The sequence below is a fragment of the Chryseobacterium sp. YR221 genome, assembly GCF_900176315.1.
Taxonomy (GTDB): domain Bacteria; phylum Bacteroidota; class Bacteroidia; order Flavobacteriales; family Weeksellaceae; genus Chryseobacterium; species Chryseobacterium rhizosphaerae.
On sequence record NZ_FWXM01000006.1, the window covers coordinates 230,687 to 288,357 of the forward strand.

Genomic DNA, 57,671 nt, shown 5'->3' on the forward strand with positions numbered 1-57,671 from the left:
GGGGCAGGACGGGCATGACAGAGGAGCAAAAGTGGTGGCTACGGCATTTGCAGACATGGGATTTGACGTTGATGTGGCGCCATTGTTCCAGACTCCGGAAGAAGTGGCAAAACAGGCCATTGAAAACGATATCCATATCCTGGGAGTATCTTCACTGGCTGCAGGGCACAAAACATTGGTACCACAGGTTGTAGAAGAGCTGTCAAAATTGGGGGCAGATGATGTGACCATTGTGGTAGGAGGAGTAATTCCGCAACAGGATTATGAGTTCCTGTATGCTAATGGAGCTGACTTTATCTTTGGGCCGGGAACAAACCTTCCCAAATGTGCCGTGGAAATCTTAGAAAGACTGTTGGCAAAAATCTGAATGATAAATCAAGAATAAACAAAAGGCTGTTTCTCAACATGGAAACAGCCTTTTTGTTTTATTTTTTTATTGGATTGATATGACCATCATCCATAATCTGATAATAAGTATCCGTTGTTTTTTGAGGATTTCCGTCAAGCTTTTGTTCTGTAGTTACAGTAACCTTCCCACTCTTACTGATTTCATAGCTGCTGAATTCTTCGATTTTATCATCCTTTCCCGGATCAAACCAAAGTCCTTCCACATAAAGTTCTCCGATTATTTTGTTATTCAATACCGTAAGAAGATAATACCGGTAGTCAAAATCACCACAATCCATAGGAACCAGAACCAGTTCAATATTTTTATACCGAGTTAAAGGAAAATATCTGAACATAGGATTTCCGCAGCTGTATTGCTCTGATCCTTCTATGAGAAAATCTGTTTCCAAAAACTTCATATCCACTTGCGGAAGACTCTCAACAGGTAAACTGTAGAGACCTTTTTTTAAAGAGGACTCCATTTCTACAGGCTCATCTTTACGTTTTCTCCATTCCTCTATAGAAAGAGTCTCCCCGGATACAGGTTCTGCAATCTTTACAGCATTACACTGGTCACTTGAAGCATAAAAAATATGATAGGTTTCAAAACGGTCAGGACCATTATAACCGGCAGAAAAAGAGTATTCCCAGACATTTTTCACCCTTGTACTGTCTACCAAAAAAGCAATTCCGCTTTTTCCATGGGTTACTGAATCCAAAAATTTAGCCTGAGTCTTCATTTCATCTAACTCCAGAATCTTTTTCATAAAATGAGACGAATTGCAGGCGGTATCGGTTGTTTTTACTTCTTCTTTTTTTACAGGATTTTCCTTCTTACATGCAACAAAAAGCAAGGGAAGCAAGCCTAATAAAAGTTTATACATAAATTTTTTTTCACAAAAATAAGATTTAAAAAGAATTGGTGATTAAAAAAATAATTTTATATTTGCAACTGAAAATCAAGTCTAACCATTAAAAAACAACGAAGCAATGTTCAGAACAAAACAGAATTCTACAGTTGGATTGCCACTTATGGTGGTAAGGCTTCGTGGTTTGGTATACTCATAGAATAACAGTACAATGAAATATCAGAACCCGAAGTCGTAGAGATTTCGGGTTTTTTATTGCGCAATATTTCAAACTCACGTTTCCCCGAAATCTTTTCAGTGTCATTAAGGACAGAATGAAGGAATCTTTATGATTAAAACTTCGTCTTGTTCATCATTGTAAAATTATTCAACTAAAATTTAAGTTGAAAAAAACAGATGTATTACAAGTTCATCATCATTGATCTTGTATCGATATCTGGTGTCTTAAAATGGAAAATGATAACCTTCTGCTTTCCCGCCTTAGAAGCGTCAGAAGCAGGAAAAGAACAATTAGAAAAGATGTAATAAAGCAGATAAGAAAAAAGTATAAACGTAGTGAAGAGCTTAGGGATATAAAAAGAAATATCCCATGGATTCCTTTAGATAATCCTTATCAAAGGGGATTTGTAAGGTTTTTTGTCGTCAGGGACGATGTAATGAGATCCCAAGACGGAGAGTTTTTCGAAGGAATTCTAAAGAAAATCAATACCTATATGTACTCCGAAAGCCGTCAGTTTCTTAAGAAAAAGAGAAAATTCGGTAAAAGAAGATATGTAGAAAAAGAGCAAAAACTGAAACGTATTTCTTCCTGGTCTTGGAATGATCCAAAATTTGGACTCACTGTTCAAGAGCGACAATATTTTCTGAAATACGAAGAATATTGTCCCCATCGGAAATGCAATGAAGTGTACTACGAATTTGCTGAGCCATGGAGGTTTATTTTACGTGTAAAGGTCAATATGATTACCCATTATAAACCTGTAGACTTTGAACTGGAAAAAGAATACGCGGAACTGGAATATTATTTAAGTGATCATACCGTTGCCGGAATTGTTCACAAAACAATGTATGGTAAATCAAATTCATGGCGAACGAAAAAAGAAGACTTACATCTTATCAAAAGCAGGAAATATATAAACTGCAGAATGTCTGCAACAGAGATTGCAGAAAGCTTTATGGACGTATAGGTCCTGTTATTATTTAAAACAAAAACAATGGGAAATTTAAAACTAAAAGGAAAAGATATATTAAAACTGGGCTACCCCAATAATCAAAGCGTTAATGTGGCTTTGGAAGTCATGAAAAGAAATTTTGCAACTAAAAATATCCACCATGTGAAATCTCTTTTAAAGGAAATACTGGTACATCCGGAAAATTTTGAAAAGGATCTGACTTTTGGGCAGATTGCAGAGAGCCTGCTTTCATCCAAAAAAACAGAAAAAAGGATGCTGAATACTCAGCGTGCTTCTTTCCAGATCTTTGGGAGCAATATTTCGGAAGAAGCAAAAAATCAGCTGTATACTGCTTTAAAGCTACCGGTATCGGTTCAGGGAGCTTTGATGCCCGATGCACACAGTGGCTATGGTCTTCCGATCGGGGGAGTTCTTGCCGTGGAAAATGCAGTGATTCCTTACGGAGTTGGGATGGATATCGGCTGTAGGATGAGCCTCAGTATTTTGGATACACCGGTTTCATATCTTAACGGAGCAAGAGATAAATATGAAAAGGCTCTTGCGGAACATACGAAATTTGGGATGTATGAAACTCATAAATCCCATATAGATCACGAAATCTTTGATAGAGATACCTTTGATCATATTCCAATTCTTAGAAGATTAAAAGGCAAAGCCATTAAACAAATGGGATCATCAGGCGGTGGAAATCATTTCGTGGAATTTGGAGAAGTAGAGATTACTGAAGAGGATGAACAGATCGGATTACCGAAAGGAAGATATCTGGGAATTCTCTCTCATAGCGGCTCCAGAGGACTGGGAGCAGAGATTGCCCAGTATTATTCGAGAGTGGCTGTAGAACAGTGTCCACTGCCAAAAGAAGCCCAGCAATTTGCATGGCTGGACCTTAGTACCCATCTTGGATTGGAATACTGGACGGCTATGAACCTTGCGGGAGACTATGCCTCTGCCTGCCATGATGATATTCACCGAAGATTGGTGAAAGCTGTAGGGGGCAGAGTAAAAGCCAGAATTGAGAACCATCACAACTTTGCCTGGAAGGAAATTCATCATGGGAAAGAAGTGATTGTTCATAGAAAAGGGGCTACTCCAGCCAATGAAAATGAACTGGGAATGATTCCCGGATCTATGACGGCAAAAGGATTTATTGTTCGTGGAAAAGGAAACCCGGATTCTCTGAACTCTGCATCACATGGGGCAGGAAGAGCGCACTCCAGAGGAGCATGCAGAAGTCTTTTCACTCAAAATGACATTAAAAAGGAACTGAAACTGAAGAATGTTACTTTAATGGGGGGAAATGCTGAAGAAGCTCCAATGGCTTATAAAGATATCAATGAAGTGATGAATGCACAGAGCGGGCTGGTAGATATTTTAGGGACATTTCAACCAAGAATCGTGAGAATGGACCGATAATTAAGCTTATGGTTTGTAGTTAACAGTTGAGAGAACTTGACTGTTAGCTGTAAACCAACAGCTTTCAATACGTAAACAATGGAAAAATTAATACAAATAACTTCGGGAAGAGGACCTTTAGAGTGCCAGTGGGTAGTAGCCAAGGTTCTGAAGACCTTTCTTGAAGAATTAAAACAAAATACAATAGAATACGAAATCATTCATCGTGAAAACGGTGATGAAAACCTGACATTAAAGTCTGTGACCCTGCTTTTAAAAGGAAAAGACCTAAACCTGTTTTTAAAAAACTGGCTGGGAAGTGTTTGCTGGATAGGAAAAAGTACATTCAGGAAACTCAATAAAAGAAGCAATTGGTTTATCGGAATCTTTGAACTTGAAGATGTAAAAATGATTGATTTCAATGAAAAAGATATCCGGTTTCAAACAGCGAGAAGTCAGGGAAGCGGCGGACAAAATGTAAACAAAGTGAATACTGCTGTGCGTGCCACCCATATTCCTACTAGAGAAACCGTGTTTGTACAGGATTCGCGTTCGCAGCTGGAGAATAAAAAACGATCTGTTATCAGACTCAAAGAGAAGGTAATGGAAGTTTATATTCAACAACTGGAAAGAAAACTGAAAGAAACCTGGTCTCTTCAGATGCAGGTGGAACGTGGAAATCCGGTTCGGACATTTTCAGGAACAGATTTTAAAAAGAATTACGAAGACAGGACGTTTAGAAAACAAAGGAATGTCTTAAAAAATGAACTCAAAAACTACAGAAATGACCTTAACTAAAAGTAAATATTATTTTGAAGCATTAGACTATTTTCCATTCAATCTTTCTGAATGCATGGATGCTTTGAACTATGCCTTGTCCTATGAACCCGAAGATGCAGACAGCCTTTGTTTGATAGGAAGAGTATATTCAGAAGAATTGAAGGATTATGAAACAGCTAAAAAATACTTTGATGAAGCCATGCAGAGTAATATCGGAAATATCAATATCCCCAAATATTACATTGAATGTCTTTTGAATAATGAAGATTATAAAGAAGCAGAAAAACTTATTGAATTTGCTCTTAAGATAAAAGGAATTGATAAGGCCGAAATCCTGAATTGTAAAGGTTCATCTGTCAGAGCGGAAAGAAGAGTTTAAAAGCGCATTGGAACAACTTAAGGAAAGTAAAAGATTCGGTTACTGTAGAAGTAGGCTTGAGATGATAGAAGATAAAGAAAAATTTATTAAAAGTAAAATGCCTAAAACCAGATTGCCGAGAAAGAATGATTAAATTATAAACTCCTTGTAATTAGATAGATATGGGAATTGTTTTCATTGCTGAAAGTTAATTTTATGATGAAAAATATATTTAATGGTTAAATAAATAAATTAAAATATTGGAAAAAATAAAATTAGGTTTGTTTTTTAATTTTTTAATAATCTTTTTTAGCTTTTTGTATTGATGTTATTTAGATTTGATGTTTTAAAAACAAAAACATGAATAAAAAACTATTTTTGCTGCCGATTTCAATGGCCGTTTTTTTTGCTTTTGATAGTATATACGCTCAAAACTCTACAAAACAAATTCAGGACTATTATCAGAAGAGTGGGCAGTTGGCTCAAAAGAGCTCCAGCCAGGAGAAGATTGGAGTTATTATATTAAATGAAGATATTTCCAAAAGTTTAGGGGTCAATATTGTAAATGTACAGCAAACCTATAATGGGCTGAGAGTTTATAATGCCTTGGGGAAAGTTATCATTAAGGATGGTAAAATTATCTCTGAAAAAAATGATTTCAGCATAAACCTGGTTGTAGCTAAACAGGGTAAAGTAAAGGAGAGGTTCAAGGAAGAAATGTTACAACAGAAGCTTGGATTAGAGAAAATTTACAAAGTAGATTATCTACCCGATGTATACTTTGAAAAAAATGGAGTCTATGTTATTTCAAAGGAAATTTTTGTTTCTGATAAGAAATCTTCTGCTGTCTGGCACGTGATTGCCGATGCTGCAACAGGAGAAATATTAAGTAAGGAAAATACTGTACTTAGTTGTAATTTTCAAAATCATTCTCATCCAGATAAAAGAGATGAAAGTCTATTTATTCCTTATTCCGGGCTTTATCCGGTAAAAAACATTCAGCCACGAACTCAAAAGATATTGATACCTGGAAATGCCTCTTATAATGTTTTCCCACTTCCTATAGAGGCTCCCACATTTGGCTCCCGTTCAATTATTAATAATCCATGGGATTTGACATTGTCTCCTGAAGGTTGGCACTCAGATGGAACAAACAACTATACTAATACAAGAGGTAATAATGTATATGCATATTCTGATCAGAACAATACTGATACAGCTGGGTATTCTCCGGATGGGGGCAGTACTCTCAATTTTGACTTTCCTTTTGCCGATGGTAGATATGAAAACCCTTTTACATATAGGGATGCGGCTATTACGAGCCTGTTTTATATGAATAATAAAATGCATGATATTTTCTATAAGTTCGGATTTACTGAAACGGCAAGAAATTATCAAATCAATAATTTCAATAAAGGGGGTATTGGAGGAGATGCTGTAAATGCTGAAGCTTTTGATGGAAGCGGACTTGATAATGCTAATTTTGATCCGGGACGTGAGCAAGTTATTAATGGACAGACTTATTTAGAGGCACCAAGAATGCAAATGTTTCTTTTTGAAAGAAATGAAACCGCTGCTGATCCTATTTCAAGATATCAGTATAATTCTCCTGCAAGTATGACCGGGAGACCTAAAGTATTTGCTACGAATGGTTTTGGTGATACATTTCAGTCTGTGACGGCTGATCTGGCTCTTCCTTCATCCGATAATTCTTGCGTAGCTATGACAGTTGGAAGTTTAGCAGGAAAAATCGCCTTAGTAAAGAATGGAGGTTGTGACTATGACCTAAAAGTATTTAACTCTCAGGAAGCCGGAGCTACAGGCGTAATTATATACAATCCAACATCTAATACTCCTGCCGGTATTAGTATAACAGGAAGTGGTTCCTACATAGACCAGGTGACTATTCCTTCTATTAATATTGGAAAAACAGAAGGAGAGTATCTGCTGGGGCAGATTATAGCCGGAACAATAATTAATACAACTTTAAGCAATGATTATAGTGGAGCTAAACATTCAAGTTTAGATAACGGAATTATTTCACATGAATACGGACATGGGATATCTAATCGATTAACAGGGGATGGATATGGGTGTCTTAGGGGAAGTATTTCCAGAGAGCAGATGGGAGAAGGATGGTCAGATTATTTTGCTTTAATGTTAACAACAAGACCGGGTGATACATCTGCATTGGCAAGAGGAATGGGAACCTATGTTATGAATCAACCAACAAATGGAGGCGGAATCAGACCTGCAAAATATTCTCCGGATTTTTCAGTAAATGATTATACCTATGCAAAAACAAATACAGCAGTTATTCCTCATGGGGTAGGATTTATCTGGGCAACCATGCTCTGGGATCTTACCTGGAAATATATTGAAAAATATGGATATAATAGTGATGTAATGGCCAGTGCGACTTCAGGGAATGCTCGGGCTTTGCAAATTGTAGTGGATGGACTTAAGCTTCAGGTTTGTAATCCTTCTTTCATTGAGGGAAGGGATGCTATTCTTCAGGCAGATGCCGTAGGAAATGCAGGAGCAGATAAATGCATGATCTGGAATGTATTTGCAAAAAGAGGCTTAGGAGTGAATGCCTCTGCCGGAGTTAAAACTGTGGCAAATGATCAGGTAGAAGATTTTACTGTACCGTCAGAATGTAATACGCTGTCAACTCAGGATATAAAAATGACAGAGACTAAATTTATCATCTTTCCTAATCCTACATATGATGAGTTCTTTGTAGGAAATATAGATAGGTCATCTAAAGAAGTTAAGATCAGAATGTTTGATATGTCCGGAAAACTGGTATTTTCTGACTCCAGAGAACCGGCATCAAAGAAAGCTTTTTCTACAAAAGGTTTCCCGAAAGGAGTATATATGGTTCATATCCAACAGGGAGACAAATTTCAGACTGAAAAACTTATTGTAAGATAAAAGTTTTCTTTCTACACTGATAAAAAAGGTCTTTTTACAACTAGTGAAAACGACCTTTTTTATGCTTTTTCTTAACCACCTCATTAAATGAAGTGTCAAATCATTTTTTATTTACAGAAATCAGATAGTCATACACCATTTGATGCTGGTCATCAGTCAGTTTAGCCTTTGGTGCCATTCTGCTTAAAGTGTTGATCCATCCCTTGTCGTCATGCTTGGTAGGTTCTGGCAGCTTATGACATTTTGCACAGGAGTTTTCAAAAATTGTTTTTCCCTGTGCCAACTGCTCAGATGAGGTATACTTTGGCCCTGTTACAGCCACACTTTTTGGTCCGCAGGATACCAGAAATGCTGATGCTGCGATGCCGGTTAAGATAAGTTTTTTCATAAAGCTATTGGTATTTGGTGTTATTTTTTCACAGAAATGATATAATCATAAACCCATTGGTGCTGTTCATCGTTTAATTTTGCTTTTGGAGCCATAGAATTCATAATTCCTACCCATTGTACAGGATTGTGAGAGGTAGGATCAGGTAATTTATGACACTTTGCACATGAATTTTCAAAAATTGTTTTTCCCTGAGCAATTTGTTCTGCCGTTGAGGTTGAAGATCCCACAGCAGATGTAGATGCTTTTGGTGTACAGGAAACCAATAAAATGAAAGTAAATGACGCTACAGCGATGAGTTTTTTCATGTTTCTTATTTTTTGATAGATAACAAATGTAACAAATTCTCTAAGCCATTGATACGAGGCGTTGTAGTTTTAATTTAGAAGAAATAAAAATTAAAAACATATTAGGAAATAGATTTTGCTCAAATGGTCACCCATATCTGGTTCATCATTCCCCATTAATTATTGGTCATTCCCATTTAATTAATTATTTTTGAACCAATGAAATTTTCTACAGAAGACTTAATAGAAGGAATACAATCAGGAAACAAGCGCCTGATTGCAAAAGCTATTACATTGGTTGAAAGTAAAAAGGCAGAGCACAGGATGCAGGCAGAAGAACTTCTGAAAAAAATAATGCCCCTTACAGGAAAATCTGTCAGAGTAGGCGTTACAGGAGTACCCGGTGCAGGGAAATCTACTTTCATTGAAAATTTCGGAAGACTGGCTATTGCCCAGGGTCAAAAAGTTGCTGTTTTAGCCATTGATCCCAGCTCTTCTATCAATAAAGGAAGTATTTTGGGAGATAAAACCAGGATGGAAGAACTTGCCAAGGAAGAAAATGCTTTCATTCGCCCCTCCCCAAGCTCTGGGTTCTTAGGAGGAGTTGCCAATACAACTTTTGAAACCATGATGATCTGCGAAGCTGCAGGTTATGATTATATACTCATTGAAACTGTTGGAGTAGGACAGTCGGAAGTATTGGTTGCAGATATTACAGACGTTTTTTTATTTCTTAAAATTATCGGCGGCGGAGATGAACTTCAGGGAATAAAACGTGGAATCATGGAAATGGTAGATCTAATCTTTATCAATAAAGTAGATCAGGATAATTTTCAGAAAGCCAAAAACACAAGATTAGAATTAAAAAGAGCGTTAGATTTTATTCCTCCTAAAGAAAAAGGATGGAAAATCCCCGTTTTATTGGGATCTGCCTTGCATAATGAAGGCTTGAAAGAAATATATGATACGATTACTGAATTTATTGAGCTGAAGAAAAAAAGTGGTCGGTTTGAAGAAATCCGAATTCTACAGGCCGAAAAAAGGTTTGAATATTGGGTTCAGGAATATATTCTAGCCTTGATGAAAAAAAGTGAATCCATGGAAGAAGCTTATTTGATGCACAAAAAAAATGCTTCAGAGATGGTTTCAAGCCCAAGCACTGAAGCAAAATTATTTGTTGAAATGTTTCTATCTAAATCTAAAGAAAATAAGGATTAGTTTTCCTTATCTTTTTTTATTTCAGTTTTTCCAATATATCCATCATAGGTAATAGGCTGTCTGTCACTGCTTCCTATTGAAACAAATGCTTTACCATTTTTGAAGATCTCAATATTGATGTCACTAACGTTACTTACATCATTAGGCCTGATCTTGAGAATCCATTTTCCTTTTTTAGTTTGTGATTTATTTACGGTAAAATCTTTTGATGTAAATCTGTAACTATTCTGATCGGGATTTCCGTAATTAGGGCTAAATGCTCTTCCAAAATAAGGAAGAACGACAACCATGTTATTTTTACTGAGATCAATCGTGTAATCCCCATTCAGATTCAGTACTCTTGTAGCTGTGGAATTCGGCATTGAATTCATCACGTTGATCACATCATAGTTTGTAGGATTTGCCCTTTGTGCATAGAATGTAAACTCCTGTGAATCCACTAAAGCTTCTACTGTTTTTGGATCTACTGAACCTTGAGAAGCGCAGTTCTGAAAAAAGAACAACAATCCAAAAGCAAATAAGAAAGAAATAAACTTTTTCATGATCGAATTAAATTATTAATTTTAAATAGCAAAATGTATGCAAATATATTTTTTTCATACTGTTTTGGAATAAAAATTGTTAAGGTTGAATTATTAACACTCAAACTATGAAAGTTACACATCTATTTGGAATAGGAGCTATTGCTCTGTCGGCTGTTGCCTGTACTACGAACCCGATTACCGGGAGATCATCGTTACAGTTGGCCAACAACTCGGAAATTTTAACAATGTCTGCGCAGGAATACAGAACGACATTGTCTAAAGGTAAAGTGATTACCGGTACGGCAGATGCAAAGAGAGTGGCAAATGTTGGAAGTAGAATTAAAAACGCAGCAGAAAGATATTATCAGAGCATTGGAAGATCGGCAGATCTTTCCAGCTACAACTGGGAATTTAATCTTTTACAGAGTAGTGAGTTGAATGCATGGTGTATGCCAGGAGGTAAAGTAGCTGTTTACACAGGGATTTTGCCGGTAACGAAAGATGATAACGGACTTGCTGTAGTAATGGGACATGAAGTTTCCCATGCATTGGCAGGACACGGAAATGAAAGAATTTCTCAGGCAATGGTAGCACAATACGGAGGAGCTATTTTAGGAGGAACTATTTCAAATGCACAATGGGCAGGTGTTTTTCAAAAGGTATATCCTATCGGATCTCAGGTTGCTTTATTGAAATACGGAAGAGGACAAGAGTCTGAAGCCGATGAAATGGGACTTTATCTGATGTCTATGGCAGGATATGATCCTAGAGCTGCGATCCCTTTCTGGAATAGAATGGAAGCTGCATCTTCAGGAAACAGACAGCCGGAATTCCTGTCTACCCACCCGAATCCGGAAACCAGAATTTCAGATATTAATAAGGACCTTCCTAAAGCTTTAGAATATTATAAGGCTGCTGGCGGGAAAATATAATCGTATAGAATTTTAATCTTGAGTAAGCCTTATTAAATTTTTAGTAAATTTGGTAAGGCTTTTTTAATTAACCACCCAAACACAATATTATGAAGAGTTTATCAATTACCGGACTTATACTGTTAGCTGTTTCCGCTTTACTTTTTTATTTAACTACTGATTTTGCTGTAGAGCAGATTAAAATTTCTCATATTATGGGGATGATGGCAGGAGTAGGAATAGGATTAATTATTGGAGGAATGGTAGGCTATGTAAGTAAAGGAAGTGCTATAAAGGCAGAACAAAAGAAAAAAGAATTCAAGCAGTTACAAAAGGATAAAGAAGACCTGGAAAAACAGGCTGCTGAGATTGCTAAAAGACAGGCAGAGCTTGAAGAAAGTCAAAATAAAAATCCTCAAATATAAAATTTGAGGACTTAAAGTTGTTATTTTCGATAGTTGATTAAAACTTATATCCTAAACCTACCATAAATAAGTTAGGTCTGTTGTCATATCTGATCTCAGATCCTGAAACCTTATTGATAAAGTTTCTTTCATCCTTACTGAATGCTCCTTCATATCTTGCATTGACAATCAGCTTTTTAATTTCAAGCTGTGCTCCAAACTGGTATCCTACTGTAAAATCGTTTTTAGAATTTTCTTTGAAGTCATTGTAAGTATTATCCTTGCTCAAATTAAAGCTTCCTACCGGACCTACAAATACACCCAGCATATTTCCTAAAAGATTATATCCTAAAAGAACCGGAACGTCTATACGGTTGCTTTTTACATCAAAAGTTGTATTCTCTGTCGTGAACTCATTTTTGAAGTGAGTATAATAGATTTCAGGCATTACAAACAATGAAGTAGGAAGACCTACTTTTAGGGAAAGCCCTACATTGAAACCTACATTATTTTTTCCTGTTCCTTCAATAGCATCATTCACAGTTCCTTTGATGTTTGACCATGAAGGAGAGCCTGTAGGAAATATTAAATTGGCTTTACCTGCCAGTGAGATCTGTGCTGAAGCCCACATTGAAAACCCTATTAATGCTATACTAAGTGCCTTTTTCATTATCGTCTATTTTTGTATTTGTATTTTCAATTGTTTTATTATTTTCAAGCAAATATTCTCGCAGCTCTTTAAACAGTTCTGAAGAATAAACGAAATCGATCAGATTTTTATTGCCCGCAGTGATCAGGATATCTTTATTTCCTTCCCACTCTTTGATTCCTAATCTCAGATATACAATTTTCTCACCAATCGTCATTACAGAGTTCATATCGTGTGTATTGATGATCGTAGTTGTGTTATATTCCTTGGTGATTTCATAGAGAAGATCATCAATGATTTTGGAAGTATATGGATCTAACCCTGAATTGGGTTCGTCACAGAATAAATATTTAGGATTGTTTACAATGGCTCTTGCAATGGCTACCCTTTTCTGCATTCCCCCCGAGATTTCAGATGGATATTTTTTATCAGCTTTGTCAAGGTGAACTCTGCCTATTACCTCGAAAACCCTTTTCTTTTTCTCTCTATAGGTAAGATTGGTAAACATATCCAGTGGAAACATAATATTTTCTTCCACAGTTAAAGAATCAAATAGGGCACTTCCCTGGAATACCGTTCCAATTTCTGAACGAAGATGTTGTTTTTCGTCTCTTGTCATTGTATTGACATTCCTTCCGTCGAATAAGATTTCTCCGGATGACGGCATATAAACATTCAATAGACTTTTAAGAAAAACCGTTTTCCCGGAACCACTTTGTCCAATGATCAGATTTACCTTTCCTTTATCAAATGAAGTTGAAATTCCCTTAAGTACTTCAACATCTCCAAAACTTTTCTTAAGATCTTTTACCTCAATCATTAGCTTAATATTAATTGGGTTAAAATTAATTCCGAAATGATAATGAATACCATTGTCCATACCACAGCCTGTGTGCTGGCTCTACCAACTTCCAGAGACCCACCTTTTACATTATATCCGAAATAAGAAGGAACGGTAGCAATGATGAAAGCAAAAACGATAGTTTTGCTAAATGCATAATATATAAAGAGATTAGGCATATACATTTGAATTCCTACAATATAATCGTTTTCTGTCCAGTTTCCTGTTAAGATCCCTGCAATATATCCGCCGCCGATACCAAATACGATACTGATGGCGATAAGCAGAGGGTTAAAAAGCATACAGGCAATAATTTTAGGAAAAATCAAAAAATTAGGTGAGTTAACTCCCATAATGTCTAATGCATCTATCTGCTCGGAAACTCTCATTGTTCCAATACTAGAAGCAATATAAGAGCCTACTTTACCGGCCAGAATTAAACTGATAATTGTAGGAGCAAACTCTAAAACAAGTACTGCTTTTGTGGCATATCCTACAAATGAAGGAGGAATAGGAAACGACGATGCATCAAAATTGTTGAACATCTGAATGGCAACTACTGCCCCTACGAATATAGAAGTGAAGATAACAAGGCCAAAAGAATTGACCCCTAAATCATTAATTTCTCTCATGAACAGCTTCCAGAAAACCTTCATTTTCTGAGGTTTCTGTAAGGATTTTCCCAGTAGAATCATGTATTCCCCTACTGCTGTGAAAAACTTTTTTAACATAGCGCTAAATTAGACTTTTTTATTGAATTGGGCTAAGGTTGATACCAAGACAGGAACCCAGATAAGTGTTAAAATTGAATTTTTTTTCTATTGCTTTACACCTTATTTTGCGTTTTTATCTCCACCTATAACCAATAAAACTGTTTTTAAAATAATAACCATATCCAATACGAAACTCCAGTTTCTTACATAGAAGGCATCTGCCAGAACCCGCTTTTTCATTTCTACTTCCACATCTCCAAAATCACCCCGCAAACCACTTACCTGTGCAAGACCAGTAATCCCTGGATTGGCCATACTTCTTAAGCTATATCTTCCGATTTTCGGCTTATAATAATTATCTACGGCCAGCATATGAGGGCGTGGACCTACGACAGACATTTCTCCTTTCAGTACATTGATAAACTGAGGAAGCTCATCCATACTGGTTTTTCTCAGGAACTTCCCGACTTTCGTAATTCTTGAATCATTTTCCCTGGTCGTACTGGTAGCAGACTCATCATTGGGAACCATGGTTCTGAACTTTAAACAGTTGAAGACTTCTTCGTGGAAGCCATACCTCTTTTGCAGGAAGAAAACCGGCCCTTTAGAGCTGGCTTTAATTAAAACAGCAATAATAGGGAATGCCCAGGAGCAGATGAAAACTAATATTATAATGGAAAAAACAATATCAAAAGTTCTTTTCACCAGAAAATTAGAGTAATAATCTAATGGATATCTTGCCTGGTTAAGAACGGGTTGGGTCTGGATATATCCAAGATCATAAAGGAAAAAATCACTTTGTGTTATACTCGGAATTAGCGAGATATGCACCTTATGATCTTCTGCCAGCTTAAAAATTTTTGTTTCAGTATTTTCGTTAAATGAATTTTCTGTGGATAAAAATAGGGTATGTATCCCATTTTTTTTCCAAAAACTAACTAATTTATCCGTATTTATATCTGCATATTCATATTCAAATATCCGGTATCCATAATCTTTTCTGGCTTCAAAAATATTTTTAAGGATTCCCGTAGAATCGTTATTTCCCAGGAACATTACATTCCTATAATTGATCCCCAGTGAACGGAAATACTTAATGGTAAAATAAATGATAGATTTTGCCAGAAAAATAAAAGCCAAAAGGTAAAACGAAAGCCAGTAAATATCAGAATTGAAAAAAACATTTTTACTTACTTTTCCAATAAGCAGAACTCCCAGTATAAAAAAGAGGAAATGGATAAAAAGGCGTTCAAGGAAAAGGGTATAGGTCAGATTCCTTGGAATATTGTAAATTTTTGTCCTACCACTTAAAAGTACCCAGAACAAAAATAACAAAATCAAAGAAAAAATATTTTGATACCAGGTTTCCTTATGGTATTTTAAACTTTCGTTTCTGCTTATAAAAAAAAATATGAAGATAGATGCAATAACCATTAGGTCAAGCAAAATAATAATCGATTTCAGGTATCTAGAGTATCGAATTCTCTGCATCTATCAGTTTTTAAAAAATACGACTAGCTAATTTACGTATTTTTATGGGATATTCAGGTATTTATGGGTCTGAACAGAGGCCTGCCATTCCGGATGTTCCAGAATGAAATCCGTAATCTTTGGATACATGTCATTTCTCTTACTCCATTCGCTTTGAAGGTATAGCCTACACTTGTCAGAAACTTTTGCAGCCTGTTCTTCAGCAAATTTAAAGTCGTTGTTATTGAAAATGATGACTTTAAGCTCATGAGCCTTTTGATAAATCTCTTCTTTTGGTAATCCTGTTTTCTTCGGGGAAAGAGTGATCCAGTCCAGATGTCCACTCATAGGATATGCTCCAGAAGTTTCAATATGAATAGTACATCCTAATTCTTTTAATTTAGAGGTAAGAATCTCTAAGTTCCACATAAGGGGTTCTCCTCCTGTCAGAACAACAGTTTTACAATGTTTAGCTGCTGTTTCAGCAATCTCTGTAGCATTCATCAAAGGATGAAGCTCAGGATCCCAGCTTTCTTTTACATCACACCAGTGACATCCTACATCACAACCTCCCAATCTGATGAAATAGGCGGCTTTTCCCGTATGGGCTCCTTCTCCCTGTAAAGTGTAAAAATGCTCCATTACAGGGAGCATTTTACCTTCTTTTAATAAAATATCTTCTTCTTTGTTCATTTTTAAAATTAGTCGTTATAGACCGAAGTTTTATAAGCAATGATGGTATTTTTCATTAACATTGCTCTTGTCATAGGGCCTACTCCTCCAGGTACCGGAGTGATCCAGCTTGCTTTAGCTGCACAGCTGTCAAAATCTACATCACCTGCCAGATAATATCCTTTTGGAGAATCATCATCTACTCTTGTAATTCCTACGTCAACAATCACAGCACCATCTTTGATCATTTCTCCTTTTAAGAAATGGGGATCTCCTAAAGCGGTAATTACAATGTCTGCTTTTTTAGTATATTCTTCAATATCTTTAGTATAAGAGTGGGTAAGGGTAACTGTAGAATTTCCAGGGAAATCTTTTCTTCCCATAAGAATACTCATTGGTCTTCCTACAATTTTGCTTCTTCCGATAATTACACAGTCTTTTCCTTTAGTTTCAATGTTGTATCTCTCCAGTAAAGTTAAGATACCAAAAGGGGTAGCTGGTAAGAAAGTATCCATTTCCAAAGCCATCTTTCCAAAGTTTTCAGGGTGGAATCCATCCACATCTTTTCTTGGGTCGATTGCATTGATAATTTTTTCCTGATCCACTTGATCTGGTAAAGGTAGCTGAACGATAAATCCGTCTACTGCTTTAGATTTGTTCAGTTCGTCAATTTTTTCCAGCAATTCAGATTCAGAAACTGTACTTGGAAATTTAACCAAGCTGGATTGGAATCCTACTTCTTCACAGTCTTTTACTTTAGCATTCACATAAGCCTTGCTTGCCCCGTTGTTTCCAACAAGAATTGCCACTAAGTGGGGTGCTCTTCTTTTGCTTTCAAGGATCTTATCTACTTCAACCTTGATCTCTGCTTTTATTTCTTTGGATACTTTAAGTCCGTCAAGAATTTCTGCCATTTTTACTTTTTTTACTTTTATTTAGATTTTATTGAATACAATGATATCCTGAAATTCACCAGCCTCTTCTTTCTCTACATGATTTCTCCGGAATCTTCTTTTTATAGACTATTTATTTTCTTTATAATAATTAATCAATCCGTTGGTAGAGCTGTCATGTGAGTCTATTGACTCATTGTTTTCCAGTTCCGGAAGGATTTTATTAGCTAAGACTTTACCTAATTCCACTCCAAACTGATCGAAGCTGAAAATATTCCAGATCACCCCCTGAACAAAAATTTTATGCTCATACATGGCAATAAGCTGTCCTAGTGAAAATGGGGTTAGTTCTTTGAATATCATCGAGTTAGTAGGTGTGTTTCCATGGAAGACCTTAAAGTTCAACAGTCGATCTATTTCCTCATCGGATTTCCCGGCATTGATAAGCTCTTGTTCTACTTCTTCTTCAGTTTTACCAAAAGCAAGGGCTTCTGTTTGTGCGAAGAAGTTGGCCAGCAATTTTTCCTGGTGATCAGATACCTCGTTAGCGCTTTTTGCATAAGCTATAAAGTCTGCCGGAATCAATTCGGTACCCTGGTGGATCAGCTGGTAAAATGCATGCTGTCCATTTGTTCCCGGTTCTCCCCAGATAATTGGCCCGGTTTCATATTCTACAAATTCTCCGTTTCTGTCTACGCATTTTCCATTGCTTTCCATGTCTCCCTGCTGAAGATAAGCTGCAAACCTGTCTAAATACTGAGAATATGGCAGAATAGCGTAGCTGGTCGCCGCATAAAAATTACGGTACCAGATTCCTAAAAGTCCCATTAAAACCGGAACGTTTTCGGAGAAGTCTGCAGTTTGGAAGTGTTGGTCGGTATCAAAAGCACCTCTTAACAGCTGTTCGAAATTTTCATATCCTACAGCAAGAACAATGCTTAATCCGATAGCACTCCAAAGCGAATATCTTCCGCCTACCCAATCCCAGAATTCAAAAATATTTTCTTCTGCAATTCCGAATTTTTTAACTTCCTCGATGTTGGTAGATAAGGCTACAAAGTGTTTTGCTACATCTTCCTGTTTTCCAGCTTTCAGGAACCAGTCTTTTGCTGAGTTCGCATTCGTCATTGTTTCCTGGGTCGTAAAGGTCTTGGAAGCAATGATGAATAAAGTGGTTTCAGGGTTTAATTTCTTAACTACCTCTGCGATATGATTGCCATCTACATTGGATACAAAATGAACATCCAGTCTGGTTTTAAAATGCTTTAAAGCAGAACATACCATGACCGGTCCTAAATCTGAACCTCCAATACCTATATTCACGACATCTGTGATCTCTTTTCCACTGAAACCTTTGTGTTCTCCCGATATGATTTTTTCGGAGAAGGCTTTCATGTGATCAAGAACTCTTTTGATCTGTGGTTTGATGTTTTCACCGTCTACAAGAATTTCGCGGTCAGAAAAATCTCTTAACGCGGTATGCAATACTGCTCTTCCTTCTGTCTCGTTGATTTTATCACCAGAGAACATTTTTGAAATAGCTTCTTTCAACTGGCATTCTTCGGCCAGTTGTAACAGAAGTTCTTTTGTTCTCGAATCAATTAAGTTTTTAGAATAATCAAAAAGATAATTGTCCTTTTGTAAAGAAAATTCTGAAAAACGATTCGGATTATACTGGAAAAGGCTTCTCAGGTCAAAATCGTTTCCTGCAAAATGTTCGTCAAGAGCTTTCCAGCTGTTAGTTTGTATAGGATTTATTTTTGATAGCATATTTTTCGGGAATTAGAGTTCAGAGAATAAACATTTTTAAAAATTCATAAGACTTTATTTCTGATCTGCAAATTTAAGGAAAAATAAAACCTCAAATAAATTTGAAGATGATAAATAACATTTTTTTAAAGAACAAAGCCTCAGATAGGATCCGAGGCTTTGTTTTTTTTACTGATTAAAAGGTTGGGTTTATATTATTCATCCATTTCATTCAGGATATTTTCCAGCTGATTGGCATTGCGTCCATAGATATATTTTGTCCATAGAACAATACTTACTACAATAGAAAGTGTTCCCAATAATACGGCTATTATCAAAGCTTGCTGATAGGAATTGGTAAGTTCAGACAAGGTTTTCCCCTTTTTTTCCAAAAGATTATAGATCTCCAGGCCAATGGTGATAAGAAAATGAGGGAGTAACAAAAACCCGAAAGACTGGTATCTTTCCATATTCAATCTCAGCTCATGGTATATCTTCCAAAGGCTGTTTTTAGTATTGCCTGTATACAGTTCAGTTTGTTTATAAAACTTATAAAATCCATAAAGGTAATAAGAGGATATAACAACCATCATCGTATAAGATATATAGTAGATGATGTATTGCGAAGATGGGAATCCCAGTTGAAGAGGGAAAAAACCAATAAGGATGATGGCAACCACCTGCATTGGGAATTCCTTTTTCATGTTTTTCTGGATTTTTGAAATAGGATGTTTGCTTTCTTTTAGCTTTTCTATAGTATCTGGAATTTGGACGTTATGGTCTTCATTATTCCATTGTTCTTTTAATTGATCAAAATTCATAACCTGATTTTTTTATGATTTGCTGTATTTTTTCTTTTGTTCTGTTAAGTTTTACGCGGGCATTGCCTTCGCTGAGTCCCAGATTGCTTCCGATTTCCTTATGAGACATCCCCTCCATGAAATAAAATATGACGGCTTTTTCCAACGAATTGAGTTCCTGTACGGCGCTGTAAAAAATTTCCAGCTGCCTATCTTTTGCCGGGTTGTAGTCTTCCTGCGCTACTTCAAAATGATGAGAAGGGTCTGTATGGGTATTGGTTCTCTGTTTTTCTTTTTTTAAATAAGTAATGGAAGTATTGATGGCGACACGGTACATCCATGTTGAGAATTCACTGTTTCCTTTAAAGTTTTGGTAAGATTTCCATAGCTGGATAAGAATCTCCTGCTGAAGGTCTTCCCGGTCCTCAGTGGAATCTGCGTAGATCCGTGAGGCTTTGTACAAAATACCCTTGTGCTGGTTGACAAGCTTTAAAAAAGCTGTTTCAGTTGGATTACTCACAATAGTTTCATGGTTTGGTTATGATTATAAACTTGATACAGGCTTTACAGTATAACCTTTTGACTGCAGAAGAGGGATGATGCCATTTTCACCCATAAGATGAGATCCACCCACGGCAAATAAAGAACTTTGGTTTTTCATTATTTCAGGCATTGCTTTTACCCAGTTTTGATTTCTGTTGGTGAGCATTGCTTTTTCCTGTTGGGTATTCATAAATCTTTCATCCTTAAAAAGACTATAAAGTAAGTGTATATTTTCATTTTTAAAAGCTTCTATCATCTGTTTAAAAAGGATTTCATATTCCTTACCCATTTTTAGTTGGGTGATTGTACTTCTCAGATTATAAGCTTCATTAATGCTCTTCAACTGATCCTCTACCTTTTCAAGACCTTTGATCGTTTTTTTATCTTTTATTGCCTTCTGGAGAAGTTCCATTTCATAGAGCTTTATTTCAGTCTGGGGACATGGTATTGCTTTAGTGGAAAGTAGAGCATAAAGTGCTTGTGGACTTGAGGAGTCTATACTTTTTAGATCCGTCCCATAATCAGCCAGAATTGTATTCAGTTCTTTGGCTTCATTCGGAGAAAGCTGTTCTGATATTTTTTTATCTGTCTGATACATTTTTTGTAGTGATTTTATTTCAGCAGGATCTGTATAATTGATCTCCATGACAAAATTGTCAGATTTCTCAAGAGCTTTCAATACCTTGGGTTTTATTTCAAAATCTTTACTGCATAAGATATGAAAAGTTCCGGTAATATAAGAAGGTTTGGAGAGACCATTCCCGGATACTTCCCATAGCAGGCTGTTGTCATTGTTGGGTGTTGATTTCTGTGCTTTTGCGGTCATCGTATTCATTGATAATAATGCTGCGAATCCAAGTTTTACTAAATTTTTCATATTATTAATTTTTTTTGATTTCTTATTCTTTAAACAGTAGGTAAATGTGGTGCTGCAATCGTTACAGTTTTTTTTGAAAAAAAATAAAAACCTCCTTAAAAAAGGAGGTTGTAAAATCTAAAATTATGATGATAACCAATTGGTTAGGTGTTTTTTTTATTCCGATATTTTTGACTGCTCATGCTTTGCTGTTTTTCTTTTTCTGAAAAAATAAATACCTATACCTGCAATGAGTAAGAGAGGCCAAATATTGATAAGCGCTACTATAATATTCTGAATCAGATAAAATCCATATACAAAACCTTCTTTCACCTGGTATATAAAATTGAATTTATATTTATTGTCAATACTGTTAGTATTGGTAATGGCGATTTCTGCAATGCGTAATTTGGGTTCTTTGATGTAGATATCAACGGTACTGTACTTCAGATTATCAGTTGTATCCATACTGGTCAGCTTTTGGATATTTCCCTCTGCCATGTTTTCATCATCAAGCTTTACTTTATCCTTATCTGTTTTCAGTTGGCCGATGTTTTCAGATGTTTTTTGGTTTCTCTTACCTTCCATTTCTGCATATTTAATGCTGGCAGTGATATCTTCCGCATTAACAGATCTGGAATTAAGGAATAGTTTATTGTTATTAACCAAGGTCAGAAGCTCGCCTAGTTTTTCCGTGGGAACACGTACCTGCATCGTATTTTCTGTCTGATATTTTTTAATCAGCATCGCTTCTTCATTAGAGGTATTATAAGTGTTTTCCGAAACGATATTACTTTGAAGATTACTCTTAACTACAAATCCACCAAGATCCTGAACTGATTTTTCGATAGAGAGGGTTGTATTATAAACATCTTTTACCTCCATATTAATATCCGCAGTTTTGATGAACTGCTTGTCTTTTACTTTCATCGTAGCCACTGATGAGATGCTGTCTGATACAATAGTTGCTGTTGAATCTGCACTGGCATAGGCTTCAAGCTCTGTAGAAGCTACTTCTCCTTTTTTACATGAAGAGATTCCTAACAAAAGAACTGCAGATAGCGATAGTGTAATGTAAGTAGTTTTCATAGTGTGGGGTTTAATGTTTTGTTTAGGTCAAAGTTGGGGCAGGATCTTTTGTAATGCTTGAAAAACTGAAGTAAAAGACTTGTAAAGAAAATATTCCGTTGTAATATGTTGAATTTAAGTGTTTTGTAAAACTGGCCCAATGAGTATTGTTTTTTTTCGGAGTAATTTTTGCTTATCTTTTACAAACCAAACCCACAAATAATCATTATGTCAAATACCTTTTCTAAAATAAGAAACGCGATAGGAATATTCACGTCTATAGATTTTGATCAATTGAGTACAATCTCTAAAAAAGTGGACTTACCAAAACTGATGCAAAATTTTTCAAAACTGGATGATAAACAGCTTACAGGGCTTATGAAAATGCTGGATTCGGATAAGAAAAAGAAAGAGCTTCCACCTATTGACGGAGATTTTTATGATATCTACCACACCTTAACTCCTGAGCAGCGGGAAATACAGCTTAAAGTAAGAGCTTTTATGGAAAAAGAAGTGAAGCCTTTGGTAAACCATTATTGGTTGAGAGACGAATTTCCTTTTGAACTGATTCCTAAATTTCAGAAACTCGATATCTGTGGTGTTACCTATGAAGGATACGGCTGTCCGGGAATGCCTTTTTTGATGGAGGGTGTTATTGCTATGGAAATGGCTAGAGTAGATGCATCAATTGCCACCTTTTTTGGAGTGCAGTCCGGGCTGGCTATGGGTTCTATTTACATTTGCGGTTCAGAAGAGCAAAAACAGAAATGGCTTCCCCAAATGCAGAAATTTGAAAAGATAGGAGCTTTCGGACTTACAGAGCCCGAAGTGGGGTCCGGAGCTGCAGGAGGTCTTACCGTGACATGCAGAAAAACAGATGAGGGCTGGATTCTTAACGGACAGAAAAAATGGATTGGAAATGCAACTTTTGCAGATATTATCATTATCTGGGCAAGAGATTTGGATAGCGGAGAAGTAAAAGGCTTTATTGTAGAAAAAGACAATCCCGGATTCTCTGTAGAAAAAATCAAAGGGAAAATGGCCTTAAGAATTGTTCAGAATGGCCTTATTACTTTAAAAGACTGTGTGGTGACTGAAGAAAACAGACTTCAGAATGCCAACTCATTTAAAGATATCGGAAAAGTACTTCGGATGACCAGGGCAGGAGTGGCCTGGATGGCTACAGGCTGTGCAAGGGGTGCTTATGAAAGTGCTTTGGATTATACCCGAAAGAGGGAGCAGTTTGGAAGACCAATTGCTTCATTTCAGATGATTCAGGGGCACTTAGTGGAAATGTTATCCAATCTTACTGCGATGCAGACAATGGTTTTCAGATTGTCTGAAATGCAGGATGAAGGGATTTTAAAAGACGAACATGCTTCTTTAGCTAAAGTTTTCTGTACCCTTAGAACAAGAGATATTGTGTCCAGGGCCAGAGAAGTAATGGGTGGAAACGGAATCTTGCTGGAATACGATGTGGCAAGATTTGTTGCCGACGCAGAAGCTATTTATTCTTATGAAGGAACAAAAGAAATAAACTCTCTGATCGTAGGACGTTCGATCACGGGATTCAGTGCATTTGTTTAGAATATAAGTGGCAGATAGTAGGGAGCAGGTTGCAGCCTGCAAAATTTTAATGATTTGTTGTTTTAAACAACATAAATTTTGGAGTATCGCTACATAGTAATCTCCTGCTTGCTATCTGCCACTTGCGATCTAATTTTAACTGATTAAATTCCTGTACTTTTCTTTATTATCAAGAATTACCCAAAGATTAATTAGAAGCAAAACAATAGACATGCCTATCCCCATTTGGGATGGATCTCTGTATACATTTTGAAGGAATATTCCTACCATGACAGGTAATATGATAATTGCGCCCAACGCTCTGGTTTTTGGGAAAATAAATAATATCCCTCCAACAATTTCTACAACGCCTACCAAAGGCATTAGCCAGCCAATTTCAGTGAAAGCAGCGTATATTTTCACCTGCTCATCCGTCATTTTAGGCATGGGAGCATACTGGAAAAACTTGGTTAAGCCCGCATTGATAAAAGTAAGTGCGAACAACAGACAGAAAATGAATTTTACGATTTTCATAATTGGTAATTTTATATCAAATGTAAAACAAATATGAGATTTGTTTATTCATTTTTAATAAAAATTACAATTTTCGTGTTTCTTTTTTGATATTGGTGTGTTTTAAGTACTGCTCTTTGTTTGTGGCTTGATACCTATGCCTAATCCATTTCCTCGAGGGTAATATTCTTGGAAATCTTATAGCTTTTCTTCTTTTTATTAGGTTTTTGTTCTTCCCCAAGCAGTCTTCCCCAAGGTTTTAAATCATCTACTTTTTCACAGATGATTTTAATGATTGCAATGGCTGGAATACACAGAAACATTCCTGCTATTCCCCAAAGATGTTCTCCTAAAAGAATTCCGATAAAAGAAAATAATGCGTTGATTTTTACTTTTGAACCTACTACAAATGGCAGAACAATATTTCCATCCACAGCATGTACTCCAATATAGCCAATAATAACATAAATACAGGTAGATGGTGTAGAGGTAGCAAATGCAATAAAACAGGATATGACGAGAGAGATGAAAATTCCAAGATATGGAATAACATTGAGCAGGCCTGTTAGGACCGCTAAAAGGATGGCATATTTCACGCCTAAAACAGTGAGAACGATAGAGGTAAGCGTGGATACAATAATAACCTGAAGAAAAAGACCGAAAATATATTTTTTGGTCATCACGCGAATCTCTGTTACCGCTTCTTGAACACTGTTCTTATGTCTTTCGTTAAAAACAGTAACAATAAAATTATTTAAAAGTCTTCGGTAATTTAAAATGAAGATAAAGAACAACGTGAAAAATAGAATAAACCCGAATCCTGTTGAAAATATTCCAAATGTAAATCCTAAAATAGCCCCTGAAGAAGATAAAAGTTTATTCAGTCCCTGGTTGATATAATCTACCTGTTCATCTACTTTGACATTGAATGTTTTAGAAACCCAATGCTGAAGATTATTAAATAAAGTGGTAAACTGCTCTCTGAGATGAGGAAGATCCTTACTGAAGTCAGACAGCTGGGTACTGAAAAAATATATCACCCCACTTAAAATGACCAACATGATAAAAACGGAAGTCATTGTAGATACAGACCTTGGAAATCTGAGCTTTCTTTCCATGAAAGTGGCTACCGGCAAAAATAGCATGGCCATCAGGAATGCAAAGAAAAATGGAGCTAGAATACTCTGTCCTAATGCCAGCAGATAACCAATGCCAATAATAGAAATTACAACCAATGTAAGCTTGGTAAGGAAAGGGAGTCTAAGAAAATTCATAATTTAAAATATGCAGTATGGATTAAAAATAAGAAAACCCACTGAATTGAGAAATTATTTAGGGATCAACTTGAGTTTTATTTTTAGCACAGCAAATTTTATTCCATCAAAATGAAGACTGAACGTATTTTATACAGGTTAACATCAAACAGAAACACGTTCCGGATATCCGAAACGTGTTTCTTTATTGAGAAGTTGATATGTTATAATGAATTATTTTTCAATAGCGATGTCTATGACTTCTTCCATTCTGCTGACATAGTGAACTTTCAGGTTTTTTAAATAGTCCTTTTTGATCTCTTCTACATCTTTTCTGTTGGCATCACACAATATGACATCTTTAACTCCAGCTCTGGTTGCAGCAAGAAGTTTTTCTTTAATTCCCCCTACAGGAAGAACTTTTCCTCTTAGTGTAATTTCTCCTGTCATCGCAAGGTGAGGTTTTACCTTTTTATTTTTGAAAGAAGAAACCATGGAAGTCAGCATGGCAATACCTGCTGATGGCCCATCCTTAGGAGTTGCCCCTTCAGGAACGTGAACGTGGATGTTTTTCTTATCCAGTTCCTCCTGTGGTATTCCCAGTTCGTCATGTCTTGCTTTAATATATTCCAGCGCAATGGTTGCTGATTCTTTCATCACGGTTCCCAGATTTCCGGTCATGGTTAACGTTCCTTTTCCGTTGCTCAAGATACTTTCAATGTAAAGAATATCTCCACCGACACTCGTCCAGGCTAAACCTGTAACAACACCGGGTACTCCTGTGATTTCAGATAGACTTTTAGGTCTTGGAACGCCTAGGATTTCATCTACTTTTTCAACAGAAATTTTAGAATCATACTCTTTTACCAGGGCTGTCTGTAATGCCACCCATCTGGCGATGGATGCAATTCTTTTCTCTAAACTTCTTACTCCGCTTTCTGAAGTGTGTGCCTCTATAATGTGCTTAAGCTCAGGGTTTCCAAGTTTAAATGACTTGGTGTCCAATCCATTTTCCTCCTGTTGTTTCTTGATCAGGTGTCTTTTTGCAATTTCAATTTTCTCCTCCAGTGTATATCCTGCAATCTGTATGATCTCTGTTCTGTCTAAAAGAGGACTCTGTATGGTTGATAATGAATTGGCTGTTGCTATGAACATGACTTTGGATAGGTCATAGCCCATTTCAAGAAAATTATCATAGAAAGATTTATTTTGTTCAGGATCAAGAACTTCCAGCAATGCTGAGCTGGGGTCGCCATGAAGACCCTGTCCGATTTTATCAATCTCATCCAGAACGATTACAGGGTTAGAAGTACCGGCCTTTTTAATAGACTGTACAATTCTTCCTGCCATTGCTCCGATATAGGTTTTTCTGTGTCCGCGGATTTCACTTTCATCATGAAGGCCACCTAAAGATAATCTCACGTATTTTCTTCCTAAAGCATCAGCAATAGATTTTCCTAAAGAGGTCTTACCTACTCCCGGAGGTCCTACCAATAAGAGGATAGGAGATTTCATGTTGTTTTTTAATTTTAAAACAGCCATGTGCTCCAGGATCCTTTTCTTGATATCTTCCAATCCAAAATGAGCTTTATCCAATACTTTCTCTGCTTTTGCAATATCAAAAATATCTTTGGTGTAAGTTTCCCATGGAAGATCCGTAAAGAAATCCAGATAATTTCTCTGAACATTATAGTCCGGAGAATTTGGATTCTGACGCTGTAGTCTGCCAATCTCTTTCTGGAAATGGTCTTCTACTTCCTGGCTCCATTTTTTGGTTTTAGCTTTAGCAATGAGATCTTCTACATCACTTTCAGGACCGCCGCCCAACTCTTCCTGGATCGTTCTGATCTGTTGGTTCAGGAAATATTCTCTTTGTTGTTTGTCAAGATCCTTGGAGGTTTTCTGATGGATCTGGCTTCTTAATTCCAGCTTTCTGAAATCCTCGTGCATCATTTCATAGCATTTCTTAGCTCTTTCCATCATGCTTTTTTCCTCCAGCAGCTTTTGCTTTTCCACAGAAGGGAAACTGGAGTTGGTGCAGATAAAATTCAAAAGATCATCATTATTATTGATGTTTTTGATGGCAAAATTAGCTGCATTGGGAATGTTAGGATCCAGTTCAATGATTTTTAAAGCAAGCTCTTTAATGTTTTCAAGCAATGCCTCATATTCCTCCTGATTTTTAGGCTTGGAATCTTTTAATTTTGAAATTTCAGCTTTAAAATAAGGCTTAAGATCAACAATTTTTTTGATCTTAAATCTGTGAAAACCTTTAGTAATAGCTGTAATATTGCCTTCAGGTAATTTTATAATCTTAATGATCTTGGCCAGTGTTCCGGTAAGATAGATGTCTTTTTCAGTAGGTTGTTCCAGATCTGAATTTTTCTGGCTTACGATTCCAATAAAATCTCCGTTCTTCTGAGCTTCTTCAAGAAGTTGTATTGAGGTTTTTCTCCCTGCAGTAATAGGAATTACCACATTAGGGAACATTACCATATTTCTTACAGGAAGTATAGGGAATATTTTTTGTTCGGAATTTTTATCAGTTTCCGAAAAGTCGGAAAGATTGATTTCCTCAGTTACGATATCAAATCCGTCGCTGATCATTTCTTCTAAACTAATATCTTCAAATTCTGTCATACTCAATCAAATGACAAATTGTCATTTTCGTTTTTAATCGTTAAAGTGATTTTTTATAATAAGCCCTGAAAACGGGTGATATATTATAATACTCTATGTTGCACAATACTTATGCCATTTGTTTTTTACGAAAAAATATGGTCAAAATTTCCTTTTTTGAATAAACTTGATGATTAAAAATTAAAATAAAGCACTTCTATTTCTGTAATTTCTTAAAAATGTGTATTTTCGCAAACTGATAAAAAACTATAATTTATAAAATGGCAATTTTAGGACAAATTAGGAGTAAGCCTTGGCTTTTAATGGGAGTAATAGCCTTAGCGCTTTTAGCGTTTTTGGTTAACCCAGACAGTATTGACAAGGTTTTTGGTAAAAATCCTGACATTTTAGGAAAAGTAAATGGTGAAAAAATTACCCGCGAAGAGTTTAACGATCAGCTTTTCGTATTGCAGCAACAAGCTGAACAACAAGGCGGTCCAAAGACTGGTCTTGAAGAACAGGCTTGGCAATTATTGGTGCAATCTAAACTTATCAAACAGCAGTTCGAGAAATTGGGCTTTGAAATGACTGATGATTATTTCTGGAACCAGATTCAGTATGATCAGATGTTTGCTCAGAATAAACAGTTTTTTGATGAGAAGGGTAACTTTAAAACTCAAGAGCTTAAAAAAGAAATCGAAACATTACAAAGTGCTAACCCTCAGGGATATGCTCAATGGTTGAAAACAAAGAAAACGATTGAATACAGACTGATGGCGAGACAGGTATTCAGCAATATTTCAGCAGGTATTACTACAGGTAAAAAAGAAGCTGAAGAATTGATGAAACAGAGAGATCAGCTTGCAGATATCGACTTTGTGAAAGTGGACTATGCAGCTTATCTTCAGAAAACTAAAATTAATGTTACGACGGAAGATCTTGCTAATTACATCAAGCAGCATCCTGTAATGTTCAAGGCTGAACCTAGCAGAAATATTGGAATTGTATATTTCCCATCTAAGCCTAGCGCAGCAGATGATGCCGCAGCATTGAAAGAAATTACAAAATTATACTCAGCAGGTAGTGATGCCAGCGGAGGTACGGAAAACTTCCAGAATACAAAGAACGATTCTATGTTTGTAATGGCAAACTCTGATATGCCTTTCAATCCTCAGTATATGAAACCTGCTCAGTTACCGGCTACAATACAGAGTCAGATTGCTACGGCAGCAATAGGACAAACTTTTGGCCCATATAAAGAACAGGATTTTTATGTAGTATCTAAACTTGTTGGTAAAAAGACTTCAGATTCTACATTGTCAAGACATATCCTTATTGCTTTCAAAGGAAGTCCTGCCGGAGAAGGAGTAACAAGATCTAAAGAGCAGGCTAAGAAATTGGCAGACTCTATTGGAGCTATTGTAAAAGCAACTCCTGCTAAATTTACAGAATTCCTTAAGCTTTCTAACGATCCAAATTCTGCAGCACAAGGAGGAAGTTTAGGATGGACAACTCCAGAAACACCTTTCGTTCCTGAATTCCTTACTTACCTTGCAAATAATCCTAAAGGAGCTACAGGGGTAGTAGAAACACAGTTCGGTTATCATATCATCAATATTGAAGATAAAAAATCCGGATCAATGGGGTATCAGGTTGCTAACTTAGTAAAAGCAATTAAAGCTTCAGATGCTACAGAAGCAGAAACAGATAAGAAATCAAGAAAATTCATTCAGCAGATTCAAGGGAAATCTTTCAACGATTTTGTGAATATTGCTAAGAAAGATAACTATCAGTTCTCTAATCCAAAAGCAGCAAAAAGATTTGAGGGTCAGCTTCAGGGCTTAGGTACTGATAAAGACGCTGAGATCCTTACTTGGGCTTTTGATAAGAAAAGAACTAAAGGAGATACAGAATTATTTACTGTAGAAGGAACAGGTGACAAAATTGTAGTATACCTGAACGGAAAACAGGAAGCTGGTCTTGCTGATCCGGAATCTGTAAGAGATCAGATTGAAGTGATTGTTAAAAATAAATTGGCTGCAAAACAGATTTCTGATAAAATTGCAGGAGCTAAAGCTTCTAATTTAGATCAGATTGCTACATTGTTTGCTTCTTCAAAACAATCGGCTCAGGTGAATCTATTGAACCCTTCAGTAGCAGGTGCTATGGAACCTAAAGTGGCAGGTGCTGCATTTGGAGTGAAGAAAGGTCAGCTTTCTAAGCCGGTTGAAGGTGGAACAGGAGTATATGTTCTGATCAAAAAATCAGAAACAATAAACAAACAGCCTGGAGATCTTAAGCAGTTCACAGAATCTATTACACAGAGAAATGCAGGAATGTTCGGACAGGCTTGGTTAAAGAGTCTTCAGGATAATTCTGAAATCGAAGATTATAGAATTGAGATCTGGAATAAGGTAGGAAATCAACAACAATAAGAAATTAAATTTCAACAATATAAAAGCGACAAATTTTTTTGTCGCTTTTTTTGTATTTAACGCAGAACAATAACCGAAAAGATTTATTTAAAATGTACTATATTTGCTTATTAGAAAAAAATTAGCAAGTGAAGTTCAGTAAAGAATTAAAAGCTGGTGTGATCACACTTCTAGCTATCGTAGGCTTTGTGGTGTTGTTTCAATTCATGAAAGGGAAAAGCCTTTTTACTACCGATAATATATTTTACGCAAAATATGACAATGTGGAAGGCCTTGCGCAATCTTCAGCGGTGTCTATCAACGGTCTGAAAGTAGGGCAGGTGGATAAGATCATTCCTCAAACAGCAAAAGACGGTAAAATCAGCTTTATTGTCAAAATTACGGTTGATAACAAGTTCGAATTTTCAAAAAATTCAATGCTGGAAATTTTTGAACCGGGATTAATGTCCGGTAAAGAAATGAGAGTGAATCTTGTGTATGGAGGGGCTACTGCAAAAGATGGTGATACCCTGAAAGGAGCTTTTAAATTGGGAATGATGGGAAGTCTTTCTTCTCAGGTAGGCCCGGTTAAAGATCAGCTGCAGGTGGTATTACATAGAGTAGATTCTTTGATGACCAATGCCAATCAGATCTTTGATGCTCAGAATAGAGCTGAAATCAAGGCTTTATTAACCAATCTTAATAAAACGGTAGGAGCATTACAGGCAACAGCAGGAAGTGTCAATACACTGGTAGGACATAATGATCCTAAACTTCAGAAAGTATTGGACGATGCAAGCCTTACTATGCAAAGTGGAAAAGTAACCTTAGACAAATATGGAAACTTAGCACAAAGCATTGATACCAAACAATTAAATGCAACCATTGCCAATTTGGATACTACTGTAGGTAAGCTGAATCAGGTAATTGGCGGTATAGATAAAGGAGAAGGAAGTTTAGGCAAACTAATGAAGGATGAACAACTTTATAATAATCTGAATTCAGCATCTTCGAATCTGAATTCATTGATTGAAGATATGAAAGCGAATCCTAAGAGATATATTAATTTCTCGGTTTTCGGTAAAAATAATAAAGACTAATACGTCCTATGCAGTACATCGATAACATTATTTTCCTGATTTTATTAGTGGCTGGGTTTGGCTTGTTTGCTAAAAGCCTGCAGAAGATCTACAGAAATATCAGGCTCGGGCATGAAATTAACAGAAATGACAGAAAATCTGAGCGCTGGACTACCATGGCAAGAGTGGCTATGGGGCAGAGCAAGATGGTAAAACGTCCTGTTGCAGGGATATTGCACCTTTTTGTATACGTAGGTTTTATTATTATTAATATCGAGCTTATAGAAATTGTGGTGGATGGATTATTCGGAACCCACCGTTTCCTGGCTTCGGTTTTCGGACATGGATTTTATAATTTCTTTACTGCAACATTAGAGATTCTGGCACTTCTTGTAGTGATCGGAGTAGTGGTGTTCTTTATCAGAAGAAACTTTTATGGAGTCAAAAGATTAACCATGAAAGAGCTTTTCGGGTGGCCAAAACAAGATGCTAACTGGATTCTTATTATAGAATTTGCCCTAATGATGGCTTTCTTTAAGATGAACGGAGCAGATTGGGTTTTGCAACAGAGAGGCCTTCTTCCTGAGCATGGAAGTTTCCCTATCAGTTCTACCTTTTTAGCACCGGTTTTAGGTGGCTTTAGTGACGGTTTTCTTTTCTTTACAGAGAAAGCAGCATGGTGGTTCCATTTTGTGGGAATTCTTTTCTTCATGAACTATCTTTACTATTCAAAACATTTACACATTATCCTGGCGTTCCCAAGCACATGGTTTGCCAATCTTGATAAAAAAGGAAAATTCAATAATCTTGAATCTGTAACTAAGGAAATCAAATTAATGATGGACCCTAACGCTGATCCTTATGCAGCTCCGGCTGAAGGTGAGGCAGATGCTGCTCCTTCTAAATTTGGTGCAGAAGATATATTTGACCTCAATCAGGTACAATTGCTTAATGCCTATTCCTGTACAGAATGTGGACGTTGTACTTCTGTTTGCCCTGCTAATATTACGGGTAAAAAACTTTCTCCAAGATTAATCCTGATGAAAACAAGAGACCGATTGGAAGAAGTAGGAAAAAATATAGATAAAAACGGAAAATTTGTTGACGACGGTAAAAAGTTGTTGAATGATTATATCACAAAAGAAGAACTTTGGGCTTGTACCACCTGTAATGCATGTACAGATGCCTGCCCTGTGCTATTAGATCCTCTTTCCATTATTTTTGAGATGAGAAGATTCCTGGTAATGGAGCAGTCTGCTGCACCACAGGAACTAAACCTGATGATGACGAATGTGGAAAATAATGCTGCTCCTTGGCAATATAACCAGGCAGACCGTTTGAACTGGGCAAATGATTAAATCATGAAAAAACTAATCTTCATATTTCTGTTCTTATGCTCAGGTTTTCTACTGGCTCAATCGGCGGATCAGAAGAAAATTCTTGAGGATTCACGGTCTTTCATATCTTTATTTCAAAAGAAAGATTATGATGGAATGCTGAATATGACCCATCCGGCAATATTTGAAAAAATTGATAAAAAATCAATGATCGATGGTTTCAAAAAAATGTTTGAGAAGAATGATGAATTTGAAATAGAAATGGTAGATACGGATCAGACCAGATTTAATGTTTCTGATATTTTTACCACTACAGATAACACAAAATATGCGTTCAGCAGCTATCCGATGAAAATGAAAATGACATTTTTAAAGGAAAAGTTTGATGAAGATAAAAAGAAGATGGTGCTGGGAATGATGGAAGCTCAAGGAATGAAGGCACAATTTATCAATGATACGACCCTGGAAATGAGTAAGCAAAGTATGATCCTTGCCCTCAATGATAAAACAACATCAAATACCTGGAAGTATCTGAATTATGACGAAGCCAATCCTTTATATGTTTCTATAGTCCCTGTGGAGGTTATGAAAAAGGCAAAGGAATACTATGCTAACTTATTAATTAAACAAAAAGAAAATGCAAATTAAAACAATGGCAGAATTTGCTGCCGAAGGAAGATCCCCGGAAGTTTTATTTTGGGTTGGATGTGCTGGAAGTTTCGATGACCGCGCCAAAAAAATTACAAAAGCATTTTGCAAAATATTAAATAAAATAGGAGTTGAATTTGCGGTGCTGGGACAGGAAGAAAGCTGTACCGGAGATCCTGCAAAAAGAGCTGGAAACGAATTTGTTTTCCAGATGATGGCCCTTACCAATATTGAAGTACTGAATGCATATGAGGTGAAAAAAATAGTAACGGCTTGCCCGCACTGTTTCAATACCCTTAAAAATGAATATCCAAGCCTTGGGGGACACTTTGATGTAGTTCACCATACCCAATTCCTTAAAACATTAATGGAAGAGGGAAGATTAAAAATTGAAGGCGGTGCATTTAAAGGAAAGAAAATTACCTTTCATGATCCGTGCTACCTGGGAAGAGCCAACGACGAGTATGAAGCGCCGAGATTATTGCTTGAAAAGCTGGATGCAGAGCTTGTGGAAATGAAACGTTGCAAAACGAATGGTCTTTGTTGTGGTGCCGGAGGTGCACAGATGTTTAAGGAACCTGAAAAAGGAAATAAAGACATCAATATCGAGAGAACCGAAGAAGCCTTATCTTTTGAACCTAAAGTGATTGCTACAGGATGTCCTTTCTGTAATACGATGATGACTGATGGAGTAAAACACTTTAATAAAAATACAGAAGTTGCCGTAAAAGATATTGTAGAACTTCTTGCTGAAGCAGAGGATTTATAAGACTTTTATATACAATATAGATAAAAACTCAGGCTTTAGCTTGAGTTTTTATTTGTGATCAACTCAAGAATATTTCTTAATTTTGATACTTTAAATTGATAACATATGAAATCGTCATTCCATGATACTTTCTGGCAGGAAGAACTGGTGATGAAGATAATATATGGTATTAATAAATAAATACTTACATATGAAAATAGAAGAATCCAATATTGTAGAAACTAACGACTACAGAGTTATTATATACCCGGCTTCAAGGCCTTTTGAAACTAAAGAAGCAAAAGCAATTACTGAAAAATTGTTTGACTTCCTTGCGACATGGGCGGCTCACGGAAAAGCACTTTCTTCTTCTTTTAAAATTGAAAAAAATCAATTTATCATCATCTGTGTAGATGAAGAAAAAGAAATGGCTTCAGGATGCAGTATTGATGCATTGGGTAAGATCATGAGAGAAATTGATGAAGAATACCAACTGGGACTTTTCGACAGAATGAAAGCCAGTTTTGTAGACAACGGAGAGGTGAAGACATTAAAACTTCAGGATTTTAAATCCCAATTGAGAAGCGGAGAGCTTTCAGGGGATATCGAGGTTTTTGATTTCTCTAAAAATACCTATCTGGACTTCTTAAGCCACTTCCTTTTACCTTTGGAAAAAAGTTGGGCGGCTTCTATAAAATAAGTTTTTAAAGAAACACGGTAATCAATCAGAAAGTGGAATGTATTTCCACTTTTTTGTTTTAATGTATCTTTGCAGGGACTCAGTAATTGCTAATGCCAAAAGTACTTTTCTTAACGACCTCACACCGCTACGATGATGACCGGATTTTTTATCATCAGGCTAAAGCTCTCAGAGATGAAGGGTATACCGTTAAAATATGTAGTTTATATGCAGATTATAAAGGCTTTCTTGATGGGATTGATATTGAGTCTTATTCTGCTTTAGAAGAAAGCATAGAGTCGAAAATAAAAATATTCCGGGATGTTTGTCAGTCCTTTAAGCCGGATGGTATTATCTGCTCAGAACCTTTGGCAGTAATTGCTTCCAGAAAGTTTGTAAAAGACCATAAAATCAGCTGTATTTACGATATTACGGAATGGTATCCTGCCATGTCTATGCTTGAAGTCTATCCGTTTCCTGTTAAGATCATTCAGGCGGTAAAGTTTTTTCTGATTCAGCTGTATGCCGGTTTCCTCAGTACCCATTTTATTTTTGGAGAAACCACAAAGAAATTTCCTTTGGGCTATTTGTTTGGGTTTAAAAAACAGATGGTTCTTCCTTATTATCCGGATGAAATGTATATCCGGGAAAGTATAAAAAAACTTGAGCCTGGTACCCTTACCCTTTGCTATACAGGGATGATTTCAAAAGATAAGGGAATAGATAATTTCTTTAAAGCGGCTGATCGGGTAAGAAAAAAGGAACCCCGGCTTAAACTTAGAATCCTTATTGTAGGATCTACAAGACAGGAAAGTGATGAGATCTATTTTTCATCACTGCTTAAAAAATATGCGTTTGATGAGATTGAAATCAGAAAACCAACCTCTTTTGAGAAATTTACGGAAGCATTTTCCGGTGCTGACATATGTTTTGATCTCAGGGAAATCAATTTTGAGAATAATCACTCTCTACCGATCAAGTTGTTTTATTTTATGGGAGCCGGAAAACCCGTTATTTACTCCCATCTGAAGGGAATCCGGAAACATATGGGAAGTCTTTCGTTTGGAAGCCTTGTAGACCCTCAGAATACGGAGCAGATTGCAGAAATCATCATAAAGTATGTGAAGAATCCTGAGCTGTACGGTACCCACGCATTCAATGCCAGAAAAGAATTTAAGGAAAAATACAATTGGGGAGTTATTCGTGATTCATTTGCTAATTTTGTAAAAAGAGCTATCGAAAAATTATAATCATGAAGCTTACTGTTATTAAAACCTTTATTTCGCGCTTTCTGATTCTGATCCTGAGTTTTGGTTTGGTTATTTATTCCACGAATATGTGGGGAAGTGAGGGAAAGGGAACCATTTCTATTGTCATTGCCAATGCTGCAGCAGTAAGCTTTTTCAGCAGTATCTTTTCAGGCAGCAGTACTTCTTATTTTGTTTCGAAGTTTAAGATTGAAAAAGTTTTGCTGTATGCCTATCTATGGTCTATTGTGACGGGTATATTAATTCCTCTTGCCTTTAGTTTGGCCTCAATTCAGAGTGGCTATCTTCCCTACCTTATCGGTATCTCCGTTTTTTCTTCATTACTATCCACAAATATCAATTTATTTGTTGGAACCCAGAATATTAGAAAGTTTAATATCTATACAGTCTTACAACAGCTGGTGCATATTGTCTTTATTGGAATTTTCATCTATCTTTTCAATATTAAAGATGTTTCTGTGTATTTCCTTGCCCAGATTGGATGCCTGGGATTTTTATTTTTCACCAGCTTTTTTCAAATTATCAGAAAATGTAGTATTTCGGAAATATCTTTTTCAAAAGAAGTTTCAAGGAATATGTTTGAATATGGCTGGAAAACACAATTGAGTGCATTTGTCCAGTTTCTTAATTACAGGCTTTCATTTTATTTCCTTGAACATTTTGAGGGGATAGCAAGTGTAGGGATTTTTTCGATCGGGATTACCTTTTCAGAAGCCATATGGACGATTACCAGAAGTATTGCCGTGGTTTTATATTCCGATGTTGTCAACAGTAAAAGCAGGGAAGAATCTATAGAAAAGACGAAATCTTCACTTAAGCTGACGTTTATTCTCATGCTGGGATTTGTCCTGGGAATCATTATTATTCCTGCTCAGGTTTACGAAATGATCTTCGGAAGAGAATTCAGGAATACCAAAGAAATAATGCTTCTTTTATCTCCCGGTATTTTTGCTATTGCGGTAAGTGATATGATCGGATATTATTTTTCAGGGATCAGGGAACTTAAAATACTGAATGTGAAGGCAATTGTGGGGCTAGTGATTACAGTTGTTTTTTCTTTTATAGCCATACCAAGATGGGGAATTTTGGGGGCGTGTTTTGTGACCACATTTTCTTATTTAGCTTCTGCATTCCTGTTATTCCGGAAGTTTTACCGTTCTACGGAATTTAAGTTGAGTGATTTTATGATCTCAAAAGAAGAGATCTATCTTTTAAAAGCAAAATTTATAAAGAAATAGGTCCTTGTAGCCTGCAAATAAAGTCATTTTCCTATTTTTACAACCCTATTAAGATTTAGTATGTGCGGAATCAGCGGTTATTATTCATTTCATAAAAGTATTTCCTCTAAAAATATTTTAGAGATGAATCAGGCCATTAAACATCGGGGTCCGGATGATGAAGGCTTTTGGCTGTCCGACAAAAAAAAGGGAACCTCTTTTTCCGGAAGTGATTCCACTCCGAAAATAAAAGAACAGTTTCCGATTCTGGAAGATGATAAGTCAGAAATTGCTTTAGGATTTCGAAGACTTTCTATTATTGATCTTTCTGAAAAAGGGCATCAGCCTATGCTTACCGAAGATGAGCAGGTTGTAATTACTTTCAATGGGGAGATTTACAACTTCAGAAAGCTTAGGGAAGAACTTCAGATATTGGGGTATCACTTTGATGGATCTTCCGACACTGAAGTACTGCTGAAGTCTTATCAGGAATGGGGCACGGGCATGTTTGAAAAGCTGGATGGCATGTTTGCTCTCTGCATTGTGGATCTCAGTACACAGAAACTTATGGTAGGTAGAGATAGAGTAGGAATGAAACCTCTTTTTTATCATCAAAGTGAGCAGGGTATAGTTTGGGCTTCAGAAATAAAGGCCATTTTAAAGAATGAACTAGTAACGCCTGAAATCAATTGGGATGGAGTATATACCAACTTCCTTTTTCAGACGACATTAGCTCCCAAAACCTGTTTTAAAGGAATTTTTTCTTTAGAACCTGCTTCTGTGATGACCATTAGTTTACCAGATCAGAAACTGACCGTTGAAAAATTTTGGAAGCTGCCTTTAAAGACGGGGCAGGGTATTTCTGAAGAAGAAGCTGTAAAAACCATAGATCATTTGTTGTCTGAAAGCATATCGGAACAGCTGTATGCGGATGTTCCTGTAGCGGTCATGATGAGTGGTGGCATTGATTCTACGCTAATTGCCGCTAAATCAAAACCTTTTAATGCCAGGATCAACACATACACTATTTCCTATCCTTTTTCTGAAGAGGAGATACAAAATGCTTCTCTGGCTGCCAAACATTTTGGAGTTCTGCATAAGGTTGAAAAAGTGAGCGATGAAGATGTTTTAGACCAGTTGAAAGAAAATATACAGCATTTTGAAGAACCCTACTGTAGCCTTGAAGTGCTGATCAATGCTGCAAAATATGCGAAAGATAATGGTATAAAAGTGGTGTTGAGCGGAAATGGGGCAGATGAGCTTTTTGGAGGTTATTCCCATACCCTGAAGCTTAAGAAATGGCTTTTGATGAGGAATTTTAATTTTACCAGACATTTTATTTTTACAAAAGATCCTTTTTCCAGGAAGGTTAAAAACTACTTTTCTCAGGATTTTATGTTTGATTTTTTCCGTCAGAGCCAGATCAGTATGACCCCTTTTGAGGCGAAAAATATAATAACATCAGACATTTATAAAAATATTGATTCGGACCTTGCAGGTTATCATTTATCAGAATCAAAAAATTATTCAGGTTATTTTGAGTATGATATGAAGTATTCTCTCTCTTCTCATCATGTTTTCAGAGACGATCTAAGTGCCATGAAATATGGGGTAGAATTTCGTTATCCCTATCTCAGTAACCGCTTGATAGATTATGTTGCGGTTTTGCCGGAGCATTTCAGGTTTAATGGTATTCAAAATAAACCTTTATTACGTAAAACAGCAGAAAAATATCTTCCTTCCGAAGTTTTGAATATGTCAAAAAGAGGTTTTTCTTTCCCTCTTAACCACTTTATTAAGAATGAACAAAAAATCAGAAATTTTATTATTGAAAATCTTGAGAGCCTGAAAAAAAGAAATTTTTTCAAAACAGAAGTTATTGATGAATGGTGGAACCGTTTGGAAAATGAATATGACTGGGTGAAAATCTGGCAGCTGGTGACTTTTGAGCTATGGTACCAGAAATATTTTGAGAAATAAAGAAGGAGTCTAAAGATTAATATTTTATCTTTGTTGTGAATGAGAAATTTTGTTTTTGGAATATTGGTTATGGCTTTCGCACTTTTAAGTTGTAAAAGTGATGATGAATCTTTACAAAGGATTGATCAGATCATGAATATTTATATGGTTAACAGTGCAGGGCAGGATTTGTTGAATAGCAAAAAGCCAGGATCATTTAGCGGGTATTCGGTGAACGACAGTTTAGGAGACAGAGATATTTCTCCTGTTAATATTCCGCTGAGAATGAGGGCTGATTCTACATTTTATATGGAATATATTGCGGGAGCAAAAAGAAAAAGGCTGGATTCTGTAAGTCCGGATAATCCGGGAACAGGCAATTCTTATTATTCTGTAATGACGCTTGGCTTAAGAAGAACTGTGAATAATGTCGCAGATACTATCACAGACAGATTAAGAATCGAGTATCGTAAAACACCCACTTTATTCCAGGTATCTAAAGTATATTACAATGATGTGCTGCAATTTTCCAAAGAAGCAGATCAACCAAATTCGATAAATACCTTTACTATCACAAAATAATTTTAAATTTGTACAATTGTTAGTTTATTTGAAGCTAACTTTCTAATATTTAACATCTCAATAAAATGTTACAAGTCAATTTTTTACGCGACAATAAAGAGCGCGTTTTAGAAGGTCTTAAGAAAAGACAATTCAAGAATCTTGAGTTGGTAGACGAGGCTATCGCTGCTGACGAAGAAAGAAAAAGAATCCAGTTTGAATTAGATTCCCAGCTTTCCGAGATCAACAAAATCTCCAAAGAAATCGGACTTTTGATGAAGGAAGGAAAGAGAGAAGAGGCGGAATCGGCAAAATCTAAAACAGCACAGTACAAAGAGTCGAGTTCAGAATTGAAAATTCAGTTAGAAGCAAAAGAAGCTGCTTTATTGGAGATTTTATACCAACTTCCCAATATTCCGAATGAATTGGTAAAGAGTGGAGCTTCTGCAGATGATAACGAAATTATTTTCCAGTCTCATACAGTGGAAGGCCTTGGCGAAGGAGCTATTCCTCACTGGGAACTGGCAAAAAAATATAACCTGATTGATTTTGAATTGGGAGTGAAAATTGCGGGTGCCGGTTTCCCTGTTTATCTGGGTAAAGGAGCCAGATTACAGAGAGCTTTGGTTCAGTATTTCCTTGATAAAAATGTTGATAAAGGATATACAGAAGTAAATCCCCCTCACGTAGTAAATGAAGCATCCGGATTTGGAACAGGTCAGCTGCCTGATAAAGAAGGACAAATGTACTATATCAATGAAGATAAACTATATTTAATTCCAACGGCAGAGGTTCCGGTAACCAATCTTTACCGTGATGTATTGCTTGATGAAAAAGATCTTCCTATTAAAAATACAGCTTTTTCTCAGTGTTACAGAAGAGAGGCGGGGAGCTACGGAGCTCATGTAAGAGGACTGAACCGTCTTCACCAATTCGAAAAAGTAGAAATTGTAAGAATTGAAAAACCGGAAAATTCTTATGCTGTTTTAGAAGAAATGGTAGAACACATCAAAGAAATTCTTACTGATCTTGAACTTCCTTTCAGGGTGTTAAGACTTTGCGGTGGTGATACAGGTTTTGCTTCTGCGATGACCTACGATTTTGAAGTGTGGAGTGCCGCTCAGGAAATGTGGTTGGAAGTAAGTTCTGTATCTAACTTTGAAACGTTCCAGGCTAACAGACTGAAATGCCGTTACAAAGCAGATGGTAAGTCTCAGCTGGTTCACACCTTAAACGGCTCTGCAATGGCATTGCCAAGAATTATGGCTGCATTGCTTGAAAACAATCAAACTGCAGAAGGAATCAAACTTCCTAAGAAAATTGCTGAATACGCAAGATTTGAAGTGATAAACTAATCAATATAGAAACTAAATAAAATAGAGCCCACCAATTCATTTGGTGGGCTCTATTTATTCTGTTATGATAACAATCTTTTGGTCTGCATTTTTGAGCTTTGCTTCTGTATCATATAAAGTTTTCAGATCATATTCTATCCTTACCGAATAATCATCGGTCTGCTTCAGCCAGTCATGTTTTCCTGTAATAGATTTTATTTTGTTTTCAAATTTTAAAGAAGTTCCTATTTTCTTAAAAAACATCGTCATCATGCCTTCCATTTTTTCGGATTCTTCTTTTGATGTCTTGGTACGAAGGGCCTCTTCAATATTTTTAAGGTTAAAATTTTCTGTGTCTATAGTCAGTGTTTTTCCATCCCAGCTATTGAAAATATTCTGATCGAGAGGGAGCTTTTCCTCCTTGGTAAAGTTTTTCAGCGCCCGATAGTCTTCAGGGGTGAAATGTTCCATTTTAAAGGCAAAGCCAGAAGGCTGATTGTTTTCTTTTTTAGATTTCATGAAAATCTTTTTCATGATTCTGATGGTGTCCGGATTCGCTGTTTTTAATTTCCCTTCCTGTTTCTCAAGCTCATAGATGCTTGTCCAGGTAGTGGGGAGCTTATCCATCTCTGCAAATTCATTCTGTTTCAGAGAGTCAGGAGTCATTGCTTTCATTTCTGCCATAAACTCTCTGGTATCAATATCCGTTGCAGAGGTAGAGGAGGCATCCTGATGATAGATGATCTCAGAGTTGACACTACAGGATTCCAGCATAAAGAGGCTTATCAGAAATAAGACAATCATTTTCTTCATGGTTCTATTTTAAGTTTCTTTTTAATGGCAGTTTACAGCTCCATTGGGATCTTTGGATATCGTCATGGCTTCTGCTTTGGGGGAAACGTAAGGTATTCCCAGTTCCAGGCCTCTTAGAATGAATAATCCTCCCAGGATAATCATGATCACAGGAACCGCTTTTAAGACTTTTATTCTAAAGGCTTGATTCATGAGATTTCCGGCTAAAACAATAGCAAACATGAACGGTAGGGTTCCTAAACCAAATAAAGCCATATATGCAGCTCCCTGCCATATTCCTCCGCCTGCCAGGCTGGCTGTTAAAGCCATATAGACCATTCCACACGGAAGAAAGCCATTAAGAATACCTGTTGTAAATCTGGAACGGTAATCTGCCTTTTGAAGCAGTCTTCCTAAATTTGATTTTACAGAATATAAAAATTTGGAAAGAAAAGGGATTTTTGAAGCAAAATCTTTTCCCCCAAAAGAAAATACAGCCATAATAATGAGCAGAACCCCTGCGGTAATCGTCAGGTATTTCTGAAATCCCGCCATCTCAAAACCCTGTCCAATAATTCCCAGAAGAGCTCCTAATAAAGAATAGGTAAATATCCTTCCGAATTGGTAGGTGAGATTTTGAAGATAGAAATTTGCGGCCTGCTTCTTTGTGAGTCCCATCGATAAGGCAATAGGGCCACACATTCCGATACAGTGAAAACCGGAAGCAAAGCCTAAAGCAATAGCTGATATGACAAGTCCTATTTCCATATTACATCATAATCCATTCTGTAGTCTGTTTTATCTTTTGTCCAGCTCAGTCTTAAGGTATAGTTACCCATTTTCAATACCTGTGCAGGTATTACGAAAGTATGGTCAGCATCAAGCTGTACAGACTTTTTGATGTCTAAATTCTGATCATCGGTTCTGTTTAAAACAAATTTAGCCGTTGTATTAGAATTATCATATTCTTTTGGAAAAGTGATTTTTATTCCATTGGTATCCTGGCTGTATACAGGCTTTTCCTGCAGGTTATCAGCCTTTTTCTTGGAATCAATTACATCCTGGTACTGTAGTTCCTCTTCATAATAATTATCAGTGACCATTTCAGAATTCTTCTGCCCGTTCGGGAAAAGAAATAACATGGATAATATAAAAACTATGAATGCAAATAATGCGATTACAACACCATGTCCCCAACTAAAGTTCTTCATTTTTTCCGGATTTTTTTATTTGTCTTTTATGATACTCAAAAACCTCCCTGATTAATACTTTTTGAATCCCTGAGGTTTCGTAAAAATTAAAATTGTAGTTTGAAAGGTCCTTCAAAATAGGTCTGATAGGAATCTATCAGCTTGCCTTTCATATCGTAAACACCAATGGTAATATTCTGTTTAGAAAGTTTCATCTCATCTTCAGGGAAGCTGATATTGACGGTTCCTTTAGAGATTTTATCTCTGTCTACCTGAATTTTACTTGATGCACTGTAAATGATCTCACCATGGGCAGGATTAATGACCTTTATGGTTACAATTTTCTTATCGTTTGTTTTATTAAGGAAAGTATAATTGTAGGTATTGGTAATTTTTCCATCCCTTACAAAGAATGTACTTCCTGCAGGTTTAATGAATTTTGCTTCCATTTCGCCACGGCTGTAAAGAAGATATCCCAGGAATCCTACCAAAAGGAATAGGAATATCGAGAAGCCTTTCATTCTTCCGGTAAATTTAAACTGAGTCTCTTGCTCAATTTCATTTTCAGAAGCATATCTTACAAGACCTTTCGGAAGACCTACCTTTTCCATTACTTCATCACAGGCATCAATACACGCTGTACAGTTGATACATTCCAGCTGCTGCCCGTCTCTGATGTCAATTCCGGTAGGACATACCACTACACATTGGTGACAGTCTATACAATCTCCTTTACCTGCAGCTTTTCTGTCTTCACCCTTTCTCCATTTTGATCTGTTTTCCCCTCTTTTAAAATCGTAGAAAACGTTGATCGTATCTTTATCAATCAGTACCCCCTGAAGTCTACCATAAGGACAAACCAGTGTACAAACCTGTTCTCTGAACCATGCAAATACGAAATAAAATGCAGCCGTAAGGAGAATCATTACTATGAAATTGGTAGGATGGGCAAACGGCCCTTCAGAGACAATTCTAAGTACTTCTTCATAACCCACAATATACATAAACATAAAGTGAGTGATAATAAGTGATATAATGATATACACCGTCCATTTTAAGCTTCTTTTCCAGATTTTCTCACTATTCCACTCCTGTCTGTCCAGTTTCATTTGCTTGTTTCGGTCTCCTTCAATCAGATATTCGATTTTACGGAAGATAGATTCCATAAAAATTGTCTGAGGGCATATCCACCCGCAGAAAATTCTTCCGAATGCAATCGTAAAAACAATAATAAAGATTAAAGATGCGATGGCGCCTAAAGTAAGGATAAAAAAGTCCTGTGGATAGAAAGGTTGTCCAAAGATGAAAAATTCTCTGTCTATAACATTAAATAACAGCAATGGATTACCATTGATCTTGATGAATGGCAGTGAAAAATAAATAATGAGTAAAGCGTAGCTTACAAGGTTTCTATAGTTGGTGTATTTCCCTTTAGGTTTTCTTGGGAACACCCATCTCCTTTTCCCGGATTGCTCCATTGTCCCGATAGAATCTCTGTAAGTTTCAGGGTCCAGAACTTGCCCCTGTCCGCCTCTTGCTTCTATTTCTTCTATGTCTGACATATTGTACTAGGTTTAAAAAAGAAAAAACATAATTCGTTACTATTTTTTAGCTAATAACAAATTATGTTTTTTCATATGTTTCTAATTTCTTAAATTATTCTTTTTCCCAATGTGCTTCAGTTCCTTGAGGAGCTGCTCCTCCCTGAGCCTGAGTCACTGGTGGTTGCTCTTGATTGATGTGATATACATACGCTGCAATCTTCTCAATCTCGGCACCTGAAACTTCTCCGTTTTTACCGAATGCTCTCATCGCCGGGTTAGTAGGCGAACCATTCCAGTCCATATGGAAAACGTTCTTGAATAAAGTCTTCTCTGGTTGATTGATCCAGTAGTTATCAGTAAGGTTTGGTCCGATACCTCCACTACCGTCTTCTTTATGACAAGATGCACAGTTTGTTTTGAATAATTCTTTACCTTCTGCGATATTATCAGCTGAATATTTAGCTGTTTCAATCGTTACAGGAGGCTGAGTTTTTTGATATTCTTCAATGCTTGCCAATTGCTCTTTGTATTCTTTTTCATATTCGCTTAACGGGTGAGCGAAATCTGTAAATGAATAAGCGGCAATATATACAATACAAAAAGCAGTCCCAAAATAGAATAAACCTACCCACCATTTCGGTAATTGGTTGTCCAACTCCATAATTCCATCGAAACCGTGGTCGATAAGGATATCCTTTTCTTCAGTTTCAGATTGCTTTTTGAAAGCTGCATCATACATTCTTCTTAAGAAAGGAACTTTCTTTTCAGCTAAATAAGCTGCTTTTTCTTCCGGAGATAATTTTTTGAATTTGTTGTTTTCAATCAAATCTCCAATCGAACTATGGATGTATGCCAAGATACCAGCGATCACTACAGTTCCCCAGAAATAAGGTGAAGCTAGGAATGCGTAGCTCTGTACAAATAAATAATAAAAAACTATTAAAAGTCCAATTATTATCAAGATGTTTACGACAACAGGTGTTCTTTGTTTCATAAAAAATAGTTTAATTTTTTAAATTAAAATCGTCATCTTCATCATCCCCAAGTGGTGCTTCTTCTTCTTCTTTGTAATATTTTTTAGGCTTGCTAAAAACATAGATTATCAAAGCAACGAAGAACAGCATAAAGAAAATTAGAGCCAGGGTCTGGTAGAAACCAGCATTTTCTGTATTGGATAATATATCTTTAAAGTTCTGAGGAATCATATGAACATTTTAATGTTTAGTTATTACTTGCTGTTTTGATTTCTGTTGTTTTGATATCAGTTCCTAATCTCTGTAGGTAAGAAATAAGAGCAACAATTTCTTTTTTCTCCAATTCTCCCTGAGGTCTCTTAGCATAAGCCTCTTTCAAGTCATTTGCTTCAGAGAAGATATCTTTTACAATTTTTGCCGATTGGTTATTCGCCCACTGGTCTGCAGAATCAATTTGAGCCTTTGTATAAGGTACATCGAATGTATTCTTCATTAGCTTCATTTTGTCTACCATTTTAGATCTGTCTAGGTTAGTAGCGATCAACCAAGGGTAACGTGGCATGATAGAACCTGCTGATGTAGATCTTGGGTTATACATGTGTTTGTAGTGCCAAGAACTTGGGTTTTTACCTCCTTCTCTATGTAAATCCGGTCCTGTTCTCTTAGAACCCCATAAGAATGGTCTGTCATAGATGAATTCCCCTGCTTTAGAGTACTGTCCGTTTTTACCGTTAAATCTGGTAATCTCATCTCTGAACGGTCTGATCATCTGAGAGTGACATGCATTACATCCTTCACGAATATAAATATCTCTACCCTCTAATTCAAGCGGAGAATAAGGTTTTACTGCTGAAATGGTAGGAACACTTTTCTTAAGAGATAGGGTAGGGATAATCTCCACCATACTTCCTATTGAAATTGTACACAATGATAATACGGTTAACAATAATGGCATTCTTTCCAACCAAAGGTGGAATCCTTCTCCTTCTTTACGTTTGTTACCAATATTTGCTAAAGCTGGAGCTTCTGCAGGTACTTCTTTCTGGAATGATCCTTTTCTTACCGTAGCAATTACGTTTACGATCATTAGGATAGCTCCTGAAATATAGAATAGACCTCCTAAGAATCTCATTTTAAAGTAAGGGATAATAGCCGTTACAGTATCCAACCAGTTTTTCCATAATAATGTTCCGTCCGGGTTGAACTGTTTCCACATTAATCCTTGTGTGAATCCAGAAATATACATTGGTACTGCATAGAAAATAATTCCTAATGTCCCTAACCAGAAATGCCAGTTAGCTAATTTTACAGACCAAATTTTTGTTCTCCACATAATTGGTACCAGATAATAGATCACCCCGAATGCCATGAAACCATTCCATCCAAGAGCTCCTAAGTGTACGTGACCGATAACCCAGTCTGTAAAGTGACCAATTTTGTTGATGTTTTTAGTTGCTAAAAGCGGTCCTTCAAACGTTGCCATACCATAACAAGTAACAGCTACTACGAAGAACTTAAGGATAGGATTTTCTCTTACTTTATCCCAAGCTCCTCTTAAGGTAAGAAGACCATTTAACATTCCTCCCCAAGACGGTGCAATAAGCATGATAGAGAATCCTGTTCCTACTGCCTGTGCCCATGCCGGAAGTGCTGTATACTGAAGGTGGTGAGGACCAGCCCAGATATATACGAAAATTAATGACCAGAAGTGAATAATAGACAGTTTATATGAGAAAACTGGTCTGTCTGCTGCTTTTGGTAAGAAATAATACATTAAACCTAATACCGGAGTAGTCAATACGAATGCTACCGCATTGTGACCATACCACCATTGTACGATGGCATCTTTTGCTCCTGCATAAGCAGAATAAGACTTCCAGCCAGTGAATGATAATGGAACTTCAAGGTTGTTGAAAATATGAAGCATTGCTACTGCAACCCAGGTACCCAAATAGAACCAAATTGCTACATACAAGTGTCTTACTCTTCTTTTCGAAATAGTAAGAATCATATTAACCCCGAAAATGATCCATGAGAAAGCAATCAATATGTCGATCGGCCATTCATGTTCAGCATATTCTTTAGAAGTATTGATCCCCATAAAGAAGGTGATGAACGTAGCAACGATCATAAACTGCCAAGTCCAGAAATGTAACCATGATAATGTATCACTATACATTCTTGTTTTTAATAATCTTTGCGTAGAGTAATATACTCCAACATAAACAATATTACACACGAACGCGAAGATTACGGTATTGGTGTGCAACATCCTGATTCTACCAAAACCAAACGCCCCATGAGTGTTTATTAACCCTTGGATATTACCGGATGATAAACTATTAATGGTTGTATCATCTGTACCGAATAAGAATTCAGGTAATTCCGGGTAGAAAAGCATTAATGCCGCCGTAAGCCCAAACGTAAACCCTATAAAACCAAAGATGATGGTCGCATAGAGGAACGCACGGACAATACTATTGTCATAACTAAACTTTTGTGTTTCCATATCAACTATTCACTATTTTTCTCAATTTTTATTATTTTCTCCTATTTCTTTTTCGTCTTTATTCTTGTCGCCAGTTTCATCTTTTTCTTCGATTCTTTCATCATCAAAAAGGATTCTGACAGCCGGAGATTCATCATCTTCAAACTGTCCTTTCCGGGCATACACTATAAATACGACCAAGAAAATCGCAGCTAAGGAAACACTGCAAACGATCATTAAATATAGAATATCCATTGGACAACAAAATTAACCTATTTTCGGGGTTCAAATTTAGTGAAAAATAATGACATTCATCACGAAATGCCGATTTCAGCTAATTTAAAATCAGTCTAAATAAGGGCTTTTAAGCGCGTTTTTTAAAATATTTTCGACCTAAAATCCAGGTAGAAAGTGTAGTGAAGGTAACCACAGTTATAGAGCTCGCCGGCATAATGATAGCGGCGAAAAGAGGGTGCATATGTCCTGTAACTGCGTAACTTAAACCAACTATATTGTACAGAAAACTGATTATGAATGTCATTTTCACAATGGTGATCGAGCCTTTACATACGTTCAGGTAATTGTCAAGACTGACTACTTTTTCACCATTCATAATGACATCAGAAGATGGGGTAAAGCTGTTGGTATCATCTGCAATGGCAATACCTACATTGCTCTGTTTCAGCGCACCGGCATCATTTAATCCATCTCCCAGCATGGCTACTTTCATGTGCTGATCCTGAAGATTTTTAATATAATTCAGCTTATCTTCCGGACTTTGATTAAAGGCCATTCCTTTATAGTTGGGGATAAGTTCTTGAAGTTGAGTTTCTTCTGAGGAGTTATCACCACTAAGGATAAATATTTTGTAGTGGGTTAATTTATTGAATAAATCTTTAAGCCTAGGGCGGTATTCATTTTTGAAGATGAATTTTCCTAGAAACTGATCATTTTTACTAATGAAAACAGCGGTTTCAAGATTCTTTGGTTCCTGGTTATTATAACGTGCAGAACCTATTTTATAAAGATTTCCTCTTATGCTTGCTTCATATCCTTTTCCTGAAATTTCTTTGAAGTTTTCTACTGGGAAATAATTATCATTGACTTCTATGAATTCATAGAGTGATTTTGAGAGAGGGTGATTGGAGTTCTTTAATAACGTCTTGATATTTAGCAAGTCAAATTCAGCAATCTCAGAACCGTCATATTTGATATTAGACTTTTTTCTATGGGTAATTGTTCCTGTTTTGTCAAAAACAATGGTATCCAGCTTAGCAATTTTTTCAATCGTTAATGTATCTTTTACATAGAATTTATTTCTACCTAAAATCCTCATAATGTGACCGAAAGTAAACGGTGCAGACAGGGCGAGGGCACAAGGGCAGGCGATAATCAGAATTGCTGAGATAACCTGAAACATTTTTGATAAATCAATAAATGACCAATAAATTCCGGAAATGACCGCGATGCCTAAAATAATGAATGTGAAGTATTTACTGATGTTGTTGGTCAGGGTGTCAAGCCCCGTTTCATGCTTCTTAAAGGCTTCTTTATTCCAGAGTTGTGTCAGATAACTCTGGTCTACATCTTTAATAACTTCCAGTTCCAGAGATGATCCTACCTGTTTTCCACCGGCAAAAATCTTATCTCCCGGCTGTTTGCTGATGCTTTCGCTTTCTCCGGTAATAAAACTGTTGTCAATATTTCCTTCACCATTGATCAGAATGGCATCTACCGGAATGATTTCCTGGTTTCTAACCAATATTCTGTCTCCTACTTTTACTTCAGAAAGCAGAATGTTGTCCTGTTTTCCTTCAAAGTCAACCTTCGTTACGGCAATAGGATAAAAAGATTTGTAATCTCTGTCGTACGAAAGGGCACTGTATGTTCTTTTTTGGAAAAGCTTACCCATCAGCATAAAGAATAGAAGGCCGCACAGCGTATCGAAATATCCCGGACCGTAGTCGGTAGCCACCTCATAAATACTTCTTCCGAAAAGAACAAATATTCCCAATACAATAGGAACATCAATATTGACGATTTTATTTTTTAAACCATACCATGCTGATTTATAGTAATCCGAAGCGGAATAAAATACAACGGGGCAGGCGAGTAAAAACATCAGTACTCTGAAAAGACCTTTATAATGTTCCATCCAGTAATCTTCACCTCCTACATATTCAGGAAAGGCAAGGAACATTCCGTTCCCAAATGCGAAACCTGCGATGGCGAATTTTACAAGAAGAGATTTGTCGAGGTGATCAACATTTTTTTCGGCTGTTTCAAGACTGATGACCGGCTTGTATCCCAGATTAGTTAAAAAATTGGCAAGCTCGCTTAATGGTAAGTCTTTATGATTAAAAGAGATCTGTAGGGTTTTTCTTGTGAAATTAACCTGTGAATACTTAATGTACTTATTTAAGGTATGAAGGCTTTCCAGTAACCATATACATGAAGAACAGTGAATTACAGGGATTTTGAAAGTTACAAGACTGGTGTTTCCCTCAGAGAAGTCGGTGACCTTATCGAAAATTTCAGGGGTATCCAGGTAATCGAACTGTGTAGAGTTTTCATCACCGGGACGAATTCCGGCACCCTTATTAAGCTCGTAAAAGTTACTTAAATTGTTCGAATTCAGGATTTCGTAAACAGATTTACATCCGTTGCAACAGAAAGTCCTTTCATCAAACAAAATTCTCTCTTTTTCTATACCTTGACCACAATGAAAACAGTTCTCGCTCACCACCATAAAATATTGAACTACAAAATTATAACAATTTTTTTTGTTTATCGTGTTAAAAAGTTCTATTTTTGTGATAAATATCATATAAAATGCCGCAGGAACAACAGATAGCAATTGAAGAGAGGTTCGCCAGAGTTTTTAATGATAAATCATTTAAGGAAAGACTTTCTAGCGCAGATTTTGAAAAATATATTAATGGCAAAAAGAAATTAAGTTTTCAAAAACATGACACTATTTTTGAGGATGGAGAAACTCCAAAAGGAGTATTCGTCCTGGAAAAAGGTGCGGCCAAATTATCAAAATCAGGAGCATTCGGAAAAGATCAGATTTTAAGATTTATCAAAGAAGGGGATATCATCGGCTATCGTTCTTTGCTTTGTGGAGAAAACTTCCAAGCCAAAGCCGAAGCAATGACAGATATTGAATGTGTTTTTCTACCTGCAGATATCTTTATGTATCTCTTAGAGGTAGATCCACAGCTTTCTTTTGTCATGCTTCAAAAAATTTCATACGAATTAGGAGAATCTTCTAACACCATTACATTCCTTGCACAGAAAACCGTAAGAGAAAGATTGGCTGAAATACTGCTGCTTCTGGAGCAGAAGCTGGGAGTAGATCCGGAAGGCTTTATTAAGATTTCCCTGACAAGAGAAGAAATTGCCAATATTATTGGTACTGCTACAGAAAGTGCCATTCGTCTGATCTCAGAATTCAAACAGGATAGCCTGATTGAAGTAGACGGAAGAAATATCAAGATTTTAAATCACGACAAACTCATGAAACTCGGTCACGTAGTTTTATAAAAATCATACAAAATCTAAGTCGGCTGAAGGCCGACTTTTTAACTTTTAAAAATAGATAAATTATGTCTGTTCACTCTGAAATTAAAAAAGTTACGACTGAAACCTTGCGTAAAATGAAATTCGACAAGGAAAAAATAACAATGCTTACAGCCTATGACTTTACCACGGCAAAGATGGTAGATGCTGGCGGTGTAGATGCTATTTTGATTGGAGATTCTGCAGCAAATGTGATGGCTGGTTTTGAAACCACATTACCTATTACCCTGGATCAGATGATTTATCACGCTCAAAGTGTGGTAAGAGGAACTGATAGAGCGTTGGTCATTGCGGATCTGCCTTTCGGAACTTATCAGAGTAACCCTGAAAAAGCATTGGAATCTGCAGTAAGAATGATGAAGGAAGGAGGAGCCCATGCCGTGAAAATTGAAGGGGGAAAAGAAATTTCTAAATCGATAAAGAAAATTGTGAACGCAGGAATTCCTGTAATGGGACATTTGGGATTAACTCCACAATCTATTTATAAATTCGGAACCTATAAAGTAAGAGCAAAAGATGAAGCAGAAGCAGAGAAACTGATTGCTGATGCACAGCTTTTGGAAGAACTGGGATGTTTTTCTGTAGTCTTAGAGAAAATTCCTGCTGATCTGGCTAAAAGAGTAACGGAAAGTATTTCTATCCCTACTATTGGAATTGGCGCCGGAGCTGACTGTGACGGACAGGTTTTGGTCTATCATGATATGGTGGGAATGAATAAAGGATTCAGTCCGAAATTCTTAAGAAGATACCTTGATCTTTATACTGAAATAACAGGAGCTGTTGCTCAATACGTGAAAGATGTAAAGACTGTAGAATTTCCAAACGAAAACGAAAGCTATTAATTTATGCAAAATCAACAACAATCTATCCAGGGAATCTTATCTATCGCAGCACTTATTTGTCTTGCTATAGGCTGGTTTAATCTTTTTTCTCCGGAAATAAATCACCTGCTTTCCCGAAAAGTTTTTTATGTACTGATAGGTGCCAGTTTCTTTATCCAGGCCCCATTGCTTACCAATAAAAACTTTGTCTATGCCATGTATGCTGCGGCAGGAATTTGTGTTATCGGAGCCTTTCTACCTGAAGATTCAAAACTTTCAGCACTTAAAACCATTGGCCTTTTGGGGGGGATTATTCTTTCGCTGTCCAATAGAAGAAGATAGACTGAAGAATTATGAAGGAGCAGATTGTATATGAAGATAACCATCTTCTGGTGGTTAACAAAAAAGTCGGTCAACTTGTACAAGGAGATAAAACCGGCGATGAATCACTATTAGAATCTATAAAGAATTTTATAAAAATAAGAGATGCTAAGCCGGGGAATGTTTTTCTCGGCTTGGTTCATCGTATAGACCGTCCTACTTCAGGCTTGGTAATCTATGCTAAAACTTCCAAAGCACTTTCCCGCCTGACTCAAATGGTCAAAAACCGTGAGGTTAAAAAGACGTATTGGGCTGTGGTAGGAAAAGAAATGATTCCACAAAGCCAGAGGCTGGTTCATTACTTAAAGAAAAATGAAAAAAACAATAAAGCTATTGTTTTTCCAAAAGTGACAGAAGGAGCTAAAGAAGCGATTTTAACCTATCATGTTATTAAAACACTTGATAATTATATACTTCTTGAAATTGATCTGGAAACAGGCAGACATCATCAGATCCGTGCCCAATTATCTAAAACGGGAATTCCCATCAAAGGAGATCTTAAATATGGGGCACCCCGTTCCAATCCTGACGGAGGAATTAACCTTCATGCAAGAAAATTGGAGTTCATTCATCCGGTAACCAAAGAAAAGATCGAAATTACAGCACCGGTTCCGCAAAATGATGCAATCTGGAGAGCTTGTGAGGCGTAAAAAAAACTAAAATACATGAAAATTCAATTATTGTGCTTTGCCATATTAATGGCTTTTGCATCTTGTTCTAGTAACAATGATGAAATATTGACAGAAAATCCACAGCAAAGAACTGTGGATCGCCCTAATAAAATATCCTGGAACTTTCCGGTTTTATCACCTAATGGGGTGGGAAATATGACAGACCCTAATATCTATTTTGAATATGATTCTCAGGGAAGGGTTGTTAAAAAAGTGGGAGGTTTTATATTTATTGATCCTAATACAGGATATAACCCTACACATTTTTCTAAAGACATTTATACCAGTGTTTCCTATAATGGGAATATAATTTCTATTTCTACATTCAGCAGTAGTCCTGACTATATTGTCCCAATCAATAAAAGAACATTTGAAGTTGACAATCAGGGAAGAATAATGAAATCTATTATTCCTTCAGTAGATAATCCGTATTTTGATAAACATCTGAATTATAGTTATGATTCATCTGGAAAACTCATTGAAATTTTAACAACGTTTCCAAACATGCCTTATGATCCGACTGATCCTGATGACTTTATTTGGACGATAGCTAAAAGATTTACTTATGATAATATAGGGAATCTGAAAAAATCTGTTGAAGTAGAAAGGCATAATAACGTTGATTTTCACATAGAAAATACAGTAGAGTTCAGTAATTTTGATACAGCCCCCAATCCTTTTAAAAAGCTGCAGATTTTTGAAGAATACTTTTATTTTTCACTATCAAAAAATAACTTTCAGAAAGAGGTAAAACTATATAACAGTGGAATTGGAGAATCAAAATGGGTGAATCAGTATGACTCTAATGGAAATGTAAAACTTTACTATTAAAAATAATTAGTACAGATAAATAGGCCATCTCAATTTTGAGGTGGTTTTTTGTTTAAGGAAAATTCAATTTTGCCCGTTCTGAAAAAATACCTACCTTCGTCCCAGACTTTAGGGGTGTCTGTTGACCAACAGACTGAGACTTTACCCTTTGAACCTGATCTGGATTATACCAGCGTAGGGAAAAGCAGATGACTTTTGCTGTGCATTCTATTGTACAATAATGGCCATTCCTAAAGTATATTTAAATTATTAGGAATGGAACTTATAATCAACCACACCCGAAAAACATTTGATATACTTCCCGATAATCTGGAAGCATTATTGGCTATGGAACTCCCCGGAAAGAAAAAAGGGATTGCTGTAGCTGTAAACAACCGTATTATTCCACTGTCCGCCTGGGCAGAGACATTTCTCAAAGATCAAGATTCAGTTTTAATCATTACTGCCACTCAAGGCGGCTAATTTTCATATTTAATACCAATATTTATGGCTCATTCAATTACGTGTTCACCATTTCCGAACTCAAAGAAAATCTATGTTGAAGGAACAATACATCCTATCAATGTAGCAATGCGTGAAATAGCACTTAGTCCTACCAAGCTTACCAAAGGAGGCTTTGAAGACAATGCTCCTGTAACGGTTTACGATACTTCAGGTCCTTATACGGATGTCAATGCAGAAATTGATATTCAAAAAGGGCTTCCGAGAATAAGAGAACAATGGATTTTAGACAGAAAAGATGTAAACATCCTAAGTGGAATATCATCTGAATACGGAAAAGCCCGTTTAGCAGATCCACGTCTTGATGAACTGCGTTTTTCTTATGATCACAGACCCAAAGTTGCCCAGGAAGGTAAGGAACTTACCCAGCTGTATTATGCAAAACAGGGAATCATCACCGCTGAAATGGAGTATGTGGCGATTAGAGAGAACCAACGTATTGAACAGCTTGGAACGGTTTCAAAAGAGATGGCTTTTCAGCATACCGGAAACAGTTTTGGCGCAAATACTCCGAAAGGTAAAATCACTCCGGAATTTGTAAGAGATGAAATTGCAGCAGGAAGAGCTATTATTCCCAATAATATCAATCACCCGGAAAGCGAACCCATGATCATTGGGAGGAATTTTTTGGTAAAGATTAATGCGAATATAGGAAACAGTGCTGTTTCTTCCAGCATAGATGAAGAGGTAGAGAAAGCAGTATGGGCCTGCCGATGGGGAGCTGATACCATCATGGACCTCTCCACAGGAAAGAATATCCATGAAACAAGAGAATGGATTATCAGAAACAGCCCGGTGCCTATCGGTACAGTTCCTATTTATCAGGCATTGGAAAAAGTAAAAGGAGTGCCTGAAGACCTTACATGGGAAGTTTTTAAAGATACTCTGATCGAGCAGGCAGAACAGGGAGTTTCTTATTTTACCATTCATGCTGGAGTTTTATTAAGGTATATTCATTTGACAGTCAATAGAGTAACGGGAATTGTGTCCAGGGGAGGTTCTATCATGGCTAAATGGTGCCTTTTCCATCATAAAGAAAACTTTTTATATACCCATTTTGAAGAGATTTGTGAGATCATGAAGAAGTATGATGTCGCTTTTTCTCTTGGGGATGGTCTTCGTCCCGGATCCATAGCGGATGCTAATGATGCCGCACAATTTGCTGAACTGGAAACTTTAGGAGAGCTGACAAAAATTGCATGGAAACATAATGTACAGGTAATGATTGAAGGTCCCGGCCACGTTCCAATGCATATGATTAAAGAAAATATGGATAAACAGCTGGAAGAATGCCATGAAGCTCCATTTTATACATTAGGCCCTTTGACAACGGATATCGCACCGGGTTATGATCATATTACTTCAGGAATTGGAGCCGCAATGATTGGATGGTTCGGATGTGCCATGCTTTGTTATGTAACTCCAAAAGAACACTTAGGTCTTCCGAATAAAAAAGACGTTAAAGATGGGGTAATCACTTATAAACTGGCTGCGCATGCTGCAGATCTGGCAAAAGGACATCCCGGATCACAATACAGGGATAATGCATTAAGTAAAGCCAGGTTTGAATTCAGATGGGAAGATCAGTTTAATCTTTCGCTGGACCCGGATACGGCAAGAGCTTATCATGATGAGACTCTTCCTGCAGAAGGAGCAAAAATTGCCCACTTCTGTTCTATGTGCGGACCAAAATTCTGTTCTATGAAAATCACTCAGGAAATCAGGGAATCCGCAGAACAAGGAATGCTGGACAAGTCTCAGGAATTTATCGAAAAAGGGAAGGAAATTTATATATGATCCTTGTGATTACTCCTGAACAGAAGTTTCCCAATGAAACTGAGATTATTAATCAGATGTTTCAGGAAGGTCTGGATTTACTTCATATCAGAAAACCCGGGATCAGCAAAAGTGAATTGACTGCTTTTATCAGCAATATTGATCAGTCTTTTTATCCTCAATTGGTTTTGCATACGCATTATGGGCTTGGAGAAGAATATAATATATCACGGTTTCATTATAGGGAAGCTGATCGGGAAGAAAAGAAATACAAACCTGTGGTGGAAGAGCATACAATATCAACCTCAGTACATGATATCAGAGTATATAACAGGTTAGAAAAAGAATGGGAATATGCTTTCATAAGCCCATTCTTTCCAAGTATTTCTAAAAAAGGATATGGTGAAAATACAACCGTTATGGAGGATATAAACTCCCGGAATAATGAGCATGTAAAACTGATTGCTTTAGGAGGCATTGATGCGGAGAATATTCAGAACGTTTTTGATGCCGGTGCAGATGGAGCTGCTTTGCTTGGCGGTATCTGGGAGCGTAAAGAACCATTAGAAGCTTTTATGAAATGCAGAAAAAAAGTCTTTTTATAATTAAAAAACGGATCCCTCTTTAGCGGGATACTTACTACCTATGGAAAAATTACAATACATATCACAGGGAAATACAAAAGAAGAGCAGGAGCTAAATATCAGGAAAGCTTTAGACCATGGAGTAAAATGGGTACAGGTGCGATGGAAAAATGCTCCAGAAAGAGAATTGACCGGTCTTTGTGAAATTGCAAAACAGCTATGTTCGGAATATGAGGCGGTCTCTATTATTAATGATAATGTGCAGCTAGCAAAGGAGATTGATGCAGATGGTGTTCATTTGGGATTGAATGACGGATCTGTTAAAGAAGCAAGACTGTTTTTGGGAGAGCATAAAATAATCGGGGGGACGGCAAATACAATAGCTGATGTTCTTCAAAGGATGCATGAGCCGTGTAACTATATTGGTTTAGGACCATTA

Annotated in this window: 57 protein-coding genes and 1 riboswitch (2 of these 58 running past the window's edge); of the genes, 30 read left to right on the forward strand and 27 right to left on the reverse strand. The window is 36.6% G+C overall.

Translation table 11 applies throughout. The features are described 5' to 3' along the window. Window positions 1–367 carry the 3' end of a methylmalonyl-CoA mutase gene (gene scpA, locus B8967_RS18115; RefSeq protein ID WP_084086989.1) on the forward strand. The gene continues 1,757 nt to the left of window position 1, outside the view, so only the last 367 of its 2,124 coding nucleotides appear in the window; its start codon lies beyond the left edge, outside the window; its stop codon occupies window positions 365–367. Window positions 368–425: 58 nt separating this feature from the next. Here the strand turns inward: scpA and B8967_RS18120 are convergent, their stop codons facing one another. Next, on the reverse strand, window positions 426–1,271 hold the full coding sequence (locus B8967_RS18120; RefSeq protein ID WP_084086991.1) for a hypothetical protein: 846 nt from the start codon (window positions 1,269–1,271) through the stop codon (window positions 426–428). A gap of 434 nt (window positions 1,272–1,705) precedes the next feature. Here B8967_RS18120 and B8967_RS18125 point away from each other — a divergent pair, with 434 nt between their 5' ends. From B8967_RS18125 to B8967_RS18145, 5 genes are all read left to right on the forward strand, one after another. After that, entirely contained in the window at window positions 1,706–2,443 is a 738-nt protein-coding gene (locus B8967_RS18125; protein WP_084086993.1) for a hypothetical protein, read from the forward strand. Between the two features lie 27 nt (window positions 2,444–2,470). Continuing rightward, a complete protein-coding gene (locus B8967_RS18130) occupies window positions 2,471–3,862 on the forward strand; it encodes an RtcB family protein (RefSeq protein WP_084086995.1) in 1,392 nt (463 codons plus the stop codon). 78 nt (window positions 3,863–3,940) lie between these two features. After that, on the forward strand, window positions 3,941–4,639 hold the full coding sequence (prfH, locus tag B8967_RS18135) for a peptide chain release factor H (RefSeq protein ID WP_084086997.1): 699 nt from the start codon (window positions 3,941–3,943) through the stop codon (window positions 4,637–4,639). Further along, window positions 4,626–5,000 carry a tetratricopeptide repeat protein gene (locus B8967_RS18140; protein WP_228406251.1) on the forward strand — a complete coding sequence of 125 codons (375 nt, stop codon included), beginning with the start codon at window positions 4,626–4,628 and terminating at the stop codon, window positions 4,998–5,000. Before prfH ends, B8967_RS18140 begins: the two co-directional genes overlap by 14 nt. Window positions 5,001–5,339: 339 nt before the next feature. Then, window positions 5,340–7,916, forward strand: a complete 2,577-nt coding sequence (locus tag B8967_RS18145) for a T9SS-dependent M36 family metallopeptidase (protein ID WP_084086999.1) — start codon at window positions 5,340–5,342, stop codon at window positions 7,914–7,916. 100 nt (window positions 7,917–8,016) lie between these two features. Here the strand turns inward: B8967_RS18145 and B8967_RS18150 are convergent, their stop codons facing one another. After that, window positions 8,017–8,304 carry a c-type cytochrome gene (locus tag B8967_RS18150; RefSeq protein ID WP_047491822.1) on the reverse strand — a complete coding sequence of 96 codons (288 nt, stop codon included), beginning with the start codon at window positions 8,302–8,304 and terminating at the stop codon, window positions 8,017–8,019. 20 nt (window positions 8,305–8,324) lie between these two features. Next, complete coding sequence (locus B8967_RS18155; protein WP_084087000.1) at window positions 8,325–8,612, reverse strand: c-type cytochrome; 288 nt, start codon at window positions 8,610–8,612, stop codon at window positions 8,325–8,327. 198 nt (window positions 8,613–8,810) lie between these two features. On the opposite strand from B8967_RS18155, the gene meaB reads away from it, so the two are divergent. After that, window positions 8,811–9,809, forward strand: coding sequence for a methylmalonyl Co-A mutase-associated GTPase MeaB (gene meaB, locus B8967_RS18160; RefSeq protein ID WP_047491817.1), 999 nt, complete (start codon window positions 8,811–8,813; stop codon window positions 9,807–9,809). On the opposite strand, the gene B8967_RS18165 is transcribed toward meaB, so the two are convergent. After that, window positions 9,806–10,351, reverse strand: a complete 546-nt coding sequence (locus B8967_RS18165) for a DUF4251 domain-containing protein (RefSeq protein ID WP_084087002.1) — start codon at window positions 10,349–10,351, stop codon at window positions 9,806–9,808. The genes meaB and B8967_RS18165 overlap by 4 nt on opposite strands. A gap of 107 nt (window positions 10,352–10,458) precedes the next feature. On the opposite strand from B8967_RS18165, the gene B8967_RS18170 reads away from it, so the two are divergent. Beyond that, window positions 10,459–11,265, forward strand: a complete 807-nt coding sequence (locus B8967_RS18170; protein WP_084087004.1) for a M48 family metallopeptidase — start codon at window positions 10,459–10,461, stop codon at window positions 11,263–11,265. Between the two features lie 89 nt (window positions 11,266–11,354). Then, window positions 11,355–11,669 carry a hypothetical protein gene (locus B8967_RS18175; protein ID WP_047491808.1) on the forward strand — a complete coding sequence of 105 codons (315 nt, stop codon included), beginning with the start codon at window positions 11,355–11,357 and terminating at the stop codon, window positions 11,667–11,669. A 37-nt stretch (window positions 11,670–11,706) separates the two neighbouring features. On the opposite strand, the gene B8967_RS18180 is transcribed toward B8967_RS18175, so the two are convergent. The 11 genes from B8967_RS18180 to B8967_RS18230 form a co-directional block, all read right to left on the reverse strand. Then, window positions 11,707–12,318 carry an outer membrane beta-barrel protein gene (locus tag B8967_RS18180; protein WP_052188686.1) on the reverse strand — a complete coding sequence of 204 codons (612 nt, stop codon included), beginning with the start codon at window positions 12,316–12,318 and terminating at the stop codon, window positions 11,707–11,709. Beyond that, a complete protein-coding gene (locus B8967_RS18185; RefSeq protein WP_084087006.1) occupies window positions 12,302–13,117 on the reverse strand; it encodes an ABC transporter ATP-binding protein in 816 nt (271 codons plus the stop codon). Before B8967_RS18185 ends, B8967_RS18180 begins: the two co-directional genes overlap by 17 nt. After that, window positions 13,117–13,869 (reverse strand): MlaE family ABC transporter permease, encoded by a 753-nt coding sequence (locus B8967_RS18190; RefSeq protein WP_047491802.1) that lies wholly within the window; start codon window positions 13,867–13,869, stop codon window positions 13,117–13,119. Before B8967_RS18190 ends, B8967_RS18185 begins: the two co-directional genes overlap by 1 nt. 102 nt (window positions 13,870–13,971) lie before the next feature. Then, entirely contained in the window at window positions 13,972–15,342 is a 1,371-nt protein-coding gene (locus B8967_RS18195; RefSeq protein ID WP_084087008.1) for an exopolysaccharide biosynthesis polyprenyl glycosylphosphotransferase, read from the reverse strand. Between the two features lie 42 nt (window positions 15,343–15,384). Then, window positions 15,385–16,014 carry a 7-carboxy-7-deazaguanine synthase QueE gene (locus B8967_RS18200; protein ID WP_047491795.1) on the reverse strand — a complete coding sequence of 210 codons (630 nt, stop codon included), beginning with the start codon at window positions 16,012–16,014 and terminating at the stop codon, window positions 15,385–15,387. 8 nt (window positions 16,015–16,022) lie between these two features. After that, complete coding sequence (locus tag B8967_RS18205) at window positions 16,023–16,907, reverse strand: bifunctional 5,10-methylenetetrahydrofolate dehydrogenase/5,10-methenyltetrahydrofolate cyclohydrolase (RefSeq protein ID WP_047491792.1); 885 nt, start codon at window positions 16,905–16,907, stop codon at window positions 16,023–16,025. 108 nt (window positions 16,908–17,015) lie between these two features. Then, entirely contained in the window at window positions 17,016–18,656 is a 1,641-nt protein-coding gene (pgi, locus tag B8967_RS18210; RefSeq protein WP_084087010.1) for a glucose-6-phosphate isomerase, read from the reverse strand. A 194-nt stretch (window positions 18,657–18,850) separates the two neighbouring features. Further along, complete coding sequence (locus tag B8967_RS18215; protein WP_084087012.1) at window positions 18,851–19,456, reverse strand: hypothetical protein; 606 nt, start codon at window positions 19,454–19,456, stop codon at window positions 18,851–18,853. Next, window positions 19,446–19,880: an RNA polymerase sigma factor gene (locus tag B8967_RS18220; RefSeq protein ID WP_374709626.1), complete on the reverse strand. Its 435-nt coding sequence runs from the start codon at window positions 19,878–19,880 to the stop codon at window positions 19,446–19,448. The genes B8967_RS18215 and B8967_RS18220 overlap by 11 nt, the downstream gene beginning before the upstream one ends. 99 nt (window positions 19,881–19,979) lie before the next feature. Further along, complete coding sequence (locus tag B8967_RS18225) at window positions 19,980–20,855, reverse strand: TraB/GumN family protein (protein ID WP_084087016.1); 876 nt, start codon at window positions 20,853–20,855, stop codon at window positions 19,980–19,982. Window positions 20,856–21,011: 156 nt separating this feature from the next. After that, complete coding sequence (locus tag B8967_RS18230) at window positions 21,012–21,923, reverse strand: DUF4349 domain-containing protein (RefSeq protein ID WP_084087018.1); 912 nt, start codon at window positions 21,921–21,923, stop codon at window positions 21,012–21,014. A 207-nt stretch (window positions 21,924–22,130) separates the two neighbouring features. On the opposite strand from B8967_RS18230, the gene B8967_RS18235 reads away from it, so the two are divergent. Continuing rightward, a complete protein-coding gene (locus B8967_RS18235) occupies window positions 22,131–23,489 on the forward strand; it encodes an acyl-CoA dehydrogenase family protein (protein WP_084087020.1) in 1,359 nt (452 codons plus the stop codon). A 135-nt stretch (window positions 23,490–23,624) separates the two neighbouring features. On the opposite strand, the gene B8967_RS18240 is transcribed toward B8967_RS18235, so the two are convergent. The 3 genes from B8967_RS18240 to lon form a co-directional block, all read right to left on the reverse strand. Further along, entirely contained in the window at window positions 23,625–24,002 is a 378-nt protein-coding gene (locus B8967_RS18240) for a MauE/DoxX family redox-associated membrane protein (protein ID WP_084087022.1), read from the reverse strand. Between the two features lie 140 nt (window positions 24,003–24,142). Further along, complete coding sequence (locus B8967_RS18245; RefSeq protein ID WP_084087024.1) at window positions 24,143–25,255, reverse strand: AI-2E family transporter; 1,113 nt, start codon at window positions 25,253–25,255, stop codon at window positions 24,143–24,145. 213 nt (window positions 25,256–25,468) lie between these two features. Further along, window positions 25,469–27,874 carry an endopeptidase La gene (lon, locus tag B8967_RS18250; protein WP_084087026.1) on the reverse strand — a complete coding sequence of 802 codons (2,406 nt, stop codon included), beginning with the start codon at window positions 27,872–27,874 and terminating at the stop codon, window positions 25,469–25,471. Window positions 27,875–28,134: 260 nt separating this feature from the next. Between lon and B8967_RS18255 the strand changes: the two genes are divergently transcribed. The 11 genes from B8967_RS18255 to serS all read left to right on the forward strand — a co-directional run bounded on the left by B8967_RS18255 (window position 28,135) and on the right by serS (window position 41,118). After that, complete coding sequence (locus tag B8967_RS18255; RefSeq protein WP_084087028.1) at window positions 28,135–30,288, forward strand: peptidylprolyl isomerase; 2,154 nt, start codon at window positions 28,135–28,137, stop codon at window positions 30,286–30,288. A gap of 128 nt (window positions 30,289–30,416) precedes the next feature. Continuing rightward, complete coding sequence (locus tag B8967_RS18260; protein ID WP_047491766.1) at window positions 30,417–31,367, forward strand: MlaD family protein; 951 nt, start codon at window positions 30,417–30,419, stop codon at window positions 31,365–31,367. A gap of 8 nt (window positions 31,368–31,375) precedes the next feature. Beyond that, entirely contained in the window at window positions 31,376–32,704 is a 1,329-nt protein-coding gene (locus B8967_RS18265) for a 4Fe-4S dicluster domain-containing protein (protein WP_047491763.1), read from the forward strand. A 3-nt stretch (window positions 32,705–32,707) separates the two neighbouring features. Next, window positions 32,708–33,331, forward strand: a complete 624-nt coding sequence (locus tag B8967_RS18270) for a hypothetical protein (protein WP_084087030.1) — start codon at window positions 32,708–32,710, stop codon at window positions 33,329–33,331. Beyond that, window positions 33,321–34,100: a (Fe-S)-binding protein gene (locus tag B8967_RS18275; protein ID WP_047491756.1), complete on the forward strand. Its 780-nt coding sequence runs from the start codon at window positions 33,321–33,323 to the stop codon at window positions 34,098–34,100. Before B8967_RS18270 ends, B8967_RS18275 begins: the two co-directional genes overlap by 11 nt. A gap of 190 nt (window positions 34,101–34,290) precedes the next feature. After that, a complete protein-coding gene (locus B8967_RS18280; RefSeq protein WP_047491753.1) occupies window positions 34,291–34,779 on the forward strand; it encodes a hypothetical protein in 489 nt (162 codons plus the stop codon). 92 nt (window positions 34,780–34,871) lie between these two features. Continuing rightward, window positions 34,872–36,008: a glycosyltransferase family 4 protein gene (locus B8967_RS18285; RefSeq protein WP_084087032.1), complete on the forward strand. Its 1,137-nt coding sequence runs from the start codon at window positions 34,872–34,874 to the stop codon at window positions 36,006–36,008. 2 nt (window positions 36,009–36,010) lie between these two features. After that, entirely contained in the window at window positions 36,011–37,264 is a 1,254-nt protein-coding gene (locus B8967_RS18290) for a lipopolysaccharide biosynthesis protein (protein ID WP_084087033.1), read from the forward strand. A 60-nt stretch (window positions 37,265–37,324) separates the two neighbouring features. After that, window positions 37,325–39,223 (forward strand): asparagine synthase (glutamine-hydrolyzing), encoded by a 1,899-nt coding sequence (asnB, locus tag B8967_RS18295; RefSeq protein ID WP_084087034.1) that lies wholly within the window; start codon window positions 37,325–37,327, stop codon window positions 39,221–39,223. A gap of 39 nt (window positions 39,224–39,262) precedes the next feature. Further along, window positions 39,263–39,784, forward strand: a complete 522-nt coding sequence (locus B8967_RS18300) for a hypothetical protein (protein ID WP_047491741.1) — start codon at window positions 39,263–39,265, stop codon at window positions 39,782–39,784. 65 nt (window positions 39,785–39,849) lie between these two features. Next, the gene (serS, locus tag B8967_RS18305; protein WP_047491738.1) at window positions 39,850–41,118 is read left to right on the forward strand and encodes a serine--tRNA ligase; all 1,269 of its coding nucleotides are present in this window, start codon (window positions 39,850–39,852) and stop codon (window positions 41,116–41,118) included. A gap of 54 nt (window positions 41,119–41,172) precedes the next feature. Here serS and B8967_RS18310 read toward each other — a convergent pair whose 3' ends face one another. From B8967_RS18310 to B8967_RS18350, 9 genes are all read right to left on the reverse strand, one after another. After that, window positions 41,173–41,910, reverse strand: coding sequence for a hypothetical protein (locus B8967_RS18310; RefSeq protein WP_084087036.1), 738 nt, complete (start codon window positions 41,908–41,910; stop codon window positions 41,173–41,175). Window positions 41,911–41,931: 21 nt separating this feature from the next. Continuing rightward, entirely contained in the window at window positions 41,932–42,657 is a 726-nt protein-coding gene (locus B8967_RS18315) for a sulfite exporter TauE/SafE family protein (protein WP_047491732.1), read from the reverse strand. Next, entirely contained in the window at window positions 42,648–43,100 is a 453-nt protein-coding gene (locus B8967_RS18320) for a FixH family protein (protein WP_084087038.1), read from the reverse strand. The genes B8967_RS18315 and B8967_RS18320 overlap by 10 nt, the downstream gene beginning before the upstream one ends. Window positions 43,101–43,186: 86 nt before the next feature. Then, a complete protein-coding gene (ccoG, locus tag B8967_RS18325; protein ID WP_047491727.1) occupies window positions 43,187–44,641 on the reverse strand; it encodes a cytochrome c oxidase accessory protein CcoG in 1,455 nt (484 codons plus the stop codon). Window positions 44,642–44,735: 94 nt separating this feature from the next. After that, a complete protein-coding gene (locus B8967_RS18330) occupies window positions 44,736–45,617 on the reverse strand; it encodes a cbb3-type cytochrome c oxidase N-terminal domain-containing protein (protein WP_047491724.1) in 882 nt (293 codons plus the stop codon). Window positions 45,618–45,627: 10 nt separating this feature from the next. Next, a complete protein-coding gene (locus tag B8967_RS18335; RefSeq protein ID WP_027373015.1) occupies window positions 45,628–45,828 on the reverse strand; it encodes a cbb3-type cytochrome oxidase subunit 3 in 201 nt (66 codons plus the stop codon). Window positions 45,829–45,844: 16 nt separating this feature from the next. Next, window positions 45,845–48,106, reverse strand: coding sequence for a cytochrome-c oxidase, cbb3-type subunit I (ccoN, locus tag B8967_RS18340; protein ID WP_047491722.1), 2,262 nt, complete (start codon window positions 48,104–48,106; stop codon window positions 45,845–45,847). 21 nt (window positions 48,107–48,127) lie between these two features. After that, window positions 48,128–48,340 carry a cbb3-type cytochrome oxidase assembly protein CcoS gene (ccoS, locus tag B8967_RS18345; RefSeq protein WP_047491719.1) on the reverse strand — a complete coding sequence of 71 codons (213 nt, stop codon included), beginning with the start codon at window positions 48,338–48,340 and terminating at the stop codon, window positions 48,128–48,130. Between the two features lie 109 nt (window positions 48,341–48,449). Then, a complete protein-coding gene (locus tag B8967_RS18350; protein ID WP_047491972.1) occupies window positions 48,450–50,828 on the reverse strand; it encodes a heavy metal translocating P-type ATPase in 2,379 nt (792 codons plus the stop codon). Window positions 50,829–50,917: 89 nt separating this feature from the next. On the opposite strand from B8967_RS18350, the gene B8967_RS18355 reads away from it, so the two are divergent. From B8967_RS18355 to B8967_RS18395, 9 genes are all read left to right on the forward strand, one after another. After that, window positions 50,918–51,631: a Crp/Fnr family transcriptional regulator gene (locus B8967_RS18355; RefSeq protein WP_034692595.1), complete on the forward strand. Its 714-nt coding sequence runs from the start codon at window positions 50,918–50,920 to the stop codon at window positions 51,629–51,631. Window positions 51,632–51,693: 62 nt separating this feature from the next. Further along, window positions 51,694–52,509, forward strand: coding sequence for a 3-methyl-2-oxobutanoate hydroxymethyltransferase (panB, locus tag B8967_RS18360; protein WP_047491717.1), 816 nt, complete (start codon window positions 51,694–51,696; stop codon window positions 52,507–52,509). Between the two features lie 3 nt (window positions 52,510–52,512). Beyond that, on the forward strand, window positions 52,513–52,830 hold the full coding sequence (locus tag B8967_RS18365; protein ID WP_047491714.1) for a hypothetical protein: 318 nt from the start codon (window positions 52,513–52,515) through the stop codon (window positions 52,828–52,830). A gap of 8 nt (window positions 52,831–52,838) precedes the next feature. Continuing rightward, entirely contained in the window at window positions 52,839–53,519 is a 681-nt protein-coding gene (locus tag B8967_RS18370; RefSeq protein WP_084087040.1) for an RluA family pseudouridine synthase, read from the forward strand. A 15-nt stretch (window positions 53,520–53,534) separates the two neighbouring features. Beyond that, window positions 53,535–54,371 carry a hypothetical protein gene (locus B8967_RS18375; RefSeq protein ID WP_143330554.1) on the forward strand — a complete coding sequence of 279 codons (837 nt, stop codon included), beginning with the start codon at window positions 53,535–53,537 and terminating at the stop codon, window positions 54,369–54,371. A 100-nt stretch (window positions 54,372–54,471) separates the two neighbouring features. Further along, window positions 54,472–54,569, forward strand: a riboswitch (TPP riboswitch). Between the two features lie 57 nt (window positions 54,570–54,626). Next, a complete protein-coding gene (thiS, locus tag B8967_RS18380; RefSeq protein ID WP_047491705.1) occupies window positions 54,627–54,833 on the forward strand; it encodes a sulfur carrier protein ThiS in 207 nt (68 codons plus the stop codon). A 24-nt stretch (window positions 54,834–54,857) separates the two neighbouring features. Beyond that, entirely contained in the window at window positions 54,858–56,669 is a 1,812-nt protein-coding gene (thiC, locus tag B8967_RS18385; protein WP_084087042.1) for a phosphomethylpyrimidine synthase ThiC, read from the forward strand. Then, window positions 56,666–57,253, forward strand: a complete 588-nt coding sequence (locus B8967_RS18390) for a thiamine phosphate synthase (protein ID WP_084087043.1) — start codon at window positions 56,666–56,668, stop codon at window positions 57,251–57,253. The genes thiC and B8967_RS18390 overlap by 4 nt, the downstream gene beginning before the upstream one ends. A gap of 40 nt (window positions 57,254–57,293) precedes the next feature. Further along, window positions 57,294–57,671, forward strand: the 5' portion of a protein-coding gene (locus tag B8967_RS18395) for a thiamine phosphate synthase (protein WP_084087045.1). Its footprint extends 249 nt past the window's final position; the window shows 378 of its 627 coding nt (coding positions 1–378); its start codon is at window positions 57,294–57,296; the stop codon falls past the right edge of the window.

What these genes read in the sequence shown, in the direction of transcription:
- B8967_RS18120 (WP_084086991.1), bottom strand. Translation starts at nt 1,271, where the DNA reads ATGTATAAACTTTTATTAGGCTTGCTTCCCTTGCTTTTTGTTGCATGT.
- B8967_RS18125 (WP_084086993.1), top strand. Translation starts at nt 1,706, where the DNA reads ATGGAAAATGATAACCTTCTGCTTTCCCGCCTTAGAAGCGTCAGAAGC.
- B8967_RS18130 (WP_084086995.1), top strand. Translation starts at nt 2,471, where the DNA reads ATGGGAAATTTAAAACTAAAAGGAAAAGATATATTAAAACTGGGCTAC.
- prfH (WP_084086997.1), top strand. Translation starts at nt 3,941, where the DNA reads ATGGAAAAATTAATACAAATAACTTCGGGAAGAGGACCTTTAGAGTGC.
- B8967_RS18140 (WP_228406251.1), top strand. Translation starts at nt 4,626, where the DNA reads ATGACCTTAACTAAAAGTAAATATTATTTTGAAGCATTAGACTATTTT.
- B8967_RS18145 (WP_084086999.1), top strand. Translation starts at nt 5,340, where the DNA reads ATGAATAAAAAACTATTTTTGCTGCCGATTTCAATGGCCGTTTTTTTT.
- B8967_RS18150 (WP_047491822.1), bottom strand. Translation starts at nt 8,304, where the DNA reads ATGAAAAAACTTATCTTAACCGGCATCGCAGCATCAGCATTTCTGGTA.
- B8967_RS18155 (WP_084087000.1), bottom strand. Translation starts at nt 8,612, where the DNA reads ATGAAAAAACTCATCGCTGTAGCGTCATTTACTTTCATTTTATTGGTT.
- meaB (WP_047491817.1), top strand. Translation starts at nt 8,811, where the DNA reads ATGAAATTTTCTACAGAAGACTTAATAGAAGGAATACAATCAGGAAAC.
- B8967_RS18165 (WP_084087002.1), bottom strand. Translation starts at nt 10,351, where the DNA reads ATGAAAAAGTTTATTTCTTTCTTATTTGCTTTTGGATTGTTGTTCTTT.
- B8967_RS18170 (WP_084087004.1), top strand. Translation starts at nt 10,459, where the DNA reads ATGAAAGTTACACATCTATTTGGAATAGGAGCTATTGCTCTGTCGGCT.
- B8967_RS18175 (WP_047491808.1), top strand. Translation starts at nt 11,355, where the DNA reads ATGAAGAGTTTATCAATTACCGGACTTATACTGTTAGCTGTTTCCGCT.
- B8967_RS18180 (WP_052188686.1), bottom strand. Translation starts at nt 12,318, where the DNA reads ATGAAAAAGGCACTTAGTATAGCATTAATAGGGTTTTCAATGTGGGCT.
- B8967_RS18185 (WP_084087006.1), bottom strand. Translation starts at nt 13,117, where the DNA reads ATGATTGAGGTAAAAGATCTTAAGAAAAGTTTTGGAGATGTTGAAGTA.
- B8967_RS18190 (WP_047491802.1), bottom strand. Translation starts at nt 13,869, where the DNA reads ATGTTAAAAAAGTTTTTCACAGCAGTAGGGGAATACATGATTCTACTG.
- B8967_RS18195 (WP_084087008.1), bottom strand. Translation starts at nt 15,342, where the DNA reads ATGCAGAGAATTCGATACTCTAGATACCTGAAATCGATTATTATTTTG.
- B8967_RS18200 (WP_047491795.1), bottom strand. Translation starts at nt 16,014, where the DNA reads ATGAACAAAGAAGAAGATATTTTATTAAAAGAAGGTAAAATGCTCCCT.
- B8967_RS18205 (WP_047491792.1), bottom strand. Translation starts at nt 16,907, where the DNA reads ATGGCAGAAATTCTTGACGGACTTAAAGTATCCAAAGAAATAAAAGCA.
- pgi (WP_084087010.1), bottom strand. Translation starts at nt 18,656, where the DNA reads ATGCTATCAAAAATAAATCCTATACAAACTAACAGCTGGAAAGCTCTT.
- B8967_RS18215 (WP_084087012.1), bottom strand. Translation starts at nt 19,456, where the DNA reads ATGAATTTTGATCAATTAAAAGAACAATGGAATAATGAAGACCATAAC.
- B8967_RS18225 (WP_084087016.1), bottom strand. Translation starts at nt 20,855, where the DNA reads ATGAAAAATTTAGTAAAACTTGGATTCGCAGCATTATTATCAATGAAT.
- B8967_RS18230 (WP_084087018.1), bottom strand. Translation starts at nt 21,923, where the DNA reads ATGAAAACTACTTACATTACACTATCGCTATCTGCAGTTCTTTTGTTA.
- B8967_RS18235 (WP_084087020.1), top strand. Translation starts at nt 22,131, where the DNA reads ATGTCAAATACCTTTTCTAAAATAAGAAACGCGATAGGAATATTCACG.
- B8967_RS18240 (WP_084087022.1), bottom strand. Translation starts at nt 24,002, where the DNA reads ATGAAAATCGTAAAATTCATTTTCTGTCTGTTGTTCGCACTTACTTTT.
- B8967_RS18245 (WP_084087024.1), bottom strand. Translation starts at nt 25,255, where the DNA reads ATGAATTTTCTTAGACTCCCTTTCCTTACCAAGCTTACATTGGTTGTA.
- lon (WP_084087026.1), bottom strand. Translation starts at nt 27,874, where the DNA reads ATGACAGAATTTGAAGATATTAGTTTAGAAGAAATGATCAGCGACGGA.
- B8967_RS18255 (WP_084087028.1), top strand. Translation starts at nt 28,135, where the DNA reads ATGGCAATTTTAGGACAAATTAGGAGTAAGCCTTGGCTTTTAATGGGA.
- B8967_RS18265 (WP_047491763.1), top strand. Translation starts at nt 31,376, where the DNA reads ATGCAGTACATCGATAACATTATTTTCCTGATTTTATTAGTGGCTGGG.
- B8967_RS18270 (WP_084087030.1), top strand. Translation starts at nt 32,708, where the DNA reads ATGAAAAAACTAATCTTCATATTTCTGTTCTTATGCTCAGGTTTTCTA.
- B8967_RS18275 (WP_047491756.1), top strand. Translation starts at nt 33,321, where the DNA reads ATGCAAATTAAAACAATGGCAGAATTTGCTGCCGAAGGAAGATCCCCG.
- B8967_RS18280 (WP_047491753.1), top strand. Translation starts at nt 34,291, where the DNA reads ATGAAAATAGAAGAATCCAATATTGTAGAAACTAACGACTACAGAGTT.
- B8967_RS18285 (WP_084087032.1), top strand. Translation starts at nt 34,872, where the DNA reads ATGCCAAAAGTACTTTTCTTAACGACCTCACACCGCTACGATGATGAC.
- B8967_RS18290 (WP_084087033.1), top strand. Translation starts at nt 36,011, where the DNA reads ATGAAGCTTACTGTTATTAAAACCTTTATTTCGCGCTTTCTGATTCTG.
- asnB (WP_084087034.1), top strand. Translation starts at nt 37,325, where the DNA reads ATGTGCGGAATCAGCGGTTATTATTCATTTCATAAAAGTATTTCCTCT.
- B8967_RS18300 (WP_047491741.1), top strand. Translation starts at nt 39,263, where the DNA reads ATGAGAAATTTTGTTTTTGGAATATTGGTTATGGCTTTCGCACTTTTA.
- serS (WP_047491738.1), top strand. Translation starts at nt 39,850, where the DNA reads ATGTTACAAGTCAATTTTTTACGCGACAATAAAGAGCGCGTTTTAGAA.
- B8967_RS18310 (WP_084087036.1), bottom strand. Translation starts at nt 41,910, where the DNA reads ATGAAGAAAATGATTGTCTTATTTCTGATAAGCCTCTTTATGCTGGAA.
- B8967_RS18315 (WP_047491732.1), bottom strand. Translation starts at nt 42,657, where the DNA reads ATGGAAATAGGACTTGTCATATCAGCTATTGCTTTAGGCTTTGCTTCC.
- B8967_RS18320 (WP_084087038.1), bottom strand. Translation starts at nt 43,100, where the DNA reads ATGAAGAACTTTAGTTGGGGACATGGTGTTGTAATCGCATTATTTGCA.
- ccoG (WP_047491727.1), bottom strand. Translation starts at nt 44,641, where the DNA reads ATGTCAGACATAGAAGAAATAGAAGCAAGAGGCGGACAGGGGCAAGTT.
- B8967_RS18330 (WP_047491724.1), bottom strand. Translation starts at nt 45,617, where the DNA reads ATGAAACAAAGAACACCTGTTGTCGTAAACATCTTGATAATAATTGGA.
- B8967_RS18335 (WP_027373015.1), bottom strand. Translation starts at nt 45,828, where the DNA reads ATGATTCCTCAGAACTTTAAAGATATATTATCCAATACAGAAAATGCT.
- ccoN (WP_047491722.1), bottom strand. Translation starts at nt 48,106, where the DNA reads ATGGAAACACAAAAGTTTAGTTATGACAATAGTATTGTCCGTGCGTTC.
- ccoS (WP_047491719.1), bottom strand. Translation starts at nt 48,340, where the DNA reads ATGGATATTCTATATTTAATGATCGTTTGCAGTGTTTCCTTAGCTGCG.
- B8967_RS18355 (WP_034692595.1), top strand. Translation starts at nt 50,918, where the DNA reads ATGCCGCAGGAACAACAGATAGCAATTGAAGAGAGGTTCGCCAGAGTT.
- panB (WP_047491717.1), top strand. Translation starts at nt 51,694, where the DNA reads ATGTCTGTTCACTCTGAAATTAAAAAAGTTACGACTGAAACCTTGCGT.
- B8967_RS18365 (WP_047491714.1), top strand. Translation starts at nt 52,513, where the DNA reads ATGCAAAATCAACAACAATCTATCCAGGGAATCTTATCTATCGCAGCA.
- B8967_RS18375 (WP_143330554.1), top strand. Translation starts at nt 53,535, where the DNA reads ATGAAAATTCAATTATTGTGCTTTGCCATATTAATGGCTTTTGCATCT.
- thiS (WP_047491705.1), top strand. Translation starts at nt 54,627, where the DNA reads ATGGAACTTATAATCAACCACACCCGAAAAACATTTGATATACTTCCC.
- thiC (WP_084087042.1), top strand. Translation starts at nt 54,858, where the DNA reads ATGGCTCATTCAATTACGTGTTCACCATTTCCGAACTCAAAGAAAATC.
- B8967_RS18390 (WP_084087043.1), top strand. Translation starts at nt 56,666, where the DNA reads ATGATCCTTGTGATTACTCCTGAACAGAAGTTTCCCAATGAAACTGAG.